The organism is Pseudomonas sp. B22(2017), from assembly GCF_002113105.1.
GTDB classification, from domain to species: Bacteria; Pseudomonadota; Gammaproteobacteria; order Pseudomonadales; family Pseudomonadaceae; genus Aquipseudomonas; species Aquipseudomonas asiatica.
On sequence record NZ_NEJN01000002.1, the window covers coordinates 451871 to 505313 of the forward strand.

General features: G+C 64.4%; 58 protein-coding genes (2 of these 58 cut by a window edge). 24 read left to right on the forward strand and 34 right to left on the reverse strand.

The genetic code is table 11. The annotated features are described in order from the left end of the window. Positions 1-562, forward strand: the 3' portion of a protein-coding gene (locus CAG18_RS06020; protein ID WP_039614842.1) for a DUF1615 domain-containing protein. Its footprint begins 491 nt before the window's first position; only the last 562 of its 1053 coding nucleotides appear in the window; its start codon lies off the left edge, out of view; it ends in the stop codon at positions 560-562. 69 nt (positions 563-631) lie between these two features. Here the strand turns inward: CAG18_RS06020 and CAG18_RS06025 are convergent, their stop codons facing one another. The 9 genes from CAG18_RS06025 to CAG18_RS06065 all read right to left on the reverse strand — a co-directional run bounded on the left by CAG18_RS06025 (position 632) and on the right by CAG18_RS06065 (position 8261). Next, entirely contained in the window at positions 632-1495 is an 864-nt protein-coding gene (locus CAG18_RS06025) for a metal ABC transporter solute-binding protein, Zn/Mn family (RefSeq protein ID WP_085720583.1), read from the reverse strand. Next, positions 1492-2391 carry a metal ABC transporter permease gene (locus tag CAG18_RS06030; RefSeq protein WP_085720584.1) on the reverse strand — a complete coding sequence of 300 codons (900 nt, stop codon included), beginning with the start codon at positions 2389-2391 and terminating at the stop codon, positions 1492-1494. The genes CAG18_RS06025 and CAG18_RS06030 overlap by 4 nt, the downstream gene beginning before the upstream one ends. Further along, positions 2391-3137 carry a metal ABC transporter ATP-binding protein gene (locus CAG18_RS06035; RefSeq protein WP_085720585.1) on the reverse strand — a complete coding sequence of 249 codons (747 nt, stop codon included), beginning with the start codon at positions 3135-3137 and terminating at the stop codon, positions 2391-2393. Before CAG18_RS06035 ends, CAG18_RS06030 begins: the two co-directional genes overlap by 1 nt. Continuing rightward, entirely contained in the window at positions 3134-4036 is a 903-nt protein-coding gene (locus tag CAG18_RS06040) for a metal ABC transporter substrate-binding protein (protein WP_085720586.1), read from the reverse strand. The genes CAG18_RS06035 and CAG18_RS06040 overlap by 4 nt, the downstream gene beginning before the upstream one ends. 16 nt (positions 4037-4052) lie before the next feature. Beyond that, positions 4053-4622 carry a DUF6162 family protein gene (locus CAG18_RS06045; protein ID WP_085720587.1) on the reverse strand — a complete coding sequence of 190 codons (570 nt, stop codon included), beginning with the start codon at positions 4620-4622 and terminating at the stop codon, positions 4053-4055. Beyond that, positions 4619-4939, reverse strand: a complete 321-nt coding sequence (locus CAG18_RS06050) for a hypothetical protein (protein WP_013973133.1) — start codon at positions 4937-4939, stop codon at positions 4619-4621. The genes CAG18_RS06045 and CAG18_RS06050 overlap by 4 nt, the downstream gene beginning before the upstream one ends. Next, positions 4936-5475 (reverse strand): hypothetical protein, encoded by a 540-nt coding sequence (locus CAG18_RS06055; protein WP_015270823.1) that lies wholly within the window; start codon positions 5473-5475, stop codon positions 4936-4938. The genes CAG18_RS06050 and CAG18_RS06055 overlap by 4 nt, the downstream gene beginning before the upstream one ends. Continuing rightward, positions 5472-6665, reverse strand: a complete 1194-nt coding sequence (locus tag CAG18_RS06060; protein WP_015270822.1) for a PepSY domain-containing protein — start codon at positions 6663-6665, stop codon at positions 5472-5474. Before CAG18_RS06060 ends, CAG18_RS06055 begins: the two co-directional genes overlap by 4 nt. A 261-nt stretch (positions 6666-6926) precedes the next feature. Beyond that, the gene (locus CAG18_RS06065; protein WP_085720589.1) at positions 6927-8261 is read right to left on the reverse strand and encodes a lysine N(6)-hydroxylase/L-ornithine N(5)-oxygenase family protein; all 1335 of its coding nucleotides are present in this window, start codon (positions 8259-8261) and stop codon (positions 6927-6929) included. A gap of 202 nt (positions 8262-8463) precedes the next feature. Here CAG18_RS06065 and CAG18_RS06070 point away from each other — a divergent pair, with 202 nt between their 5' ends. Continuing rightward, complete coding sequence (locus CAG18_RS06070) at positions 8464-8898, forward strand: hypothetical protein (RefSeq protein ID WP_015270820.1); 435 nt, start codon at positions 8464-8466, stop codon at positions 8896-8898. 151 nt (positions 8899-9049) lie between these two features. Here the strand turns inward: CAG18_RS06070 and pbpG are convergent, their stop codons facing one another. Beyond that, a complete protein-coding gene (gene pbpG / locus CAG18_RS06075) occupies positions 9050-9976 on the reverse strand; it encodes a D-alanyl-D-alanine endopeptidase (RefSeq protein WP_023662495.1) in 927 nt (308 codons plus the stop codon). A 324-nt stretch (positions 9977-10300) separates the two neighbouring features. Here pbpG and CAG18_RS27260 point away from each other — a divergent pair, with 324 nt between their 5' ends. Beyond that, positions 10301-10600, forward strand: coding sequence for a hypothetical protein (locus CAG18_RS27260; protein WP_085720590.1), 300 nt, complete (start codon positions 10301-10303; stop codon positions 10598-10600). Positions 10601-10697: 97 nt separating this feature from the next. On the opposite strand, the gene CAG18_RS06085 is transcribed toward CAG18_RS27260, so the two are convergent. Together CAG18_RS06085 and CAG18_RS06090 are read right to left on the reverse strand one after the other, a co-directional pair. Beyond that, positions 10698-10955, reverse strand: a complete 258-nt coding sequence (locus tag CAG18_RS06085; RefSeq protein WP_015270818.1) for a hypothetical protein — start codon at positions 10953-10955, stop codon at positions 10698-10700. Between the two features lie 211 nt (positions 10956-11166). Beyond that, positions 11167-11841, reverse strand: a complete 675-nt coding sequence (locus tag CAG18_RS06090; RefSeq protein WP_085720591.1) for a polysaccharide lyase family 7 protein — start codon at positions 11839-11841, stop codon at positions 11167-11169. Positions 11842-12078: 237 nt separating this feature from the next. Here CAG18_RS06090 and CAG18_RS06095 point away from each other — a divergent pair, with 237 nt between their 5' ends. Next, positions 12079-12402 (forward strand): DUF1654 domain-containing protein, encoded by a 324-nt coding sequence (locus CAG18_RS06095; RefSeq protein WP_085720592.1) that lies wholly within the window; start codon positions 12079-12081, stop codon positions 12400-12402. Between the two features lie 137 nt (positions 12403-12539). Here the strand turns inward: CAG18_RS06095 and CAG18_RS06100 are convergent, their stop codons facing one another. Beyond that, positions 12540-13364: a S24 family peptidase gene (locus tag CAG18_RS06100; protein ID WP_015270816.1), complete on the reverse strand. Its 825-nt coding sequence runs from the start codon at positions 13362-13364 to the stop codon at positions 12540-12542. Positions 13365-13526: 162 nt separating this feature from the next. Between CAG18_RS06100 and CAG18_RS06105 the strand changes: the two genes are divergently transcribed. Beyond that, positions 13527-13892, forward strand: coding sequence for a hypothetical protein (locus CAG18_RS06105; RefSeq protein ID WP_015270815.1), 366 nt, complete (start codon positions 13527-13529; stop codon positions 13890-13892). Positions 13893-13956: 64 nt separating this feature from the next. Beyond that, a complete protein-coding gene (locus CAG18_RS06110; protein ID WP_015270814.1) occupies positions 13957-14442 on the forward strand; it encodes a glycoside hydrolase family protein in 486 nt (161 codons plus the stop codon). A gap of 73 nt (positions 14443-14515) precedes the next feature. On the opposite strand, the gene CAG18_RS06115 is transcribed toward CAG18_RS06110, so the two are convergent. Next, positions 14516-14698 (reverse strand): hypothetical protein, encoded by a 183-nt coding sequence (locus CAG18_RS06115; protein ID WP_014590513.1) that lies wholly within the window; start codon positions 14696-14698, stop codon positions 14516-14518. Positions 14699-14791: 93 nt separating this feature from the next. Next, a complete protein-coding gene (locus CAG18_RS06120) occupies positions 14792-15136 on the reverse strand; it encodes a hypothetical protein (protein WP_015270813.1) in 345 nt (114 codons plus the stop codon). Between the two features lie 162 nt (positions 15137-15298). Between CAG18_RS06120 and CAG18_RS06125 the strand changes: the two genes are divergently transcribed. Then, on the forward strand, positions 15299-16120 hold the full coding sequence (locus tag CAG18_RS06125; protein WP_015270812.1) for a shikimate 5-dehydrogenase: 822 nt from the start codon (positions 15299-15301) through the stop codon (positions 16118-16120). Positions 16121-16246: 126 nt separating this feature from the next. Here the strand turns inward: CAG18_RS06125 and CAG18_RS06130 are convergent, their stop codons facing one another. The 3 genes from CAG18_RS06130 to CAG18_RS06140 all read right to left on the reverse strand — a co-directional run bounded on the left by CAG18_RS06130 (position 16247) and on the right by CAG18_RS06140 (position 17699). Further along, positions 16247-16489 (reverse strand): hypothetical protein, encoded by a 243-nt coding sequence (locus CAG18_RS06130; RefSeq protein ID WP_013973119.1) that lies wholly within the window; start codon positions 16487-16489, stop codon positions 16247-16249. 97 nt (positions 16490-16586) lie between these two features. Further along, entirely contained in the window at positions 16587-17114 is a 528-nt protein-coding gene (gene gloA / locus CAG18_RS06135) for a lactoylglutathione lyase (RefSeq protein WP_085720593.1), read from the reverse strand. A 225-nt stretch (positions 17115-17339) separates the two neighbouring features. Then, on the reverse strand, positions 17340-17699 hold the full coding sequence (locus CAG18_RS06140; RefSeq protein WP_015270810.1) for a histone-like nucleoid-structuring protein, MvaT/MvaU family: 360 nt from the start codon (positions 17697-17699) through the stop codon (positions 17340-17342). Positions 17700-18060: 361 nt separating this feature from the next. Here CAG18_RS06140 and CAG18_RS06145 point away from each other — a divergent pair, with 361 nt between their 5' ends. Together CAG18_RS06145 and cobF are read left to right on the forward strand one after the other, a co-directional pair. Continuing rightward, positions 18061-19350, forward strand: coding sequence for an OprD family porin (locus CAG18_RS06145; protein WP_015270809.1), 1290 nt, complete (start codon positions 18061-18063; stop codon positions 19348-19350). A 67-nt stretch (positions 19351-19417) separates the two neighbouring features. After that, entirely contained in the window at positions 19418-20167 is a 750-nt protein-coding gene (cobF, locus tag CAG18_RS06150) for a precorrin-6A synthase (deacetylating) (protein WP_085720594.1), read from the forward strand. A 31-nt stretch (positions 20168-20198) separates the two neighbouring features. On the opposite strand, the gene CAG18_RS06155 is transcribed toward cobF, so the two are convergent. Further along, positions 20199-20549 carry a response regulator gene (locus CAG18_RS06155; protein ID WP_015270807.1) on the reverse strand — a complete coding sequence of 117 codons (351 nt, stop codon included), beginning with the start codon at positions 20547-20549 and terminating at the stop codon, positions 20199-20201. A gap of 246 nt (positions 20550-20795) precedes the next feature. Between CAG18_RS06155 and CAG18_RS06160 the strand changes: the two genes are divergently transcribed. From CAG18_RS06160 to CAG18_RS06180, 5 genes are read left to right on the forward strand one after another with little or no spacing between them, the layout of a single operon-like run. Further along, entirely contained in the window at positions 20796-24263 is a 3468-nt protein-coding gene (locus CAG18_RS06160) for a response regulator (protein WP_085720595.1), read from the forward strand. Continuing rightward, the gene (locus CAG18_RS06165) at positions 24260-25081 is read left to right on the forward strand and encodes a protein-glutamate O-methyltransferase CheR (RefSeq protein ID WP_003259474.1); all 822 of its coding nucleotides are present in this window, start codon (positions 24260-24262) and stop codon (positions 25079-25081) included. The genes CAG18_RS06160 and CAG18_RS06165 overlap by 4 nt, the downstream gene beginning before the upstream one ends. Further along, positions 25078-25653, forward strand: coding sequence for a chemotaxis protein CheB (locus CAG18_RS06170; protein ID WP_013973112.1), 576 nt, complete (start codon positions 25078-25080; stop codon positions 25651-25653). Before CAG18_RS06165 ends, CAG18_RS06170 begins: the two co-directional genes overlap by 4 nt. Beyond that, complete coding sequence (locus CAG18_RS06175; protein ID WP_015270804.1) at positions 25647-26873, forward strand: hybrid sensor histidine kinase/response regulator; 1227 nt, start codon at positions 25647-25649, stop codon at positions 26871-26873. Before CAG18_RS06170 ends, CAG18_RS06175 begins: the two co-directional genes overlap by 7 nt. 44 nt (positions 26874-26917) lie before the next feature. Next, the gene (locus CAG18_RS06180; RefSeq protein WP_003256176.1) at positions 26918-27295 is read left to right on the forward strand and encodes a response regulator; all 378 of its coding nucleotides are present in this window, start codon (positions 26918-26920) and stop codon (positions 27293-27295) included. A 109-nt stretch (positions 27296-27404) separates the two neighbouring features. Here the strand turns inward: CAG18_RS06180 and CAG18_RS06185 are convergent, their stop codons facing one another. From CAG18_RS06185 to CAG18_RS06195, 3 genes are read right to left on the reverse strand one after another with little or no spacing between them, the layout of a single operon-like run. Next, complete coding sequence (locus tag CAG18_RS06185) at positions 27405-27986, reverse strand: TetR/AcrR family transcriptional regulator (protein ID WP_015270803.1); 582 nt, start codon at positions 27984-27986, stop codon at positions 27405-27407. A gap of 12 nt (positions 27987-27998) precedes the next feature. Further along, positions 27999-28847 carry a 3-hydroxybutyryl-CoA dehydrogenase gene (locus tag CAG18_RS06190; protein WP_085720596.1) on the reverse strand — a complete coding sequence of 283 codons (849 nt, stop codon included), beginning with the start codon at positions 28845-28847 and terminating at the stop codon, positions 27999-28001. A 13-nt stretch (positions 28848-28860) separates the two neighbouring features. Next, the gene (locus CAG18_RS06195) at positions 28861-30045 is read right to left on the reverse strand and encodes an acetyl-CoA C-acyltransferase family protein (RefSeq protein ID WP_013973108.1); all 1185 of its coding nucleotides are present in this window, start codon (positions 30043-30045) and stop codon (positions 28861-28863) included. Positions 30046-30213: 168 nt separating this feature from the next. Between CAG18_RS06195 and CAG18_RS06200 the strand changes: the two genes are divergently transcribed. After that, on the forward strand, positions 30214-31224 hold the full coding sequence (locus tag CAG18_RS06200; RefSeq protein ID WP_025338699.1) for an AraC family transcriptional regulator: 1011 nt from the start codon (positions 30214-30216) through the stop codon (positions 31222-31224). A gap of 130 nt (positions 31225-31354) precedes the next feature. Here CAG18_RS06200 and CAG18_RS06205 read toward each other — a convergent pair whose 3' ends face one another. Next, complete coding sequence (locus CAG18_RS06205) at positions 31355-31792, reverse strand: carboxymuconolactone decarboxylase family protein (RefSeq protein WP_085720597.1); 438 nt, start codon at positions 31790-31792, stop codon at positions 31355-31357. A gap of 302 nt (positions 31793-32094) precedes the next feature. Between CAG18_RS06205 and CAG18_RS06210 the strand changes: the two genes are divergently transcribed. Then, complete coding sequence (locus CAG18_RS06210; protein ID WP_085720598.1) at positions 32095-32553, forward strand: nucleoside deaminase; 459 nt, start codon at positions 32095-32097, stop codon at positions 32551-32553. Beyond that, positions 32550-33746: a CynX/NimT family MFS transporter gene (locus CAG18_RS06215; protein ID WP_085720599.1), complete on the forward strand. Its 1197-nt coding sequence runs from the start codon at positions 32550-32552 to the stop codon at positions 33744-33746. Before CAG18_RS06210 ends, CAG18_RS06215 begins: the two co-directional genes overlap by 4 nt. Here CAG18_RS06215 and CAG18_RS06220 read toward each other — a convergent pair. The 7 genes from CAG18_RS06220 to glcD all read right to left on the reverse strand — a co-directional run bounded on the left by CAG18_RS06220 (position 33739) and on the right by glcD (position 42762). Continuing rightward, positions 33739-35172 carry a PLP-dependent aminotransferase family protein gene (locus CAG18_RS06220; protein ID WP_085720600.1) on the reverse strand — a complete coding sequence of 478 codons (1434 nt, stop codon included), beginning with the start codon at positions 35170-35172 and terminating at the stop codon, positions 33739-33741. The genes CAG18_RS06215 and CAG18_RS06220 overlap by 8 nt on opposite strands. A 192-nt stretch (positions 35173-35364) precedes the next feature. After that, positions 35365-35703 (reverse strand): hypothetical protein, encoded by a 339-nt coding sequence (locus tag CAG18_RS06225; RefSeq protein WP_061551706.1) that lies wholly within the window; start codon positions 35701-35703, stop codon positions 35365-35367. 547 nt (positions 35704-36250) lie between these two features. Beyond that, positions 36251-38422 (reverse strand): malate synthase G, encoded by a 2172-nt coding sequence (locus tag CAG18_RS06230; protein WP_085720601.1) that lies wholly within the window; start codon positions 38420-38422, stop codon positions 36251-36253. A 152-nt stretch (positions 38423-38574) separates the two neighbouring features. Next, complete coding sequence (locus CAG18_RS06235; protein WP_003260918.1) at positions 38575-38973, reverse strand: heme-binding protein; 399 nt, start codon at positions 38971-38973, stop codon at positions 38575-38577. Continuing rightward, the gene (gene glcF, locus CAG18_RS06240) at positions 38966-40201 is read right to left on the reverse strand and encodes a glycolate oxidase subunit GlcF (protein ID WP_085720603.1); all 1236 of its coding nucleotides are present in this window, start codon (positions 40199-40201) and stop codon (positions 38966-38968) included. The genes CAG18_RS06235 and glcF overlap by 8 nt, the downstream gene beginning before the upstream one ends. Before the next feature lie 9 nt (positions 40202-40210). Beyond that, positions 40211-41263 carry a glycolate oxidase subunit GlcE gene (glcE, locus tag CAG18_RS06245; RefSeq protein ID WP_085720604.1) on the reverse strand — a complete coding sequence of 351 codons (1053 nt, stop codon included), beginning with the start codon at positions 41261-41263 and terminating at the stop codon, positions 40211-40213. Beyond that, positions 41263-42762 (reverse strand): glycolate oxidase subunit GlcD, encoded by a 1500-nt coding sequence (glcD, locus tag CAG18_RS06250; RefSeq protein WP_085720605.1) that lies wholly within the window; start codon positions 42760-42762, stop codon positions 41263-41265. Before glcD ends, glcE begins: the two co-directional genes overlap by 1 nt. A 194-nt stretch (positions 42763-42956) precedes the next feature. Here glcD and glcC point away from each other — a divergent pair, with 194 nt between their 5' ends. After that, positions 42957-43721, forward strand: coding sequence for a transcriptional regulator GlcC (glcC, locus tag CAG18_RS06255; RefSeq protein WP_085720607.1), 765 nt, complete (start codon positions 42957-42959; stop codon positions 43719-43721). 132 nt (positions 43722-43853) lie between these two features. Here glcC and CAG18_RS06260 read toward each other — a convergent pair whose 3' ends face one another. Further along, on the reverse strand, positions 43854-44171 hold the full coding sequence (locus tag CAG18_RS06260; RefSeq protein WP_003260922.1) for a DUF2388 domain-containing protein: 318 nt from the start codon (positions 44169-44171) through the stop codon (positions 43854-43856). Positions 44172-44343: 172 nt separating this feature from the next. Here CAG18_RS06260 and CAG18_RS06265 point away from each other — a divergent pair, with 172 nt between their 5' ends. Next, positions 44344-44970, forward strand: a complete 627-nt coding sequence (locus tag CAG18_RS06265; protein ID WP_015270789.1) for a glutathione S-transferase family protein — start codon at positions 44344-44346, stop codon at positions 44968-44970. A gap of 94 nt (positions 44971-45064) precedes the next feature. On the opposite strand, the gene CAG18_RS27020 is transcribed toward CAG18_RS06265, so the two are convergent. After that, positions 45065-45307, reverse strand: a complete 243-nt coding sequence (locus CAG18_RS27020; RefSeq protein WP_158090331.1) for a hypothetical protein — start codon at positions 45305-45307, stop codon at positions 45065-45067. Between the two features lie 20 nt (positions 45308-45327). On the opposite strand from CAG18_RS27020, the gene CAG18_RS27405 reads away from it, so the two are divergent. Continuing rightward, positions 45328-45627 carry a hypothetical protein gene (locus CAG18_RS27405; RefSeq protein WP_158090332.1) on the forward strand — a complete coding sequence of 100 codons (300 nt, stop codon included), beginning with the start codon at positions 45328-45330 and terminating at the stop codon, positions 45625-45627. Positions 45628-45837: 210 nt separating this feature from the next. Here CAG18_RS27405 and mrdA read toward each other — a convergent pair whose 3' ends face one another. After that, positions 45838-47733, reverse strand: a complete 1896-nt coding sequence (mrdA, locus tag CAG18_RS06275; protein WP_085720609.1) for a penicillin-binding protein 2 — start codon at positions 47731-47733, stop codon at positions 45838-45840. A gap of 396 nt (positions 47734-48129) precedes the next feature. On the opposite strand from mrdA, the gene CAG18_RS06280 reads away from it, so the two are divergent. The 3 genes from CAG18_RS06280 to CAG18_RS06290 are packed head-to-tail and all read left to right on the forward strand — an operon-like array spanning position 48130 to position 52296. Continuing rightward, complete coding sequence (locus tag CAG18_RS06280; protein WP_085720610.1) at positions 48130-48798, forward strand: ABC transporter ATP-binding protein; 669 nt, start codon at positions 48130-48132, stop codon at positions 48796-48798. Next, on the forward strand, positions 48795-51251 hold the full coding sequence (locus CAG18_RS06285) for an ABC transporter permease (protein ID WP_085720611.1): 2457 nt from the start codon (positions 48795-48797) through the stop codon (positions 51249-51251). Before CAG18_RS06280 ends, CAG18_RS06285 begins: the two co-directional genes overlap by 4 nt. Continuing rightward, a complete protein-coding gene (locus CAG18_RS06290; protein WP_085720612.1) occupies positions 51241-52296 on the forward strand; it encodes a lipocalin-like domain-containing protein in 1056 nt (351 codons plus the stop codon). Before CAG18_RS06285 ends, CAG18_RS06290 begins: the two co-directional genes overlap by 11 nt. Positions 52297-52496: 200 nt before the next feature. Here the strand turns inward: CAG18_RS06290 and CAG18_RS06295 are convergent, their stop codons facing one another. Then, a complete protein-coding gene (locus CAG18_RS06295) occupies positions 52497-53243 on the reverse strand; it encodes an enoyl-CoA hydratase-related protein (protein ID WP_085720613.1) in 747 nt (248 codons plus the stop codon). A 102-nt stretch (positions 53244-53345) separates the two neighbouring features. On the opposite strand from CAG18_RS06295, the gene CAG18_RS06300 reads away from it, so the two are divergent. Further along, positions 53346-53443: the 5' portion of a TetR family transcriptional regulator C-terminal domain-containing protein gene (locus CAG18_RS06300; RefSeq protein ID WP_015270774.1), read on the forward strand. The gene runs 547 nt beyond the window's last position; only the first 98 of its 645 coding nucleotides appear in the window; it begins with the start codon at positions 53346-53348; its stop codon lies off the right edge, out of view.

Consider the following 53443-nt stretch of genomic DNA (forward strand, 5'->3'; position numbering starts at 1 on the left):
GGTCAGCATCGACTTTGCCGAAAAGCATGCGCGGGATTACCCCTACAGCCACGACGGCAGCATTCGCCAGGAAGTGTTCACCCGGCGCGGCGGCATGTATTTCGGTATCGCCCACTTGCTGGGCTATTCGGCCAACTACGATCGCCAGCTGTACCGCTTTGCCGATTTCAACGCGGGCTGGTACGCCAGCCGCAATGCGGCATTCCAGGCGGCACTGAGCAAGGTGACGGGGGTGACGTTGGCGCTGGATGGCGACCTGGTGGCGCCGGGCTCGATCATGCCCGGGACCACTGAAAAGGCGGCACGCAAACTGGGAGGAAAGCTGGGCTTGCGCAACCCGCAGATTCGCAGCCAGCTGGAGCAGGGCGATAGTCTGGCCTTCGAGGACAGCAAGCTGTACAGCGGGGTGTTCGCCCTTGCTGATGCTGCGGCCGGCAAGCCGGTGCCACGGGCGGTGCTGCCGGGGATCCAGCTGAAAAGCCCGAAGATCACCCGCAAGCTGACCACGGCGTGGTTTGCCGGGCGGGTGGATGAGCGTTATCAGCGGTGCATGAAGCGTTAATGGTGGCCTGGCTGGCGAGCGCGCTCCTACACAGGGACCGTGCAGGCCTGTGGGACTGCGAGGAGAACATCAGCTTTCGCCCAATGCCCCAACCACACGGTCGACGCTGGCTTTCAGCCCCGCAAACGCATCCTCAGGGTCACTTTCCACCAACACCAGCTTCGCCCCGGACGCCTTGATCACCTCGGCCACAGCCGCTTCCGGCTGCCGATGGTCCAGCACCAGCGCCACATCCTGCGCTTTCAGGTTGTCCCCTAGCGCCTTCAGCGCAGTCGCATCCCACTCGGCTGGCAGCGGCTGCTCGACCACGTCCAGGTTCAACCCGCTGGCCAGATAACCCAGCCGTTCCGACAGGCTCACCACCGTCAGGTTGTCGACCTTGGCCAAGCGTGTCTGGCTGCTGGCCGAAAGCTCCAGCAACTGGCGTTTGAGCCCGGCCAGGTTGCCCTGGATCTGCGCCTTGTCGCCCGGCGCCAACCGCTCCAGGTCATTGGCTACCACGTCGGCCATGCGCCCGAAGTTGGTCGGGTTGAGCCAGGGGTAGGCGCCATAGGCCTCGTCGCCGCTCACCGCTATGCCCGGCAGCGCGCCATCCACTGGCCGTGCTGCGTCGATTTCGACGATCCGGATATTGCTACGCCGGGCCATCGGGTACAGCGGGTCGTCACGCCAGATCGAGCGCACGCCGATCACCGCATCGGCCTGCTGCGCGGCCTTGTGCAGGCTGGCGCCACCGCGACCGCTGAAATAGGAAGGCTGGCGGCTGGCAGGCAGGTTGGCGGGTGCTGCACGCTTGAGTTGCACCTTGGTGCCCTCGAGCAAGGCGCTGGCCAGGCTGTGGGTGACGGGCAGGGTGGTCAGCACTTGCGTGGCGAAAGACAGCGACGGCAGGCTGGCCAGGGCCAGCGCCAGGGTCAGGCGTTTCAGGTTCATGCCGGGTTTCCTTGCAGGCGGGGGACGAGGGCGCGGGCCAGCGCCGCCAGCGCGAAGCAGATGCCCGCGACCAGGATGATCGCGGCGCCGGACGGCACCGGCAGGTCGAAAACGATTGGCAGCAGGATGCCCAGCAGCGTGCTCAGCGTGGCGATCAGCACCGACAGGAAGAAAAAGCCCTTCAGCGACTGGCTGACCAGGCGTGCGGCGGCAGCGGGGATCACCAGCAGCGCCCCGACCAGGATCGCCCCGATCACCTTCACCGAGGCCACGGTGACCAGGGTCACCAGCACCACGAACAGGTAGTCCAGGGTTTTCACCGCCACCCCGCGCACGGCTGCCAGCTGTGGGTTGAAACTGGCCAGCATGATGCGGTTGTACAGCGGCACTGCCAATGCCAGCACCAGCACCGCGACGATGCCCAGCACCACCAGGTCCTGGCTGCTGACGGTCAGCACCGAGCCGAACAGCACGTTCTCGAGGATGTGCACGTTGATCTTGCCTGCCAGCATCAGCAGCAGGCTGGCACCCAGCGCCAGCGACACCGACAGGAACACGCCGATCAGCGTGTCCGGCGACAGCCCGGTGCGGTTGCGCAGGAAGTTGAGCAAGATGCCGAACAGCAGGCAGTAGCCGAACAGGCTGCCGTAGGGGCCGGTGTAGGGCTCGCCCAGCAGGATGCCGATGGCCACGCCGGTCAGCGCGGCATGGCCGACCGCCTCGGAGAAGAAGGCAAAGCGCTTGACCACCACCAGGGTACCCAGGCCGCCCAGCACCGGGCCGATCATCAAACCGGCCAGCAAAGCGTTGACCACGAAGCCGTAGGCCAGCGCCTCGGGCAGGTAGCCGGCAGTGGCCCAGTTCTGGACCGTTTGCCGAAAGATTTCAAAACTCATCAGGCAAGGCTCTCGCTACGCGGGTGAACGGAGAACAGGCCGAGCAGGCGCTCTGGGGTAAGGGCCTGGGCGGGTGGGGCGTCGAACAGTACCTGGCGGCTCAGGCCGGTAACCCGGTCGGCCAGGCGCAGCACCGCCTCCAGGTCGTGTTCGATCCACAGCACGGTGGTGCAGGCCTGGCGCCAGCCCTGCAGCAGTTGTTCGAACACCTGGATGCCGGCTTCGTCCAGGGCCGACATCGGCTCGTCCAGCACCAGCAGTTGCGGCTCGGGAATCAGGCCCTGGGCCAGCAGCACGCGTTGGCGTTCGCCACCGGAAAGCGCGCCCATGCGCCGTTTGCGCTTGTCGAGCATGCCGACCTGCGCCAGGGCTGTGTCGATGGCCGGCTGCACGCGACGCGACAAGCCGAGGAAGGCAGGGCGGCGCTGGCACATGGCAGCCATGAAATCGTCCACGGTCATCGGCAGGCCACGGTCGAATTCCAGCGCCTGCGGCACATAGCCGATCACTTCGCGTTCGCCGGGCCAGTGCAGGGTCAGCTGGCCCTGGTGCGGCATCTGCCCGAGCAGGGTCTTGATCAGCGAACTCTTGCCGCCGCCGTTGGGGCCGACGATGGCATGCACGCTGCCGGCGGCGACGTTGAAGCTGACCTGTTCGAGGATGCGGGTGCGGCCCAGGGTCAGGTCGATGCCGGCAAACTCGACGCGCGGCCCGCAGGCTGTCACCAGGTTGGCGGCGGCGGTCATGCGCGGTTCTCCTGGATGGCGCGGACCACGGTGTCGAGGTTGCGCTTCATCTCTACTTCGTACTTGTCCTTGGTGTATTCGCCGTAGGAAATGTGCGTAAGCGGGTACAGGCGCACGCCGGATTCACGCTGGATGGTTTCGACATAGGCCGACGGGAAGTCCATTTCCGAGAAGATCACCCGCACGTCCAGCGCCTTGAGCTGGTCGATGGTCTTCTTCAACTGGGCCGGGCTGGGTTCGATGCCATGGGCTGGCTCGACCACCGCAGTCACCTCCAGGCCGAAGTCACGTACCAGGTAGTCGTAGGCGGCATGGATAGTGGCGACCCGGAAGGTGGCGCTGGGCGCCTCGGTGACCTTGGCCAGTGCTTCGGCGCGCAGTGCGCGCAGGCGCTTGGCATAGGCGCGGGCGTTTTGCGTGTACAGCTTGGCGTTGTCCGGGTCGAGCTTGCCCAGTTCGCGGGCGATGTTGTTGACCTGGGCGATGGTGGTGCTGATCGACAGGAAGGTGTGCGGGTTGACCACCTTGCCGGCGCCGCGGGCGGCAATGCCGGTGGCCGCCAGCAAGGGTACGTTCTGGTTGGCCTCTATGGTGTTTATGTCGGGCTTCTCGCTGGCGGCGATCATGCGGTCGGCGAAATCGTCATGGCCGACGCCGTTCAGTACCACCACGTCCAGGGTACCGATGCGCTTGATGTCCTCGGCCCGTGGCTCGTAGGCATGGGGGTTGAACCCTGCCGGAATCAGCGGCACCACTTCGGCCTTGTCGCCGACGATGTTGCTCACATAGCTGTAGTAGGGGTGCAGGGTAATGCCGATACGCAGGGGCTTGCCGTTATCGGCCAGGGCCTGTGCCGGCAGGGCAATGGCCAGGAGCAGGGCGAAGGCGGAGCGGAGCATGGGGAAGTCCTTGGGTTCAATGACGGTGTTCGCGGGTGACCCCGGCGTCGTAATGGCTGACCACCTGCTGCCAGCCAGCGGCGATCAGGGCGGCCTGGCCAAGGTCGTCCGGGGTCACGGCGGCGCTGTCGCGGCGCAGCCAGACATCGGCCTGGCCGGTGCTGTCGGCCGGCAGGATCAGCAGCAGGCTGCCGGCCACTTCCGGGGCCTGGCTGCGGCCAAGGTAGGCCCCGGTCTCCAGCCACGACCATTGGTGGCTGCCGCGGCTCTGGCTGCCGGCATCGACCACGAACGGTGGCAGGCCCTCCTCGGCAAGTGCCTGTACGCTGGGCGCAGCGGTGTTCTCTTCACGCAGCAGCTGGATTTCGTCGAAGGCCACCCGCAAGTCGGTGTACAGGCCTTGCTCGGCGGCGGTCAGGTCGCGACGGGCGTCTATCTGGTGGCTGGCGATGGCCTGTTCATCCTCGCGTTCGCCGCGCAGCAGCACCACACCGATGGCGAGTACCGCGATCAGCAGGCTGACCAGCAGCACGTACAGGGTTTCGTGCCCGGCTCCGGCCGGGCGAATCACTTGGGCGCGGCTCATGGCTGGGCTATATCGGCGTAGTCGACTTCCACCACGTGCCCGGGGCCGGCATCGAACAGCACGTAGAACTCGCCGTCCGGGCGCTTGAAGGTCAGGGTCGAGTCATCACCGAGCTTGCCGCCGACCAGCACCTGTTCGTCGTAGCCGATCACATCCAGGGTAACTCCGGGGGCGCCGCTGCCGTCCGAGAAGCCGCCGGTGCACTTGACCTGGCCGCCGGCCAGCTCTTCACACTCGCACATCGGGTTGTGCGCCAGGGCCGGGCAGGCGGCCAGCACCAGCAAGGGCAGGGCGAGGGTGCGTATCAGGTGTTTCATTTCTTGCCTCCTTGTTTCTCGAGCCAGGCCACGGTGGCTGGCGATGCCTTGGCCAGAGGGACCGACGCCTGGTGCATGCTGCCGTCCCAGCCTTCCAGGGTGATCCAGATCTGCGCGTCGGGCTTGGTGCGTGGCGGGATCGGCAACGAGGTGCCCATGTTGTACGGCGCACCGAAGAAAATCGTGCCGGCGGCGCGCAGGCTGCGTGGTTTGCCGATGCGCAGGTAGGCCGCCTTGACGCCGTTGACGCAGGCCTTGCACAGCGATGCATTGAAGACCTTGAAGTGGCCGGCCGGGCCATCGGCGCGGGGAGCCTCGTCACGCATCTCGGCCAGGTCCAGGGTATAGGGGCCGACCTGGATGTCGTGGATCACATTGGCGCCAAGCCCCGCTTCGCCGCGAAACAGCTTGGCCTCGGCGAAGTACTTGGGCATGAAGCCCAACGGGATGAGGATCAGCAGGATGTTCAGGTGAAAACGCCACTTCAGCCACAGTTGCTTCAGCGGGCTGGCTGGCACGGCTTGGGCCTGGCTCATGGGCGGATCTCCACGGTGGGTTCATGGCGCGCCATGCGCGGTGCGCGCTCGCTGCGCTTGAGGGCGGCGGCGGTGGCCTGGGCGGTGCGTTTGGTCCAGATCAGCAAACCGCTGAACACCATCAGGGTGAGGACCAGGCCGAAGAAGAACCACACCAGCTTGATCGGCAGGCCGCCGAAATCGCCGGTGTGCAGCGGGCGCATGGATTCGGTGACGAACTCCAGGGCGGAGCGGTCGCTGATCAGGAACTGACTGTCGACATTGCGCGTGTACGGGTTCACCGAGGCGCTCTGGAACATCAGCGGGTACCAGCCTGGTCCGGCCAGGGTGATGTGGCTGTAAGCGGTAGCCGGCAGCGAGATGAAGCTGATCTCCAGCCCCGGGACCGCCAGGCCGGCGATGCGTGCCGCTTCATCCAGGTCGATGCGCGCTGCCGGGCTGCCATTCGGGGTTTGCGGCACGTCTTCACGGGCGATTACCGGCACGATGGGCCGGCTGGAAATGGTGATGTGGTTGTCGGCCAGGATTGCCTGGATCAGGAACCAGGTGCCGGTGATGGAAATGACCGCGATGAACCAGATCGACCAGACCCCGGCCAGGCGGTGCAGGTCGCCCCAGAAAATTCGCGAACCATGGCCGGTGCGCACTGGCTTGAAGAAGCCCCTCCAGAACTTCTTGTACACCACCAGGCCGGTTACCAGCGAAGCCAGCATGGGCAGCCCGAGCAACGACACCAGGTACCAGCCCCAGCTGAAACCGCTGGTGAACGGCACCAGCCACCAGCCGTGCAGGGCGCGGGTGAAGGCTTCGAAGTTGAAGTCCGGAGTCTTGCCCTGGATGGCCCCGGTGTAGGGGTTTACATACAGCGTCGGGCTGGTGCCGTCAGGCAGGGTGACATTGGCCTTGACCGCGAAGTGCGAACCGTCGGGCTGGATCAGCCGCTCCACCACCATGTCCGGCTCGGCCTTGTGCAGGGCGTCCAGTACCTGCTGGAAGCTCAGGCGCTCGGCGTCGGCGTCGGGCTTGTTGGCGCGCACGGCGGGGTCGGCCAGCCAGACGATTTCCTGGCTGACCACCGCGAGCATGCCGGTGAAGCAGACGATCAGGACAAAGAACCAGATCGGCAAGGCGAGCCAGCTGTGGACCAGGAACCACAGCCTGGATTTGGATTTTTTCGGTGATTTGGCCATCTGACGGTCTTCTGCAATGGGGAGTCGAGCGTGTGCCCAGCCAAAGAGGGGCTGTATTGATAAGGACGAATGAGAATCGAAAACCTGCCGTTTTAAATGCAAGCAAATGTTTCGGGCAAAGAAACCTGAAAGCTGGCGCGACCCTGTAGGAGCAGCCTTGTGCTGCGAAGAGGCCGGTACTGACAACAGAGATGCACTGTCAGTACCGGCCTCTTCGCAGCACAAGGCTGCTCCTACAGGTGCTGTTAAATGCCTAGGGGATCAGGCGCGGGTCAGAGCCACTGCCGGTTGCGGCTTGCCGTGCAGCTGCGCCAGGTCCTGGTACAGCGCGCGGCCAATTTCCGCAGCGCGCGCCGGCAGCACCGAGAGCAGGGTGTCACTCAGGCCGTGGCTGTTTTCGCAGAAGCCCTGCAGGTACACCGAGGCCTGCAGGTCGGGGCTGGTCAGCACGCGGTAGTTGCGGTCGACGTTGAAATCGTCCAGGTAGCCGGCCAGGGGCGTCAGCAGGTCACGGTGCGAGCGGCGCTCGTAACCGGTGGCGAGTATCACCGCATCGTAGCGGTGGGTCTGCTGCTGGCCGGTGGCGAGGTCGCGCAGTGTCAGCTCCAGGCCTTCGCGGGTGGCCACCACGGCTTCGACCTGGCGCCGGCACAGCACATTGTGGCGGTACTGGTGGGCGACCTTCTGCCGGTAGAGGATGCCGTAGATGCGTTCGATCAGGTTGAGGTCGACCACCGAATAGTTGGTGTTGTGGTATTCGCCCAGCAGCTTGCTGCGCTGGTCGGCCGGTTCGTTGTAGACCAGGTCGGTGTAGTCCGGCGAGAAGATCTCGTTGACGAACGGGCTGTCATCGGCGGGCTTGAGCGCCGAACCGCGCAGGATCATGTCGACCTTGACCGACGGATAGCTGTCGTTGAGGTCGATGAACGCCTCGGCGGCGCTCTGGCCCGAGCCGATCACGGCAATGCGCATCGGCTTGCCGGCGGTGCATGGCAGCTTGTTCAGGCTGCTCAGGTACTGGGAGTGGTGGAATACCCGCGGGTCGTCCTTGAAGGCACCGAACTTTTCCGGGATTTTTGGCGTACCGCCGCTGCCGACCACTACCGAACGGGTGCGGCGGCTATATTCGCGGCCTTGGGCGTCGCGCGAGACCAGGCGCAGGTGCTCGACCCGGCCCGCCTGCACGTCCGGCTCGATGCGCAGCACTTCCTCGCCATATACCGCCTGGGTGGCGAAGTGCTCGGCGGCCCAGCGCAGGTAGTCGTTGTACTCGAGGCGGCAGGGGTAGAAGGTGCCGAGGTTGATGAAGTCGGCCAGGCGCTGCTTCTGGTGCAGGTAGTTGACGAAGCTGTAGGGGCTGGTGGGGTTGCGCAGCGACACCAGGTCCTTGAGGAACGAGATCTGCAGCTCGCTCTGGGTGGCCAGGGTTTCGCCATGCCAGCGATAATCCTGCTGCTTGTCGATGAACAGCGCGTCGAGGGCATGGCCGTGGGACTCGGCGAGTTCTTCCAGGGCGATGGCCAGGGCCAGGTTGGAAGGGCCGAAGCCCACGCCGATCAGGTCCTTGATGGTTTCCGGTTTTGCAGACTGGCTCATGGCTGCGGTTCCATAATGGTCGAATGTTGACGCTCGCCGGGAGAGACCGGCGCCTGCGTTTGTACATTGGGTGGAACGAGCCAAACGATGGGGAATTTACTGGCGGCCGATCGGCCACTTGCAGCAGGGGGCTAAAGGCCTGCGCCTGTCGGCCGATAGGCAGAACAACCCAAGGACCCATTTGCAACGCAGGGAGAAAGACATGACAGGTATTGCAGCAGTCAGCATCAGCACCACGAGCCAGGCGCTGAGCACAACCCAGGCCGCCGACAGCCAGGATGCGCAAAAGACTGAAGAGAATGGGGCCGGCACTCAGGCCGACACGTCGAAGGTGAACGGTGGTGGCCAGACTCAAGGTGCCCAGAGCAGCAGTGAAAGTTCGGAGCCTGCGCACATCAGGCAATTGCGCGAGATGATCAAGAAGCTGCAGAAGCAATTGGCCGAGGAGCAGAAGCAACTGGCCCAGTTGATGGCGCAGAAGATGGACGAAACCACCAAGCTGGCAGCTGTGTCCGCCAAGCAAGCGAGCATCGCCACCATCAATGGTGAAATCCTGCAGGCCACCGCGCAGTTGCTCGAAGCATTACAGAAAACGGGTGGCAGCAGCGCGGGCGGGATGGTCAGCACCACGGCCTGACGAACTTGGGGCTGCTGTGCAGCCCATCGCCGGCAAGCCGGCTCCCACATGGACTGCGCATGGCAGTTGCTCTCGCAGGCCTGGTGTTGTCACTGTGGGCGCTGGCTTGCCGGCGATAGGGCCGGTGCAGGCCCCATCATTCCGGCTTCGGTCATTCGGCCGCCAGGCGCCCCTTGTTCTGCCGCTCTGCCTTGTACTGCATGGCCACCGCCGGCGCCGGCTTGGCAGCACCGGTTTCCAGCCACTGACGCATGCGGCTGGCATCGGCGAAGTGGGTGTACTTGCCAAAGGCGTCGAGGATCACCATGGCCACCGGGCGGTTGTCCATGCGGGTCAGCAGCACCAGGCAGTGCCCGGCTTCATTGGTGAAGCCGGTCTTGGTCAGCTTGATGTCCCAGTTGCTCTTGTTCACCAGGTGGTCGGTGTTGCGGAAGCCCAGGGTGTAGTTGGGCTTGCGGAAGGCCACGGTCTTCTCGCGGGTGGTCGACAGCTCGCTCAGCATCGGGTACTTGCGCGACGCCATCAGCAGCTTGGCCAGGTCACGGGCCGTGGACACGTTCTGCGTCGACAGGCCCGTTGGCTCGACGTAGCGGGTGTGCGCCATGCCCAGGCTGCGGGCCTTGGCGTTCATCGCCTTGATGAACGCTGGGTAGCCGCCAGGGTAATGGTTGGCCAGGGTGTTGGCCGCACGGTTTTCCGATGACATCAGGGTAATCAGCAAGGTTTCGCGGCGGTCGAGCTGGCTGCCTAGGCGCACACGCGAATACACGCCTTTCATTTCCGGGTTGTTGGCAATGGTCATGGTGAGCATCTCATCCATGGGCTGCTTGGCATCCAGCACTACCATCGCCGTCATCAGTTTGGTCACCGAGGCAATCGGCACCACGCGGTCGGCGTGGCTCGAATACAGCTCCTGATTGGTGTTCAGGTCGATCAGCAGGGCGCTGCCCGAAGCGAGGTGCAGCTTGGATGGGTCACGTTGAACCTGGGCCGGGGGTTGTGCAGCAGCGGTCGACGGAAGGGTCGCAGTACCTGTGAGCAACAGCAGCAGGCTGAGGATGGACAGGGATGTTTTCACGTTGAGGCTCACTAAAAGTTGGTATGTCGTTGGCTGTGCAAGGGTTTTCCCCCTAAAAACCGCTGCATTCTGGAGTATGGCTGATTTGCTGTCGAATGCCTTATGACTAAAGGGCGCAACGTGAACGAAATTTAATCCTGTACCAATTACGTTTGTCTCCAGTTTCGCCAGTTCGCCATGTCGCAGCACTGATTTTGGGGGGGAAATCTGGGAGCACCAATTGTCGGGTTGGCTTTCAAACCTGTTGGACAGCCTTGATCACCGCTTCGTCTTGGCTATTTTTTGGATTAATGACCATCCACCAAACGGTTGCAGGAGGGCTGTATGCGCGTGCGCGGCGATGTGTACTGGGCCTGGGCGGACCCTACGCTCCACCACCGATCTCACGAGGAAGCCCTTGTTGACGGCACTTTTATCGATGTGCGGGTGAGGCTTTCGCGCACCGGCAGCACGCAGGTGTTCATCGGTATCTATGCGCGGTCCGGCATGGCACTCCACGAAGAGGCCTTCGACTCCCGGCCAAATGAGTCTATGGCCCGAGCGCTTGCTTGGGGAGTTGGCCGCGCGCGTCGAGTCGCCGATGAGGTCGCTCCCGCTGCAGACCCTGTCACCGCCTCGAGATAGGGGGCAAAACCTATAAGGAAATGCCCGGCTATATGCTGGGCACTACCAGGAAATGCTGAGAGCTAACCTGGGTTCACAAGAAAATCAAATCAACCCGTCAAGTGTAATAGTGAGGGTAGAGTTGCTTGTCTTGTTCCAGTTTTTCAGCATCAGTCACCCGTTTGCGAACCTCTGCATAAAATTGCTGGCTGTGATTCTGAAACCTTTTATAGTCTTGCGCACTAGCTTTCAGGGCAGCCTTGAGTTCGGATCCGCTTAGGCCTTCAGTATTTTTTTGGGAAATTACATACTTTTGCCAGCTGCTTTCTACTTGCGAGAGACCTTGCGCAAGAGCTTGAGTCTCGATTGTCGCCATGGGTGCATCCTCTTCAAGGCCAAATCTGGCCAGGTGGTATGGATCGCGAGAGCGACGATGTAGATGCATGGTGCCGGGGCCATCGAAAAAGCGCCGGAAGGTGGAGCTTAGCTTGTATGTAGCGCTTGGGGGCGGCTCAACGCCAATCGGCATCCCGATGCAACCTGCGCTGGGATGCAGGGCATCGGGATGTCTTGCCAGTTGCCTGGGCTCAGGCATGGATCAACGATAGGTCGCTGATGATGCAGATCGAGCCGTCATCGGCGGGCGTGGTATCGGTGTAGTCCACCTGGTTGTAGACCCCGCCGTGGAACTCGAATAGCTGTGTAGCCCAGGTGCTGTCGAACTGCAGATCGCCGGACGATCCGGTCATCCCGTTGCACTTGGCTGTAACGGTGACCACGCCTGCCGACGTGACATGGATGCTCACCTCGAACTTTGCCCCCAGCGGTACCCCCTTGAGCACCGTCGAGTTGATCGGGTCAGTCTGGTTGTAGGTCCGCCGAAAACCCAGGGTGATGTCGCCCTTTTTCCAGAACACCTTCACGGGCGGGCTGTCGTCCCCGTAGACGTGCATCTGCGCGATGACCACCTTCTGCGCCCAGTTGACCTTGGTCAGTGTCATTTCCTGGCGATTCCAGTGATCCAAGGCGCCGCCCAGGGTCCAGTATTCCGGCTCCGACCACTCGCAGCGGGTCCTGCGGGTGCTTTTGCTCGAAGCGCCTTTGGTGGGGGCAGACAACTGGACCGAACCATCGCTGAGCACTTTCACGTAGTTCGGGTACAGGGCAATCGCTTCGCTGCCGGTGAGTTCGACCGCTACGGTGCTGATCGACGATTCGGCCACCGGAACGGCGATGGTGAGGTTGCTGATATCTACGCTCATGGGGGGAACTCCTGAATGGAAATGTCGGTTGGTGCCGCAGCAGCACGGTGGCGGCTGCTGGAGTGAAAATTAGCCTTGCGCTAAATCATCGTCAATAGCTTATGGCTAAAATTATTTCGCCGAGCGACAAATTACCTGTTGGCGAAAATTTTCCGCAGCGGGGCTTTACGCTTGATTTGGCGGTGAGATAAGCTTCCCTTGAATACTGTACGAATATACAGCTGTCAGGATAAGAATATGTCTAAGCACATGAAGTCGACGCCCCATCAGCGCCAGGAAATGACCGGAATGGAGCGGCTGAGCTTGCGCGTGTCAGCGATGATCAACCACCCGCTCGCGCAGACGCAGCGCTGGGTGACGGTGCATCGCCTGGATACCGACGGTGATGCCGAGTGGGAGGAGGTGATGGGCCTGCTGGCCGAGACGCCCGAGTTGGAACTGACCTTCAACGACGACGAGAGCGTGACGGTACGTTGGGAGCGCGGCAGCGTGGAGGAGCGCGACGACTTTATCGTCGAGCAGGACAGCGAGCAGCAGGCCGAGGAGGCGGCACCTTTCTGAACATCGGAAAATGCCCACTTTGCAGGAGCAGCCTTGTGCTGCGAAGAGGCCGGAACAGGCAACAGATATGCATTGTCAGTACTGGCCTCTTCGCAGCACCAGGCTGCTCCTACAGTGCCCTGCCAGATCAATGAGGCTTACACAAGGTGCGCATTCCACACCAGTAGTACCCTGGCCTGGATGTAGGTCTCTTCCCGGCGAATCATGCGGTCCTTGTGTCGCGAGTTGTCGGAAATCATCTCGAAATGCTCTTCGTCGGCAATTTGCAGCCGCTTGATGTAGATGTGGTCGCCCCAGGAGAAGAAGTAGATTCCATCGCCGACGAACTCGCGGATGCTGACGTCCACGATCAGCGGGTCGCGGTGCTTGATGGTCGGCTCCATCGACTGGCCCCAACCGGTCACCATCTTCAGGTGGTGGTGCTCGCTGAACTCCACGCCCAGCTCGCGCAGATGGCTTGGGCTGACGCGAACATCCTTGAACATCTCGGGGTAGTCGTGGGGGATCTGCCCGCCACCCATGGCTGCGCGGACGTCGTAGTGGGCAATCCACACTTCGTCGCCCACCAGGCCTGGCCGAGCAGGTTCAGCGGCCACCAGTGTCGAATCTGCCGGCTCCTCGGCGGCGGCCAGCAGCCTTTGCCGGGTTTCTTCGGGGATGCCTCTGCCGCTTCTGGCAAGCATCTGCTTGACCAGGTCAGCTGCGGAAAGCTTGCTGTCACCCGCCTCGGCCGGCGCCTGCGTCTGGTCGCCCACTGCCATCGCGTCGAACCACCCCCGCGGCAAGCCTTCGATGCCCTCGATTCGGCGGGCCACGTCATCGCCCAGGTTCTTCGCTGTCTTGTCCGAAAGGATCTGGCTCAGGTGTGCAGGCGCCATCCCCCAGCGCTCCGCGCAGGATCCCTTTCTCTGGTTGCCGATCAGCTTGACCAGGTTGTGCTTGCGAATTTCGTAGATGTCCATGGGGCGAAGCATGCCAGTGTTTAGCTTGCTGCTAAATATGCTCAAGGCTAAATTTCCCTTGTCATGATATTAGCTGTAGGCTAAATTAAATATGCAAGCAAGGAAAGCCACCGAGAAGCTGTTCTCCAGGCTTACGACATCACCATTGGTAATGAGGTTTTCATGGATCCGACTGACCTCGGCCCAGGCACCATCACCTGGCTGGGCGGAACAGGCACCGTGTTGCTGGGTGCATTCCTCTGGCTGCGCAAGTGGCTGTCCAGGGATGCGGCTGACCGTGCCATGGACAACGCTGATATTGGCGTGGTCCGGCGCCTGAACGAGTTGCTCGATATCGAGCGTGATGCCCGAAGGGAAGCGCAGGCCAGGGCCGATCAGTTTGCAAAGGAACGCAATGAACTGGTGATCACTGTAGGGCGCCTGGAAGGCAAGATCGAAGCGCTGACCATTCGGGGCGGCCATCCTCCCCGGCAGGTCACCGTCCAGGGCGAGGGCGTCGCCCGCCTGCGCGGGAAGCAGGGTGAGTGAGGCGGCCCGCAAGACAAATTCTGTTCACGCCCATGCGTATGGGCTTCTTCTGTATGGAGACAACATGGCTCGATTGGATTCTGCCGCTGTCGGCGGTGCGAACGTGCTCGCGTTCCTGGACATGCTGGCCTGGTCCGAAGGTACCTCGACCATCGCTGCCAGCGACGATGGCTACAACGTCCTGGTCGGCGGCCAACTGTTCAATGACTACAGCGGGCACCCGAAGCAGAAGGTGTGGTTGCCCAGCTACGGCATCCACAGTTCTGCGGCTGGGCGGTACCAGATTCTGGCCGGTACCTGGGATGCCATCGTGAGCACCTATGGCTTCAATGGCCGCTTTACCCCTGAGGCCCAGGACCTGGCGGCAATCAAGTTGCTGAGCGAGTGCGGCGCACTGGCACTGATCAAGGCTGGCCGCATTGCCCAGGCGATCGCCAAGGCCGCGCCTATCTGGGCCAGCTTGCCTGGCGCGGGCTACGGTCAGCGTGAGCACCAGTTGGCCGCGTTGTTGGCAATGTTCATAGCCTGCAGTGGGGAGGTGCAGGCGTAACGCCCAGGCAAAAAAAGACCCGCCAGGTAGGCGGGCCAGAAGGGCGTAGGGAGCAACGCACAACAAATACGGGTCAGGCGACCAAAGTGCCTGGTTGCAACTGTTCGACCAGGGCCTGGGCCGAGGCGCGGGTCGGCATCGGGCCGCTTACGGCTTCGCCGTTGCGCACCAGGTACCAGCATGCGAGCAGGCCCTGCTCACGCAGCGAAGCGGGGACGGCACTGCCAACAACGGACATGATCTGGATAGTGGCCATGTGGACCTCCTGTAAACATGGCCCTACCTTACGCAGCAGCCGGTGCGGTTTGAAATTAACTTCCTCGATAGTGGTCATTGGTTCCATCAACATTTACCAGCGCGGCGGGCCGTAATACACCGGTGGCGGGCCGTAGTAGGTGCGGTAGCCCGGGGGCGGTGGTGCTGGCACGTAGTACGGCTGGTAGTACACCGGCGGTGGCGGTGGTTGCATGTACACCGGCGGAGGCCCGTAGTAGACCGGCTGGCGCTCGACGTACACGGTACGGTCACGCCCGCCATAAACCGTCGCCCCGACCACGGCGCCAACCACAGCCGCACCCAGCAGCGGGCCGGGGCCATACCAACCGCCATGGCCATGGCCGCCGTGGGCGACAGCGGGCGCGCTGATGGCCAGGGCACCGACCAGCAGGGCGATTCCGGGAATGTGACGGTTCATGAAGAAACCCTCGCAAGGACACCCCAAGTGTGGGGTCCTATTACTATGACTCCACTCTTCGTCAGCTGAGCACGGGGGAACGGTAAAGGTTGTGTAAGGGACGACCAGCGGTTACCTCTGTTACGCTGAACAAACGTTTCAGTTATGACAAAGGAGCAGGTTATGTCGGCAACTCCAAGCAGAGACACCGTGCTGTGCATCTCCCTGGCCGGCCGCCCCGGCACCTTCGGTGTACGGTTCCACAACCACCTTTACCAGCAGCTGGGCCTGGACTTCTACTACAAGGCCATGCGCACCGATGACCTGCCGGCGGCGGTGGCGGGCATTCGCGCTTTGGGCATCCGCGGTTGCGGGGTATCGATGCCGTACAAGGAGGCCTGCATGGCCCTGGTCGACGAGATCGACCCATCGGCTGCGGCCATCGAGTCGGTCAATACCCTGGTCAATACCAATGGCCACCTGAAGGCCTACAACACCGATTACCTGGCCGTTCGCCAATTGCTGGCGCAGCACAAGGTCGACCCGTCCACGGCGTTTGCCCTGCGCGGCAGTGGCGGCATGGCCAAGGCGGTAGCCAGTGCCTTGCGCGATGCCGGGTTCGCCGAAGGCATCATCGTTGCGCGCAACGAGCAGGCGGGGCGGCAGCTGGCGGATGTGTGTGGTTATCGCTGGGTGGCGGAGCTGGGCGATCTGTGCCCACCCATGCTGGTGAACGTGACGCCGATCGGCATGGCGGGCGGGCCCGAGGCCGAGGAGCTGGCGTTTTCCGAGAACGCCATCGCCGCGGCGGCGCGGGTGTTCGATGTTGTGGCGATGCCGGAGAGCACTCCGTTGATCCGACGGGCGCGGGCGTTGGATAAGCCGGTGATCACCGGGCTGGAGGTGATTGCGCTGCAGGCGCTGGAGCAGTTCGTGCTTTACACCGGGGTGCGACCCACCCTGGCGCAGGTGGAGGCGGCGGTGGCGTACGCCCGGGATATCTGATTACTCCTGTGCCGGCCCTTTCGCGGGCTTGCCCGCTCCCACAGGGACCTCACAGGATCTGAAATCTGTGCAGTACCTGTGGGAGCGGGCAAGCCCGCGAAGAGGCCGGAACAGGCATAAACAAGGTCAAAATACCTTGTGCCCCTCATCCAGCTGCTGGTCGACCAGTGCCCGGCCATGGGCCAGCGATACATGCTGTGCATTCTCGAGGTCGGAGAAGAACTTCATCGGCATCGACATGCGCCTGCTGGTGTGCCCGTCGGGGTCGGTAATCAGGCACCCGGCGGCATAGGGCAGGGGGGAATCGGGGTGGGGCATCACGCTGGCGGTGATGGTGTGCTTGCGATATTCACAGTGAAGAGATTGCATCGTCCTTACCTCGCTGTGGCATGTGAAGCAGTTACCTTCATATACCACAGCAAAGGGCCGGGAGTTCCCGGCCCGACGAGCGAACAGCGATGAATGCTCAGCCTTTGAGTTCGGTCGGCTGGATGACTTCGACCCAGTAACCGTCCGGGTCCTTGACGAAGGCCAGGTGGTTCATGCGCCCGTCCTGCAGGCGTTTCTGGAACGGTACACCCAGTGCCTCGAAGCGTGCGCAGGCGGCGCGTACGTCCGGTACCGAGACGCAGATGTGGCCAAAGCCGCGCGGGTCGGTGTTGCCGTTGTGGTAGGCGAACTCGGCATCGTTTTCTGTGCCGTGGTTGTGGGTCAGTTCCAGCACGCCCGGAATAGACTTCATCCACTGGTGGCGTTCGTTGTCATCGGCCGGGATCTGCGCCGGGTCGACCAGGGCCAGGAAGTACAGGCTGAAGGTAGCTTCGGGGAAGTCGCGCTTGTCCACCAGGCGGAAGCCCAGCACGCGGGTGTAGAAGTCCAGGGACTTCTTGATGTCCTTGACCCGCAGCATGGTGTGGTTGAAGACGAACTGGGCGGTGGCGGCATCCGGTTGGGCGGTGACGCCAGGCAGGGTTTGCAGATCGTGCAGGCTCATGGGAACTCCTGAGACGGGGCCGGGCGCAGGGCACCGGCAAAACAGACAGGCTGGCCATGATACGGCAGTGTGCCGATTGCGCAAATGAAAGCGCCCTGCACAAGGCAGGGCGCTGGAATTAGAGGCCCGCATGTGCGGGCGCGTGATGGGGTCGCTAGTCCTTTAGCTGTCTCGATACTGAGCCAGCCCTTGTGAAAAAAGTGTGAAGTGCGTGTGGACGTTTCATCAGCGTACCCAGCTTTCTACCGTGGCGGCGCCGTATTGTTCTTTCCAGGCCTTGAGCCCACGGTGGTTGCCGCCTTTGGTCTCGATTCGCTCGCCGGTATGCGGATTGGTGTAAACCTTCACCACGCGCGCGCGGCGCTGTTGCTTGGGTGCTGCACTGGAAACCCGGGCCACTGCCTTCGGGTCGAGGATGGCGATGATATCGCGCAGGCTCTTGTCGTAGCTTTTCATCAGGCCGACTAGTTTCTGCTCGAATTCGATTTCGCGTTTGAGGCCGGCATCCTTTTTCAACGCTTCCAGTTGCGCCATCTGTTCCTGGAGCGCTTTTTCGGCAGCACGAAACTCTGCAAGTCTGGACACTGTAATCACTCCTGTACGTCGGTCGTGGCAGGGCGTGACGAACATTGAAGAAGAATAAAAACGCCGGCCACGCGGGTGGGTTCCGCTGTTCGCTGATATCGAGTGTAGTCATTCATGGGCACTGGGTAAACTGCAAACTTTTTGTAAGTAAGCAAGGAACTTTCCTAGTTTTGCGTGCGGTATTGTCCGGATTTTCCGCGGTTGTCTTGTGGCGCGCTTAGACCATGGTCCAATGGCCCGTGCCAGAGCCTTCGCGCGATAATTTCAGATGATGGCCGGCTATTGTTCGGCCCCCTCGCAGTACCGTGGCCAGCACGTGCCACAGGTTGTTTACTCGCCTTGATTCTGGATGTTTTCTCCCATGTTTGCCCCTTTCCCCCTCGCCCCCGGGCGTCGTGTTGCCGGCTTGTTCCTGTTGTGTGCCGGCGTCAATGCCCAGGCCGCCGGTTTTCTTGAAGACAGCAGTGCAAAGGTCGAAGCACGCAATGTCTATTTCAACCGGGATTTTCGTGACGGCCACAGCAGTTCCAGCCAGGGTGCGTCCAAACGCGAAGAATGGGCACAAGGTTTCATCCTCAATGTGCAGTCGGGTTATACCCAGGGCCCGGTAGGTTTTGGCGTGGATGCGCTGGGCATGTTCGGCTTCAAACTTGACTCCAGCCCGGCGGACAGTAACAGCGGCCTGTTGCCGTCTTCCGGTCACGACCCGCGCCACTCGGCCGACCAGTACGCGAAGATGGGCCTGGCGGCCAAGGTCAAGGTTTCCAGTACCGTGCTTAAATACGGTTCGATGATGCCGGATGTACCGCTGCTCAAGTACAACGATGGCCGCCTGCTGCCGACCATGTTCCATGGCGCCATGCTCACTTCCGAAGAGGTGCGCGACCTGAAGTTCACCCTGGCCCGCCTGGACAAGTACACCGCACGGGATTCCACCGACCGCCAGGACATTCGCGTGCATTGCAAGAACAAGCGCTATGCCTGCGATATCGAGGCTGATCACTTTGACCTGGCTGGTGTCGATTACCGTTTCAACGAACGCTTCAGCGCCCAGTACCAGGTGGCCAAGCTGGAGAACATCTACCGCCAGCACTTCCTCGGCCTGGTGGCCAGCCAGCCATTGGCGGTGGGCAGCCTGTCGGCAGACCTGCGCTTGATCAAGAGTGATGACATCGGCAATGCCCGCGCCGGCGAAATCGACCATCGCGCGTTCAGCGGCATGCTCGGCTACAGCCTGGGTGGCCACAAGCTCAGTGCCGGTTGGCAGCGCATGTATGGCGACAGTGCCATGCCATACCTGGATGGCACCAACCCGTACCTGGTCAACTATGCCCAGGTCAACGACTTCGCCGCCGCCCAGGAGCGTTCCTGGCAGGTGCGTTATGACTATGACTTCAAGGCCCTGGGCGTGCCTGGCCTGACCTTCTTCACCCGTTACATCAACGGTGACAATATCAAGGTGCCGGGCAGTACGGCCGAAGGCAAAGAATGGGAACGCGACACCGAGTTCAAGTACCAGGTGCAAAGTGGCACGTTCAAGGACGTAAGCGTGCGCCTGCGTAATTCCACTTACCGCAGCAATTATGAAAAATGGGCGCGTGACATGGACGAGACACGAGTCATCGTCAGCTACAACTTCTCCATCTTCTGACGGGGCGCTTTGCCAAATACCGGCAGCCACCTGACAATGGCTGCTGGTTCCCGCAAAGGGCAGGGCAATGAAAGACCTGTTGTTGATCGGCATCGGCCCGGGTGACCCGCGCCAGGTCACCTACGAGGCGGTCGATGCACTGCGCCAGGCCAGTGTGTTCTTCGTGCTCGACAAAGGCGGCGACAAGGACGAACTGCTGCGCCTGCGCAAGGCCATCCTGCAACGCTACCGGCCCGAGGGCGGCTACCGCCTGGTGCAGGTGGCCGACCCTGCACGCGATGGCCAGGCCGATGACTACCTGGGCGCGGTGCAGGACTGGCACCGGCAGCGTGCGGCGCTGTATGCCCAACTGATCGAACAGGAGATAGGCGACGGTGAAACCGGCGCCTTTCTGCTGTGGGGCGAGCCGACGCTGTACGACAGCACCCTGCGCATCCTTGGCCTGGTCCGCGAGCGTGGTGTGGCGCTGCGCCTGCAGGTCATTCCGGGCATCAGCAGCGTGCAGGCGTTGGCAGCGCGCCATCAGGTGCCGCTCAACCGCATCGGTGAGCCGTTGACCGTATTGCCAGGGCGGCGCCTGGCCGGGCAGGGGCAGATCGACAATGTGCTGGTGATGCTCGACGGGCAGTGCGCGTTTGCCCGGCTCGATGACCCGGCGTTGATGATCTACTGGGGCGCGTACCTTGGGACTGCTGATGAGGTGCTGATTGCCGGGCCGTTGCAAACGGTGAAGGCACAGATACTGGAGGTGCGTGAGCGGGAGCGGGCGCGCAAGGGGTGGATCATGGATAGCTACCTATTGCGCAGGGAGCTGTAGTCAGCATTCCGCGAACCAGGCGACACCGATTTCAAGGGTTACCCAGAATGGCCTGTACCTTGTCGCGCAACTGGTCGATGCTGAACGGCTTGCCGATCAGATGCATGCCCTCCGGTACATTGACGTTCTCGGCATAGCCACTGGCGAACAGCACCGGCAACAGCGGCCGCAGCTCGCGCGCCTTGCCGGCCAGCTCTTCGCCACCCATGTCCGGCAACCCCACGTCGGTCAGCATCAGCGCCAACTCCTGGCCCGGGTCCTCGATAATGCGCAGCGCCGCGCCGGCACTGTCCGCCTCGATGACCGTGTAGCCCAGTTCGTCGAGCACTTCGACCATCAGCATGCGTACGATGTCGTCGTCTTCGACTACCAGAAGGTGCATGGTTCGGATCCTGTGCTAATGAATGTCTTTAATCTGTGCTCCAGATGGCACCAGAAGTTCCCGAGGATACCGGGCACTGCAATCAGATGGAACGTTTGGCGCACGCTGCCTTCAAATACTGGCTAAATGCCCTGCCAGACCCGGCAAAGCTGGTTAGACTCGCTTAACAGGACGGCGCAGTGGCAGATAATGACAACGACAGATCCGCCACACCTTTCAATGGACTTTTAGCTCGGGCGTTTTCACATGATTCAAGCAGCCTCGATGGACCAGCGAAGCTTCCGCAAGCTGTTGAGCCGCAACGTCGGCCTACCCCTGGGGGTTGGCCTGCTGGGGGCCGTGGCCTTCGTTGCGGTGATCAACTACCTGCTTTCGGCCTTGCAGTGGGTCGAGCACACCGACCGCGTAATCGGCAATGCCAACGAAGCGGTCAAACTGTCGATCGACATGGAAACCGGCATGCGTGGCTTCCTGATCACCGGCGATGAGCGTTTCCTCGACCCCTACGAGGTGGCCAAGCCGCGCATTTTCGGCAGCCTGCAGAGCCTGCGCGGCATGGTCGAGGACAACCCGCAACAGGTCGAACGCATCGACCGGCTGATCGCCCTGCAGCAAGCGTGGAACACCTTCGGCAGCGAGATGATCAACTTGCGCCGCAGCCAGGGTGATTACCGCGCCTTGATCGGCAACGGCCGCGGCAAGCGCCTGACCGACGAGATCCGCAAGGAGTTCGACAACCTCATCGGCAGCGAACAACAATTGCGCATGGCGCGCAACGAGCGGGTCAACAGTGTGACCGTCACGGTCATGTCGTCCTTCGTGCTGTTCATCGTCGGCCTCAGCGCCTTGCTGGCCTACCTCGGGCGGCGCGACCTGCTGGCGCTGTCCGCTACCTATGACGAAAACTTCCAGGCCCAGCAGCGCGCCGCCGAACGCCTGGAGCATCAGGCCTGGCTGCGCAACGGGCAGACGCAACTGTCCGAACAGGTGCTTGGCCAGCTGACCCTGCCCATGCTCGGTGACAACATCCTGCGTTTCTTCGCCAGCTACCTGGGCAGCGTGGTAGGCGCGTTGTACGTGCGTGACGAACATGGCCGCCTGGTGCGTGTTGCCAGCTATGGCCTGGATGCCGAGGAGCAGGCGCGCGAGCAGGTACTGGGTGACCACGAGGGGCTGCTGGCCCAGGCCGTGCGCGAAGCGAGGCTGCTGCGTCTGGACGACTTGCCTGAAGACTATTTCCACCTCAGTTCCGGCCTTGGCAGGGGCCTGCCGCGCAGTGCCATGCTGATGCCCTCCAGCGACGACGGGCAGATCAACGGCGTGCTGGAGCTGGGCTTCCTGCGGCCGTTGCAGGAGCGTGACGAAGAGATGCTGCAGCGGGTCCGTGGCAACGTCGGTATTTCCATCGAAAGCGCCCGTTACCGGCAGCGCCTGCAGGAGGTGCTGGCCGAAACCCAGCAACTGAACGAAGAGCTGCAAGTGCAGCAGGAAGAACTTAAAACCGCCAACGAAGAGCTCGAAGAGCAATCCCGCGTGCTCAAGGAGTCCCAGGCCCACCTGGAAACCCAGCAGGCGGAGCTTGAGCAGACCAACGAGCAGCTGTCGGAGCGCACCGAGGCGCTGGACCGCAAGAACGACGAACTGCTCCAGGCCCAGGACGAGCTGCAGGCGCGCGCCGAGGAACTGCAGCGTTCGAGCAAGTACAAGTCCGAATTCCTCGCCAACATGTCCCACGAGTTGCGCACGCCGCTGAACAGCTCGCTGATCCTGGCCAAGCTGCTGGCGGAAAACGGCGAGGGCAACCTCAGCGACGAGCAGGTCAAGTTCGCCGAATCCATCTATTCGGCCGGCAACGACCTGCTCAACCTGATCAACGACATTCTCGACATCGCCAAGGTGGAAGCAGGCAAGCTCGAAGTGCGCCCCGAAAGCACCCAGTTGGAACGCCTGGTCGAAGGCCTGCGTGGCATGTTCGAGCCGTTGGCCGGGCACAAGGGCCTTGCCTTCGAGGTGACCACCGAGGCGCAGGTGCCGGCCACGCTGTTCACCGACCGCCAGCGCCTGGAGCAGATTCTCAAGAACCTGCTGTCCAACGCCATCAAGTTCACCGAGCGCGGCCAGGTCAGCCTGAACATCGGTTACCAGCCTGGCACCGGCATCGTCTTTGCCGTGCGCGATACCGGCATCGGCATCGCCGCCGACCAGCAGCAGGCGATCTTCGGCGCATTCCACCAGGTGGATGGCACCAGCAACCGCCGTTATGGCGGCACCGGCCTGGGCCTGTCCATTTCCCGCGACCTGGCGCATCTGCTGGGTGGGCAGATCAGCGTCGACAGCAGCCCCGGCCAGGGCAGTGTATTCAGCCTGATCCTGCCGGAGCGCTATGAGCGCGTGGCGCAGGAGATCGAGCCGCTCAGCCTGCGCCCTGCGGTCGATAGCCTGCCACCCGCGCCGCAGGCACCAGTGGTGGCGGCACCGAAACGCCCGACACCAGTGTTTGCCGATGACCGTGAGCGCGCGCCGTTCGGCAACCGCTGCATCCTGGTGATCGAAGACGAACCGAACTTCGCCCGCATCCTCTTCGACCTGGCCCACGAGCTGGGTTACAGCTGCCTGGTGGCGCAGGGCGCCGACGAGGGCTTCGAACTGGCCGTGCAGTACATCCCCGATGCCATCCTGCTGGACATGCGCCTGCCCGACCATTCCGGCCTGACCGTGCTGCAACGCCTGAAGGAGCAAGCGAGCACCCGGCACATCCCGGTGCATATCATTTCCGTTGAGGACCGCGTCGAGGCCGCCATGCACATGGGTGCCGTCGGCTACGCGGTCAAGCCCACCAGCCGTGAACAACTCAAGGAAGTTTTCGCCCGGCTGGAGGCCAAGCTGACCCAGAAGCTCAAGCACATCCTGCTGGTGGAAGACGACGACCTGCAGCGCGAGAGCATTGCCCGCCTGATCGGCGACGACGATGTCGAGATCACCGCTGTGGCCATGGCCCAGGATGCCCTGGCGTTGCTGCGCGAGAATATCTACGACTGCATGATCATCGACCTCAAGCTGCCGGACATGCTTGGCAACGAGTTGCTCAAGCGCATGACCGCCGAAGACATCCGTGCCTTCCCGCCGGTGATCGTGTATACCGGGCGCAACCTTACCCGCGAAGAAGAAGCCGACCTGCTCAAGTATTCGCGCTCGATCATCATCAAGGGCGCCCGCTCGCCGGAGCGCCTGCTCGACGAAGTGACGCTGTTCCTGCACAAGGTCGAGTCGCAGCTGTCCAACGAACGCCAGCGCATGCTCAAGACCGCGCGCAGCCGCGACAAGGTTTTCGAAGGCCGCAAGGTGCTGCTGGTGGACGACGACGTGCGCAACATCTTTGCCCTGACCAGCGCGCTGGAGCACAAGGGCGCGATCGTCGAAATCGGCCGCAACGGCCGCGAGGCCATCGAGCGCCTGGAGCAGCATGACGACATCGACCTGGTGTTGATGGATGTGATGATGCCGGAGATGGACGGCTTCGAGGCCACCCGGCTGATCCGCCAGCAACAACGCTGGCGCAAGCTGCCGATCATTGCCGTGACCGCCAAGGCGATGAAGGATGACCAGCAGCGTTGCCTGCAGGCCGGCGCCAACGACTACCTGGCCAAACCGATCGACCTGGACCGCTTGTTCTCGCTGATCCGTGTGTGGCTGCCGCAACTGGAGCGAATTTGACTAGCGAACGTAACACCGATATCGAAATCCGCTTGCTGATCGAGGCCATCTACCTCAAGTACAGCTACGATTTCCGCAACTATTCCGGCGCGTCGATCAAGCGCCGGATCCTGCATGCGCTGCGCCAGTTCGACTGCCTGACGGTGTCGGCGCTGCAGGAGCGCGTGCTGCACGACCCAGGCATGTTCATGCAGTTGCTGCAGTACCTGACGATCCCGGTCAGCGAGATGTTCCGCGACCCGGGGCACTACCTGGCGCTGCGCAACGAAGTGGTGCCGCTGCTGCGCACCTGGCCGTCGATCAAGGTGTGGATTGCCGGCTGCAGCACGGGTGAGGAGGTGTATTCGATGGCCATCCTGCTACGCGAGGAGGGCCTGCTGGAGCGCACCATCATCTACGCCACCGACATCAACCCGCATTCGCTGGACAAGGCCAAGCAGGGTATCTACTCGATGCAGAGCATGCGCGAGTACGCCGAAAACTATCGCATCGCCGGTGGCCGACGGGACTTTGCCGAGTACTACACGGCAGCCTACGGTAACGCCATCATGGACAGCACCCTGCGGGACAACGTGACTTTCGCCGACCACAGCCTGGCCACCGACAGCGTGTTTTCCGAAACCCAGCTGGTGTCGTGCCGCAACGTGCTCATCTACTTCAACAAGGAACTGCAGGACCGCGCCCTGGGCCTGTTCCACGAGTCCCTGTGCCACCGCGGCTTCCTGGTGCTGGGCAGCAAGGAATCGGTGGATTTTTCCGCCTACAGCGAGCGCTTCGAGCCGCTGGTCAAGCCCGAACGGATCTACCGCAAGTCATGAAAGGCGTACGCGCGATGGTGATCGGCGCCTCGGCCGGCGGCGTTACAGCGCTGTTCAGTGTGCTGGGCGCGTTGCCGGCCGGCTTCGCCATTCCGGTAATTTGCGTGCTGCACCTGCCGGATGACCGCCACAGCCAGCTGGCCGAGGTGCTGCAACGTCGCCTGCGGCGGCCAGTGTGCGAGGCCTGTGACAAACAGCCGCTGCGCCCCGGGCAGATCTACGTGGCCGGGCCGGGTTATCACCTGTCGGTGGAGCGTGACCTGACCCTGTCGCTGAGCCAGGAGCCGCCGGTGCATTTTTCCCGGCCGGCGATCGACTACCTGTTCATGTCGGCGGCCGATGCCTATGGTGCCGGCCTGCTAGGCATGTTGCTCACCGGGGCCAACGAGGATGGCGCAGAAGGCCTTGCCTATATCAAGCGCAACGGGGGCCGGACCGTGGTCCAGGACCCTTGCGACGCACAAGTGGCGTTGATGCCAGAGGCCGCACTGGCCCTGCACCAGCCCGACCATATTCTTTCTCTGAGTGGCATCGAGCGATTGCTCGCCGCCCTGGAACCCAGCGCATGCTAAGCCACACCATCGCCAAACTGCTGATCGTCGACGACCTGCCAGAAAACCTGCTGGCCCTCGACGCCCTGCTCCAGGGCCAAGACCGCGAGGTGCACCAGGCCCAGTCGGCCGAGGCAGCGTTGTCACTGTTGCTCGAGCACGAGTTCGCCCTGGCCATTCTCGACGTGCAGATGCCGGGTATGAACGGTTTCGAGCTGGCCGAGCTGATGCGCGGCACGGAAAAGACCCGCAACATCCCCATCGTGTTCGTCACTGCCGCCGGGCGCGAGATGAACTACGCGTTCAAAGGCTATGAAAGCGGCGCGGTGGACTTTCTGCACAAGCCGCTCGACACCTTGGCGGTGAAGAGCAAGGTGTCGGTGTTCGTCGACCTGTACCGCCAGCGCAAGGTGCTCGACCGCCAATTGCAGGCCCTGGAACGCAGCCGCCAGGAGCAGGAGCTGCTGCTGGCCCAGCTGCAGACGGCGCGGGGTGAACTGGAGCATGCCGTGCGCATGCGCGATGACTTCATGTCGATCGTGTCCCACGAGGTGCGCACCCCGCTCAATGGCCTGATCCTGGAAACCCAGCTGCGCAAGCTGCACCTGGCACGCGGCAACCTTGCCGCCTTCAGCGTCGACAAGCTGCAGGCCATGGTCGAGCGCGACGAGCGGCAGATCAACAGCCTTATCCGCCTGGTCGAAGACATGCTCGATGTATCGCGCATCCGCACCGGCAAACTGTCGCTGCGGCCCAAGGCGTTCGACCTGGGCCTGCTGGTGCGCGGCCTGGTGGAGAACTTTGCCGCCCAGGCCAGCGCACTGGACACCCATATCGAGTTGCAACGCTGCGAGCCGCTGCTGGGCGAGTGGGACGAGTTTCGCATCGAGCAGGTGCTGGCCAACCTGTTGTCCAATGCCTTGCGTTATGGTGAGCGCAAACCGGTACAGGTGCGGGTGTTCGAGCAGGACGGCCAGGCCTGCGTGCAGGTGCAGGACCATGGCATCGGCATCTGCGTGGCCAACCAGCAGCGCATCTTCCAGCAGTTCGAGCGGGTCGCCACCCAGCAGGCCAGTGGTGGGTTGGGCCTGGGGCTGTACATATCGGAGCAGATCGTCCAGGCCCATGGCGGGCGCATATTGGTGGAGAGTGAAGAGGGCAAAGGCGCCACCTTCACCTTGCAATTGCCACTGGCAACCTGCGAACAACAAAACGACCAGGCAAGGGCAACCTCTGCGTGAGCCTGGGGTCTGATGGCCAGTTGTAAGTATTTCAAGGCGTTGACATGAGTGAAGATGCACAAGATGTAGTACTGGTGGTCGAGGACGAACCGGCGATTCGCATGATCCTGCGTGATTACCTGGCAGGCGAGGGCTACCACGTGCTGGTGGCCGAGGATGGCGAGCAGGCGTTCGCGATCCTGGCGAGCAAGCCGCACCTCGACCTGATGGTGACGGACTTCCGCTTGCCGGGCGGGATTTCCGGCGTGGACATTGCCGAGCCGGCGGTGAAGTTGCGGCCGGACCTGAAGGTGATCTTCATCAGCGGCTACCCGGCGGAGATTCTCGAGTCCGGCAGCCCGATCACCCGCAAGGCACCGATCCTGGCCAAGCCGTTCGACCTGGATACCTTGCACGAGCAGATCCAGTCGCTCCTGCGCTGACTGTGTTTGCCTCTTCGCGGGCGCGCCCGCTCCCACAGGTTCTGTGCAAACCTTGAAGCCTGCGGGTTTCCTGTGGGAGCGGGCAAGCCCGCGAAGAGGCCGCAACAGGCTAGCGCAGTGTCCGCTCCAGCCCACCCACCAGCATGCTTTCCATCAACCCCAGCCCCTGTTCTTCGGGCAAGGCCTTCAACAGCCCCGGCAACTGGTTCAGCAGTGTCGCCACCACATGCGCCGTGGCCATCAAGGCCTCCCCCTGCAACTTCGCCTGCGGTGCGATCAACCTCAGCAACCCCGCCTCATAGCGCTTGCGCAACAAGGCCAGGCGCGCCTGCTGGTCGTCGCTCAGGCAACAGAAGTCGCGCTCCGCCAGGCGAAACTGCATGGGCCGCTCGGCATGCAGCTGCCAGTGCGCGGCAATCAGGCAGCTCAGCGCCGACGCCCCGCGCGCCATTGCCCGGCGCCCCTGGTCCAGGGTGGCCTGCAATTCCTCGTACAACTCCTCGATCAGGTCGTACAGCAGGTCCTGCTTGCTGGGGAAGTGGTGATACAGCGAGCCTGCGGTAAGCCCCACATGGGCCGCCAGCTCGCGCATGCTGACCTGGCCGAAGCCCTTTTCGGCAAACAGCGCCATGGCCCGGTCACGTCGCTCTTCAAAGTTGGCACAGCGCATCGCGGCATTGACCGGGGGCATGGCGTTCGCTCCTCAGTAGGTGAAGAAACCGCGGCCGCTCTTGCGCCCCAGCCAACCGGCCGCGACCATTTCCTTGAGCAGCGGGGCAGGGCGGTACTTGCTGTCGTTGAAGCCTTCATGGAAGGCCTCCATGATCGCCAGCAGGGTGTCCAGGCCGATCAGGTCGGCCAGGGCCAGCGGGCCGATCGGCTGGTTGCAGCCCAGGCGCATGCCGGTGTCGATGTCCTCGGCACTGGCCAGGCCTTCCTGGCGCACGAAGATCGCTTCGTTGATCATCGGCACCAGGATGCGGTTGACCACGAACCCGGGGCGGTTGCCGGCGGTGATCGGGGTCTTGCCGACCTTTTCGGTCACCACCAGCGCCTGGGCGTAGGTGCTGTCGCTGGTCTGCAGGCCGCGAATGATCTCGACCAGCGCCATCATCGGCACCGGGTTGAAGAAATGCACGCCGATGAAGCGTTCTGGGTGCTCGATGCCGGCCGCCAGCTGGGTGACCGACAGCGACGAGGTGTTGGTGGCGATCAGGCAGTCGGCGGCGACGTTGGCGGCCACCTGCTGCAGGATGCGCTGCTTGAGCTGCAGGTTCTCGGTGGCGGCTTCGATCACCATTTGCGCGCTGCTGAGCTGGGTGTAGTCGGTGCTGGTGCGAATGCGGGTGCGGGCAGCTGCCGCCTTGTCGGCGTCGAGGGTACCCTTGGCGACCTGGCGCTCGAGGTTCTTGCTCAAGGTGGCCACGCCGCGCTCCAGCGCAGCGTCGGACACGTCCACCAGCAGCACCTGGTAGCCGGCCACCGCACACACCTGGGCAATGCCGTTGCCCATGGTGCCTGCGCCGATCACGGCAATCTGTTCAATGCTCATGTGTCAGGCTCCGTCAGACGCGCTCGAAGACCAAGGCGATGCCTTGGCCACCACCGATGCACATGGTGGCCAGGGCATAGCGGCCCTGGATGCGCTGCAGCTCATGGATGGCCTTGGTGGCGATGATCGCGCCGGTGGCGCCCACCGGGTGACCCAGGGAAATGCCCGAACCGTTGGGGTTTACCTTTTCCGGGTCGAAGCCCAGTTCGCGAGCCACGGCGCAAGCCTGGGCAGCGAAGGCTTCGTTGGACTCGATCACGTCCAGGTCCTGCACACTCAGGCCGGTCTTCTCCAGCACCTTGCGGGTGGCCGGAATCGGGCCAAGGCCCATCAGTTCAGGCTCGACGCCGGCATGGGCATAGCCCACCAGGCGGGCCAGGGGCTTCAGGCCCAGGCGGCGCACCGCATCACCAGTGGCCAGTACCAGGCCGCCAGCGCCGTCGTTGATGCCACTGGCGTTGCCGGCGGTAACGGTACCGTCTTTCTTGAACACCGCCTTCATCCCTGCCAGTTGCTCGGCGGTCACCTCGCCACGCACATGCTCGTCGGTGCTGAACTGCACGCTGCCCTTGCGGGTTTTCAGTTCCAGCGGAACGATCTGGCTGGCGAAGCGGCCTTCGGCAATGGCGCGGGCAGCGCGGCGCTGGCTGGTCAGGGCCAGTTCATCCTGCATTTCGCGGGTAATGCCGTGCTTGGCCGCAACGTTCTCGGCGGTGATGCCCATATGGAAGTGTTCGAACGGGTCCTGCAGCACGCCGACGGTGTAGTCGATGCCTTGCAGGTCACCCATGCGAGCGCCCCAGCGTGCCTGCGGCAGCAGGTACGGGCCACGGCTCATGGATTCGGCACCGGCCGCCACGGCCACGTCGGTGTCGCCGAGCAGCAGGCATTGGGCTGCCGAGACGATGGCCTGCAGGCCCGAGCCGCACAGGCGATTGACGTTGAATGCCGGGGTTTCCTTGGGGATGCCGGCGTTCATTGCCGCTACGCGGGCCAGGTAGGCGTCACGCGGTTCGGTGGGGATCACCGTGCCCATCACCAGGTGGCCGACTTGCTCGGCGGCCACGCCCGAGCGCTCGATGGCGGCGCGGGTGATGGCGCTGGCCAGGTCGGCTAGCGGCAGGTCCTTGAGGGAACCGCCAAAACCACCAATGGCTGAACGGACGGCACTGACGACGTAGATTTCTGCGCTGCTCATAGGGGCTCCGATTGCGAAGGCATGGCGGGACCGGGCCAGGCTCTGCGAGAATGGCCGACGATCCCGGAGTGGGACCGAGTCTAGGCAAAGGCTCTGTTGCAGCCTATGCCGGAACTGTTCAGACAACCTGGCACTTTTTGCCACTCAGCATAGACAGCGAAAACCGCCATGCGCGATAGCGATTCGGTCGCCGTGTACTTCCTCAATGCCATGCTCCACGCCCTGCGCGACTGCCCCGCCGAACGCGATGCGCAGCTGCGTGCGGTGGGCATCGACCCACAACTGCTCGAGCAGCCCCAGGCCCGGGTACCGGCCAAGGCCTTCGCCCAGCTGTGGCTGGCGCTGATCCAGCGCCTGGACGATGAGTTCTTCCGCCTCGACAGCCACGGCATGCCGCCGGGCAGTTTCGCCCTGATCTGCCGGGGCCTGATCCTGGAGCCGAACCTGGAGAAGGCCTTGCGCCAGTGCATGGGCGGTTTTGGCCTGTTCCTGCGCGATCTGCGCGGCAGCCTGACGCTGCGTGGCGGGCGGGCGCTGATCAGCGTGCAGTCGAGCATCGCCGACCCGCTGACCCGGGTATATGCCGAGGAAACCTACCTGGTGCTGATGATCGGCATGCTGTGTTGGCTGGCCGGGCGGCGGATCGCCATCGACCGCACCGAGCTGGCGGTGTCGCGCCCGGCCCAGGAAGACGACCTGCTGCTGTGGGGGCCGGACCTGCGCCTGGGCAGCGGGCGCACCGAGGTGGAGTTCGACAGCGCCTACCTGCGCCTGCCGGTGGTGCAGGATGTGGCGGCCCTGAAAACCTTCCTGCGCAGTGCGCCACAGGGGCTGGTGATTCGCTTTCGCAACCAGAACGGGCTGGTGGCCGAAGTATACCGGCACCTGCGGGCGCGGCGTTATGGGCAGTGGCCGACGCTGGCGGCGCTGGCGCAGCAGCAGGGGGTCAGTGCCAGTACTTTCCGTCGGCAGCTGGAGCGGGAAGGGCGTTCGTACCAGCAGATCAAGGATGAGGTGCGCCGGGCAATGGCCTTCGAGCGGTTGCGCGAAGGGGAGCTGAGCATTGCCGAGATTGCCGAGCAGACCGGGTTCCAGGAGCCCAGTGCGTTTCACCGGGCGTTCAAGAAATGGACCGGGCAGAGCCCCGGGAGCTACCGGGCGCGGTTGGCCGGGCGGTAGCGTTCACCTGCACCGGCCCTTTCGCGGGCTTGCCCGCTCCCACAGGTGCAGCACAGCTTTCAGGCCCTGTGCGATCCCTGTGGGAGCGGGCAAGCCCGCGAAGAGGCCGGTACAGGCTACCGCTCAATGATCAGGCCGGCACCATGGCAAACCCGACCCCGAAGCGGTTCCAGGCATTGATGGCGGCAATTGCCAGGGTCAGGTTGGCCACCTCGGCCGGCTCGAAGTGTTCCTGCAAGGTTTCATATTCCGCCTGCGGCGCGCCGTGCTCGGGCAGCCTGGTCAGGCTCTCCACCCAAGCCAGCGCAGCACGTTCGCGCGGGGTGAAGTAGGCGGTTTCCTGCCAGACGCACAAGGTCTGCAGGCGTGCCTCGGTCTCACCGGCCTTGCGCGCATCGTTGGCGTGCAGGTTGACGCAGTAGGCGCAGCCGTTGATCTGCGAAGCCCGCAGGCGCACCAGTTCCAGCAGGGAATTCTCCAGGCCGCTCTTGGCCAGGGCCTGCTCCAGGCCGACCATGGCTTTGTAGGCTTCGGGGGCGTGCTTGGCCCATTCGATACGGTTGTGCATGTTTATCTCCAGTATTCGAGGCTGGCATCGTCCCTGTAGGAGCAGCCTTGCGCTGCGAAAGCGCCCGTACGGGCGCATGGCGCTTTCGCAGCGCAAGGCTGCTCCTACAGGGAAATGCGTTGCTGGTTGAAAGTGAGCTGATGGTAGCGCCGGCCCAGGTCCTCCTCGATAGCCAATCACGCGCATAAGCGGGAGGCCAATCGGCCATTTGGGAGGCCACTGACAGGCATCCAATCTCTTCATTTCTGCCAGGCCGCCGAAGCCCGGATAATGATCAGGTCTTGCAACAGGGGAACCGATTCATGTCCGAAGAACGCTACATGCGCGAAGCGCTCGACCTGGCCCGCGCCAACATTCAGGCCGGTGGCCGGCCCTTCGGCGCCGTGCTGGTGTACCAGGGGCAGGTGCTGGCGCGTGCGGTCAACGAGATCCACAGCACCCAGGACCCGACCGCCCACGCCGAGATGCAGGCCATCCGCAAGGCCAGCCATGCCCTGGGTCAGGCACGCCTGGACGGCGCCGAAGTCTACGCCAGCGGCCACCCATGCCCGATGTGCCTGGCGGCCATGCACCTGTGCGGCATCGAGCGGGCCTGGTTTGCCTACGACAACGCCGAGGGCGAACCCTACGGCTTGTCCACCGCGGCGGTATACGCGCAGATGGCTCGCCCGCCCCAGCAACAGAGCCTGCCGCTGCGCGCCCTGAAGCCCAGCGGCGAAGCCGGTCTTTACCTTGAGTGGAAACAGGCCAACGCACAATGAGAGCGGCATTGAACCTGCTGCTGGTCATCCTGCTGGCACTGAACCTGCGGCCGATCCTGACCAGCATCGGCCCGTTGCTCGAACCCATGCGCGCAAGTACTGGCCTGGGTTACCAGCAGGCGGCCTTGCTGACGGCGTTGCCGGTGCTGTGCATGGGCCTGGTGCCCTTGCTGCAACCCTGGTTGCGGCGCTGGATCAGCGAACATGGCGGCATGCTTGCTGGCCTGTCTGCCATCGCCCTGGCCTGCCTGTGGCGCCTGCAACTGGGCAGCGCCTGGGCGCTGATTGCCAGTGCGGTGGTCGCCGGCCTGGGGGTGGCGGTAGTGCAGGGCATGATGCCGGGGCTGGTCAACCGCTGGTTTCCCGGCCGCCTGGCGGGGGCGATGGGCCTGTATTCGGCAGCGCTGATGAGCGGCGGCGGCCTGGCCGCCGTGCTTGGGCCGCACATCAGTGGCTACTTCGGCCACTGGCAGGTCGGCCTGGGCGTGTGGGCGATCCCGGCTGTGCTGGCGGTGCTGGCCTGGGCCGTGCTGCGGCCGCGCCAGGAGGCGCCGAAACTGGCCGGTGCCGTCGGCGGTCATTGGTTCGGTACGCGTCGGGCCTGGTTGCTGGCGCTGTACTTTGGCTTGATCAACGGTGGCTACACCAGCATGGTAGCCTGGTTGCCGGCCTATCACATCGAGCATGGTGGCAGCGCCCAGGGCGGTGCCGACCTGGTTGGCCTGATGACCATCTTTCAGGTGGCCGGTGCATTGGGCTTGCCGCTGTTGCTGCGGCGCTGGGCAGACCGACGCCCGGGCCTGTGGCTGGCCTTGGCGATCCAGCTGGTGGGTTTTCTCGGCCTGCTGCTGGCACCCACGCTGGCCTCGGGGCTGTGGGTGGCGATGATCGGTTTCGGCCTGGGCGCCTGCTTCAGCCAGAGCCTGACGCTGACCCTGGAGCACCTGAAGACACCTGCCGAGGCTGGCAGCCTGGCGGCGTTCGTGCAGGGCATCGGCTTCATCATCACTGGCATCGTGCCATACGTCACCGGCTGGTTGCGCGACATGAGCGGTGATTTCCAGGCCTCGTGGACGCTGCTGACCGTGACCGTGGTGGCGATGCTGCTGGTTACCACGTGGTTCAACCCTCGCGGTTATGCCGCGGCGATTGCTCGCCCGGTAGTGGCGGGCAAGACCGCGCCGGTCAACTGAGGCGCTGCAGGGTGTCGCGCACCCGGTCCAGCGCCGGGTCGATATCCAGCAGCTCTATGGCGCCGAAGCCCAGTAACAGCCCCGGGCGCACTGGCGCTTCGCTGAAGAACGGCGCGAGCGAATACAGGCCGACCTCCACCTTGCGTGCGAGGTTGGCCAGCAGCTCGACATCGACCCCAGATTTGGCCAGGGCGCTGAGGTGGAACCCGGCGCTGGCGGGGATGGCGCTGAACCACGGTGCCAAGTCGCCGCCCAGCCGCGCGAGGATGCGTTCGCGACGGGCGCTGTAGACCTCGTGGCAACGGCGGATGTGCTTGTTCAGGTGGCCTTCGCCGAGAAAGCGCGCCAGTGCCCACTGCAACAGGGTCGGGCTGTGCCAGTCGCTGAGGTGCTTGGCCACGCAGGCCGCCTTCAGCACGTCGGGCGGCAGTACGGCGTAGCCCAGGCGCAACTCGGGCAGCAAGGTCTTGGAAAAGGTCCCCACATAGGCCACCAGGCCATGGCGGTCGAGGCGCTGTAGAGCGTCTGCGGCTGGGCCGTGGTAGCGGAACTCGCAGTCGTAGTCGTCTTCGATGATCAACGCACCCAGCTCGGCGGCCCGTGCCAGCAGGGCGTGCCGGCGTGGCTCGCTCATCGGCATGCCCAGCGGGAACTGGTGCGAGGGCGTCACATAGATCAGCCGGGTGCCGTCGGCGATCTGCTCCACGCACAGCCCTTCATCGTCCACCGGTACCGATTGCAGGCGCGCACCCAGGGCCAGGAACAGTTGCCGCGCTGGCGGGTAGCCCGGGTCTTCCATGGCTACCTGGCAACCCGGCTCGACCAGTACCCGTGCGATCAGGTCCAGTGCCTGCTGGGCGCCGTTGCACACCAGCAGGTCAGCGGCGCTGCAGTGCACGCCGCGGGCATAGGCGACATGATGGGCAATGGCCTCGCGCAGCTCCGGCAGGCCCTGGGCAGGGAACTGCCGCTCGGGATGGCGCTGGCTGCGGCGCAGGGCATAGTTCAGGCAACTGCGCCACTGGTCGAACGGGAACTGCGCCTTGCTCGAGGCCCCGCCGATGAAGTCGTAACGCGACGGAGCCTCCAGCTGGCGTCGGCTCAGCACGGTGGCGCGCTGCTGCCAGCGCTCGAGCGACGCGGCACCAGCCAGGGGAATGGCGGGCGATTCGCTGCTGCGCAGCGGCTGGCGCGGGGTGACGAAGGTGCCCCGGCCGACCACGCCGCTCAGCAGGTTGTCGTAGGTCAGCCGGGAATAGGCCTCGGCCACGGTCTTGCGCGACACGCCCAGCTGCTCTGCCAGCAGGCGGCTTGGCGGCAGTTGGGTGCCGGCGGCCAGGTGGCCGCTGTCGATGCCGGCGCGCAATTGCTGGTAAAGCTGGTCGGCCAGGCCTTTGCGGCCTTCCAGGCGAATGTGCAGTTCCATGGAGCGGTCCGGAGCGGGGAAGTGCTCAGGATAGCGGATTGGTCGGGGAAGGGCATGGGGCCGCTTTGCGGCCCATCGCCGGCAAGCCAGCTCCCACAGGTACTGCACAATGCTTGAGGTCGGTGCAGTCGAGGTGGGAGCTGGCTTGCCGGCGATGGGCTGCAGAGCAGCCCCCAGGCAAGCGGCCGGTAATCAGAAGCGTGCCGTACTCACCGTGATGTAGCCCTTGTCCGCCAGCGCGATACGTATCACCGTTTCGTCCGCCGGCGCCTTGCGGTTGCGCTTGATGCGCACGCCTTCCACCGCCGCCGCTTTCATATGCTCGGTGATGGCCCGCCCGTTCGGGTCGAAGAACAACTCGCTGGCCAGCAACTCGATACGCTCGATCAGTTGGCGGGAGCGTTCATCGGTGGCGCAGAAGAACATCACCCCCGACAGGTGGGGGTCTTCGTCCGGGTTGTTCATGTCATGGGCCAGCAGTTCGCGCAGGGTGCTGCGCAATTCGGCAGTGGGGTGGGCGTACAGGTGCATGCGGAACCTCCTCTGGATCGCGACCTTGCGTCATCCAGTGCCGATCATGTTTTCAGTGGGCAGGGGGCAACAAGTAGGACGCATCCGAGCAACGCGTAGGAGTTTTCTGAAGATGCAGGAGTGACACCGCAAGCAGGCGGGAGGACGGCGCATGGTTCATCACGAAATGGGGGGAGTGAGCAACCGGCGATGTGCTCGCCTGGAGATGGGGTTAAGGCTATCAAGTGCCTGTCTTGAGTTTTGAGGTGGTGCGTAAATCGAGCGCCGCCCGCGCGGCGCATCGCGAGCTACGCTCGCTCCTACGTTTGTTTCAGGCCAGTCATGCCTGTGCCATCTGCGCGCGACCGCCTTGTTTGTACGACGCGATAATGAGCCATGCGCCAAGGCGTTCGCGCGCAAATCCCATAGGATTAATTGGCCCGAAACAAACGTAGGAGCGAGCGTAGCTCGCGATGCGCCGCGCGGGCGGCGCTCGACCTGACCGGCGCCACAAAACCCACGCCAAGCATTTTTATACGGCTGGACCTCATAGCGGCCCCTGTCAGCATCAGCGCCCAACCTCCTGCTTGAAACGCAAGCGCCAGCCATGCAGTAACGGTTCGGTATAGCCACTGGGCTGCTGCCGCCCCTTGAACACCAGCTCCCGCGCAGCGCGGAAGGCATGCGATGCCTCGAAGCCCGCCGTCATCGGCCGGTACGCCGGGTCCCCGGCATTCTGCTGGTCGACCACGCCGGCCATGCGCTGCAAGGTCGCCTCGACCTGGTCGGCATCGACCACCCCGTGGTGCAGCCAGTTGGCAATGTGCTGCGCCGAAATCCGCAAGGTCGCACGGTCTTCCATCAGGCCCACATCATGGATATCCGGCACCTTGGAACAGCCGACCCCTTGCTCGACCCAGCGCACCACGTAACCGAGGATACCCTGGCAGTTGTTGTCCAGCTCGGCCTGGATTTCGGCTGCGCTCCAGGGCCGCTCGGGGCTGACCGGGACACTGAGCAGGTCATGCAGCAACTCGGCGCGCTCGGCATTCAGGTCAACCTGTTCCAGCGTTTGCTGCACGGCCGCCACATCCACCTGGTGGTAGTGCAGCGCATGCAGTGTCGCGGCTGTGGGCGAGGGCACCCAGGCCGTGTTGGCGCCGGCCCTGGGCTGGGCGACTTTCTGTTCCAGCATGGCCGCCATCAGGTCGGGCATGGCCCACATGCCCTTGCCGATCTGCGCCTTGCCGCGCAGGCCACAGGCCAGCCCCACCAGTACGTTGCTGCGCTCGTAGGCCTGGATCCAGGCACTGCCTTTCATGTCGCCCTTGCGCAGCATGGCGCCGGCTTCCATGGCCGTGTGCATCTCGTCACCGGTGCGGTCGAGGAAGCCGGTGTTGATGAACACCACCCGTGACGCGGCGCTGGCGATGCAGGCTTTGAGGTTGACGCTGGTACGCCGCTCCTCGTCCATGATGCCCATCTTCAGCGTGTGTGCGGGCAGGCCCAACAGGGCTTCGACACGGCCGAACAGCTGGTCGGCAAAGGCCACCTCGGCCGGCCCGTGCATCTTCGGCTTGACGATGTACAGGCTGCCCTCGCGGGAATTGCCACGGCGCTTGAGGTCATGCAGGCCGATCAGGCTGGTGACCACAGCATCGAGGATGCCTTCCGGGATTTCCCTGCCATCGCGGTCGTGGATGGCAGGGTTGGTCATCAGGTGGCCGACGTTGCGGATGAACAGCAGCGAACGGCCTGGCAGGGTCAGTGGCTGGCCGTCTGCGCCGTGGTAGTGGCGGTCTTCGGCCAGGGTGCGTTCGAAGGTCTTGCCGCCCTTGCTGACCTGTTCGCTGAGGTCGCCCTTCATCAGGCCGAGCCAGTTGCGGTAGACGTTGACCTTGTCGTCGGCGTCCACGGCGGCTACCGAGTCTTCGCAGTCGATGATGGTGGTGAGCGCGGCCTCCAGCAGGATGTCCTTGACCCCGGCCGGGTCCTGCTGGCCGATGGCGTTGGCCGGGTCGACCTGGATTTCGAAATGCAGCTGGTGATGCTGCAACAGGATCGCTGTTGGCGCGTTCGGCTCACCTTGGTAGCCACGCAGTTGCGCGGGGTGCCTGAGGCCGACCTGGCGGCCATCGGCCAGGGTTACCTGCAGCGTGCCCTGGCTGATCGCGTAGGCCTTGGCGTCGTTGTGCGACGCACCGTCGAGAGGGGCCGCGGTGTCGAGGAACTGCCGGCCATAGGCGATCACCTTGGCGCCGCGTTGCGGGTTGTAACCCTGGCCACGTTCGGTGCCCTCGGTTTCGGCGATGGCATCGGTGCCATACAGGGCATCGTACAGCGAGCCCCAGCGGGCGTTGGCGGCGTTGAGGGCGTAGCGGGCGTTGCTCAGTGGCACCACCAGTTGCGGGCCGGCCTGCACGGCGATCTCGCGGTCGACGTTGCGGGTGCTGACCTGCACGCTCGCCGGGGGCTCTACAAGGTAGCCGATGCCTTGCAGGAAATGCTGGTAGGCGGCCATGTCACGGATCGGGCCGGGGTGCTGGCGGTGCCAGTTGTCGAGTTCTGTCTGCAGGCGCTCGCGTTCGGCGAGCAGGGCGCGGTTTTGTGGTGCGAGGTCGTGGATCAGGGTGCTGAAGCCTTGCCAGAAGGTGCGGGCTTCGATGCCGGTGCCGGGGAGGACCTCATCTTCGATGAAGCGCTGTAGGGTGGGGGCGATCTGGAGTGGGTGGTTTGGCATTGTCTGTTCGCTCGATGTTCAGTCTTCTGGAAGGTTTTTGCTTGTGCCGGCCTCTTCGCGGGTGAACCCGCTCCCACAGGGCTTTCACAAGGCCTGAGACCTGTGCAGCACCTGTGGGAGCGGGTTTACCCGCGAAGAGGCCGGCACAGGATTCAGAGGGCAGCCGCCCCGGCCTTGGCCACCTGGGCATCCTGCTCGGCCTTGACCCCGGACACGCCGATCGCCCCCACCACCTGGCCATCCACCCGCAGCGGTACGCCACCTTCCAGGCTGGTCAGCAGCGGCGCGGTAACGAAAGCAGTACGGCCACCATTGACCATTTCCTCGTAATCTCGCGTCTCCTTGCGCCCCAGTGCGGCAGTGCGGGCCTTTTCCATCGCGATGTAGGCGCTGGCCGGCGCGCAGCCGTCCAGGCGCTCCAGGGCCAGCGGGTGGCCGCCGTCGTCGACCACGGCAATGGTCACGTTCCATTGTTGTGCCTGGGCTTCCTGGCGGGCGGCGGTCAGCACTTTGGCGACTTCGGCCTGGCCGATAACGGACTTGCTATGCATGGTGGTTCTCCGGGTTCAAGGCTGCTTCGACGATTTCGATCCAGTGCCGCACCGGTGTGCGCCCGGCCCCGTCGAGGTGGGCCTGGCAGCCGATGTTGGCGGTGGCGATGACTTGCGGTTTGCCGCTTTCCAGGGCGTTGAGGCGGTTGTCGCGCAGTTGTAGCGACAGCTCGGGTTGGGTCAGCGAATAGGTGCCGGCCGAGCCGCAGCACAGGTGGCCGTCCGGTACCGGGGTCAAGGTGAAGCCAAGGCGTGTCAGCAATGCCTCCACCGCACCCCCCAGCTTCAGCGCGTGCTGCAGGGTGCATGGGCAATGGAAGGCCAGGCGCTGTTCGACGCACACGCCCAGTTGCTCGACCGGCTCGTCGCGCAACACCTCCACCAGGTCGCGGGACAGGGCGCTGACCCGTGCGGCCTTGGCGGCGTAGCGCGGGTCCTTTTCCAGCAGGTGGCCGTAATCGCGCACGAACGCGCCGCAGCCGCTGGCGGTTTGCACGATGGCCTCGGCGCCGGCTTCGATGGCAGGCCACCAGGCATCGATATTGCGCCGCGCCCGTTGCAGGCCTTGTTCCTGGGCATTGAGGTGATAGTCCACCGCGCCACAGCAGCCGGCCTGCCGGATTGGCACCACGCTGATGCCCAGGCGGTCCAGCAGGCGTGCGGCGGCGGCATTGGTGTTGGGCGACAGGGCCGGTTGCACGCAGCCTTCCAGCATCAGCACCCGCCGCGCATGGCGCGGTGCGGGGCGTTGGCCGGGGGCGGTGACCCGCGCCGGCAGCTTGCGCTTGAGCGTGGCCGGTAGCAGTGGGCGCAGGGCCTGGCCACTGCGGGTCAGGGCCTTGAACAGCGCCGGGCGTGGCACCACTGCACGCAGGCCCTGGCGCAGCAGGCGCTGGCCGAGCGGGCGTGGCACCTGCTGTTCGACCACGGCGCGGCCAATGTCCAGCAGGTCGTGGTACTTCACCCCGGACGGGCAGGTGGTTTCACAGTTGCGGCAGGTCAGGCAGCGATCCAGGTGCAATTGGGTGCTGGCGGTGATCGGCGCGCCTTCGAGCATCTGCTTGATCAGGTAGATGCGCCCGCGTGGGCCGTCCAGTTCATCGCCCAGCAGCTGGTAAGTGGGGCACGTGGCGGTACAGAAGCCACAGTGCACGCAGGAGCGCAGGATGCTTTCGGCCTCGTCGGCGCGGGCCAGGCGTCGGGCGGTTTCGCTCAGGTTGGTTTGCATGGTCTGGCCTCACAGGTCCGGGTACAGGCGGCCAGGGTTGAACACACCCTGGGGGTCGAGTTGCTGCTTGAGCGCTCGGTGGTAGCGCATCAGCGCGGCGGGCAGCGGTGGGCTGCTGGCAGCGCCAGGGACATGGCAGGTGGCGTGGCCACCGACCTTGGCGACCTGCTCGCGGATGTACTGCGCCGGTGCCGTGGACTTAAGCCAGCGCTGCGCGCCACCCCAGTCGATCAGCTGCTGGCCGGGCAAATCCAGCTCGCCGGCGGTGTTGGGCACGGACAAGCGCCACAGCGGCGCGGGGCCAGTAAAGAACGCCAGGCGCTGCTCGCGCAGGTCGCTCCAGAAGCTGCTGTCCAGTGCCTCGCCGCCCAGGCGCTGGCGTGCCGACTGCACCGAGCCTTCGCCGCCTTCCAGGCGCAGGTACAGCGCGTCACCGTCATGGCAGGCCGCACTGATCGGCAGCGGCTGCTGGCCCCATTCAGCCAGCTCCGCCAGCGCCTGGTGGCGGCCCATCGGCAGGCGCAGGCTGAGGCACTGGCGCGGGCGGGGCAGCACTTTCAGCGACACCTCGGTCAGCAGCCCGAGGCAGCCGAAGCTGCCCGCCATCAGCCGCGACACGTCGTAGCCGGCAACGTTCTTCATCACTTCGCCACCAAAGCGCAACAGCTTGCCGTGGCCGGTGATCACCCGCGTGCCCAGCACATAGTCGCGCACCGACCCGGCCCACGGCCGCCTTGGGCCGGACAGCCCGGCCGCGACCATGCCACCCAGGGTGGCGTCGGGGCCCAGGTGCGGTGGTTCGCAGGGCAGCATCTGGCCAGCCTCGTGCAGCGCTGCCTCGATCTCGCGCAGCGGCGTGCCGGCGCGGGCAGTCAGCACCAGCTCGGTCGGGTCGTAGCTGACGATGCCGCGGTGGCTGCGGGTGTCGAGTACCTCGCCGGCCACCGGGCAGCCGAGCATGGCCTTGCTGTTGCCACCCTGGATACGCAGCGGCGTGGCCTGGTTCAGCGCCTGGTTGACCTGCTCCAGCAGGGCCTTGCTGATGTCGCGGTCCATGCTCATCAGAAACGCTCCAGTTCGGGAAAGGGCAGTTGCCCATGGTGCACGTGCATGGCGCCGAATTCGGCGCAGCGGTGCAGGGTGGGGATGTTCTTGCCGGGGTTGAGCAGGCCTTGCGGGTCGAAGGCGGCCTTGATCGCATGGAACAGGGTGATTTCGTCGCTGTTGAACTGTGCGCACATCTGGTTGATCTTCTCGCGCCCCACGCCGTGTTCGCCGGTGATGCTGCCGCCTACGGCCACGCACAGCTCGAGGATCTTGCCGCCGATGGCTTCGGCACGTTCCAGCTCGCCTGGCAGGTTGGCATCGAACAGGATCAGCGGGTGCATGTTGCCGTCGCCGGCATGGAACACGTTGGCCACGCGCAGGCCGTATTCGGCGGACAGGTCGCTGATGCCCTTGAGCACCCGTGGCAGTTCGCGGCGCGGGATGGTGCCGTCCATGCAGTAGTAGTCCGGGGAGATGCGCCCCACCGCCGGGAAGGCGTTCTTGCGCCCGGCCCAGAAGCGCACGCGCTCGGCCTCGTCGCAGGCCAGCCGCACATCACGCGCACCGGCCTGGGCCAGCACGGCGGCGACCCGTTCGCAGTCATCGTGCACATCGGCTTCGACGCCATCCAGTTCGCACAGCAGGATGGCCGCAGCGTCAACCGGGTAGCCGGCGTGGATGAAGTCCTCCGCAGCGCGGATCGCCAGGTTGTCCATCATCTCCAGGCCGCCGGGGATGATCCCGGCAGCGATGATCTCGGCCACTGCCCGGCCGGCGTCCTCGACGCTGTCGAAGCTGGCCAGCAGCACTCGCGCCACCTGGGGCTTGGGCAGCAGCTTGACGGTGACTTCGGTGACGATGCCGAGCATGCCTTCAGAGCCGGTGAACAGTGCCAGCAGGTCGAAACCGGGGCTGTCCAGGGCATCGCTGCCGAGGGTCAGGCGTTCGCCCTCGACCGTGAGGATCTCCACCTTGAGCAGGTTGTGCACGGTCAGGCCGTACTTCAGGCAGTGCACGCCACCGGCGTTCTCCGCGACATTGCCGCCGATGGAGCAGGCTATCTGCGAGGATGGGTCCGGCGCGTAGTACAGGCCGTGGGGCGCGGCAGCCTGGGAGATGGCCAGGTTGCGCACGCCGGGCTGCACACGGGCGAAGCGGCCTTGCGGGTTGACCTCGAGAATGCGGTTGAAACGCGCCATCACCAGCAGGATGCCTTTTGCCAGCGGCAGGGCGCCGCCCGACAGGCCGGTACCGGCGCCGCGTGCCACCACCGGCACACCACGCTCGTGGCAGAGCCTGAGCAGGGCCTGCACCTGCTCCAGGCGCTCGGGCAGCACCACCAGCAGCGGCACCGTGCGATAGGCCGAGAGGCCGTCGCATTCATAGGGCTTGAGGTCTTCCTCGCGGTGCAGGATCTCGAGGTCCGGCAGGGCAGCGCGCAGCGCTTGCAGCAGCGCCGCCCGGTCCACGTCGGGCAGCGCGCCATCGACGCGTTCGTCGTACAGGATATTCATCGGCTCACTCGGCAACGGTTTTTGTTGTTGTTGGCAAAGCGCTCACCCTTGCAGCCTGCGCGTGGTAGCCGTCGGGGTCGAGTACAGGGTGAGCTGGTCCTACCAGTTTTTGCGGCTGGTACTGGTTATTGAAGGCTTTTCCCGGCTAAATTGAGGCAAGTGGTCGAAGTGGTCATACCAGTAGGAGGGGCGCAGTGGGTAGTGAAGGCAAGGCCAAGGTCGCCGACCAGGTGGCCGAACGGGTCGAGCGGTTGATCGTCGACGGCGTGCTCAAGGTGGGCCAGGCCCTGCCGTCGGAGCGGCGTCTGGTGGACAAGCTGGGCTGCTCGCGCTCGGCGCTGCGTGAGGGCCTGCGCATCCTGCGCGGGCGCGGCATCATCGACACCGAGCAGGGGCGCGGCTCGTTCGTCGCCGACCTGACGGGCCATGCGGGTGCCACGCCGTTGATGCACCTGTTCGGCTCGCAGCCGCGCACGCTGTTCGACCTGCTGGAAGTGCGGGCGTTGCTGGAAGCCGAGTCGGCGCGCCTGGCGGCACTGCGGGCCACCGAGGTCGACCGTTTGTTGATCCGCCGGCGCTATGAAGAGATGCTGGCTGCGCACGAAGCCCCCGAAGCGATGGATGCCCGTGAACATGCCCGCCGCGACCATGCCTTTCACCGGGCGATCAGCGAGGCTTCGCACAACCCGGTGCTGGTGCATACCTTGCAATCGCTCAGTGACCTGACCTTGAGCACGGTGTTCGCCTCGGTCAACAACTTGTATTGCCGGCCGGCGCAGAAGCGCCAGATCGACCGCCAGCATGCGCGGTTGTATCACGCGGTGATGGAGCAGTTGCCCGAGCAGGCGCAGCGCGCGGCGCGCGAGCATATCAACGGGATCCGCGACAGTTTGCGGGAGATCGAGCAGGAAGAGCAGCGGCTGGTAAGGGCTACCATGCGCATGGATGGCTGGGGTTGAGGTGTTGCCTGTGCCGGCCCTTTCGCGGGTAAACCCGCTCCTACAGGAGGCTGCGCTGGGTTTGAAGTCGGTGCGGTGCCTGTGGGAGCGGGTTTACCCGCGAAGAGGCCTGTGCAGGATTAGCTCAATCAATCAATGATCGGCTATGCGGTCATCCTGCGAGAGGAGGGCCCGCGCCAGCTCTTCATCATTGGCCTGCAGGCCTGGGTTGTCCTTGCGGGCCTGTTCCAGCGCCGACTCCACATAGGCGCCACGGATTGCACCACCGCTGGCGACGTAGGCCGAAAGCTCGTCACGCGCCGGGATGATCCGTTTGTCGTCCTTGAAGGTCGAGTAAAGCGAAGCGGAAACACCGGCCGAGGTTGCGACGTCGCCTGCGTCGACGTCAGCCAGGGCGGCACCGGCAGGCAGCAGGAGCAGCAGCGCAGGGGCGAGGAGTAGGTGGCGCATGGTGTGTTCTCCAGTAGCGTGAAGCCCAAGTAATTGAACCACTCAGTGATTAAGAAAGCGCAGGTGGGGTGGTAGTTCCCTTCGTATCGGAAACAGGCATTGACCCTGTCGAGCCAGGCGTGATCTGCTCGGGCTGCTGGCCCAATCATTTCAATGGATGAAGGTTCTACCCATGCCCGACTACAAGCTGCATTGCTTCGCCGAATCCGGTAACGCCTACAAGGCCGCCCTGATGCTTGAACTCACAGGCCAGGACTGGCAGCCGGTGTTCGTCGATTTCTTCAATGGCCAGACTCGCGAACAAGCCTGGCGCGACGACGTGAACGAACAGGGCGAGGTGCCGGTGCTGGAACACGCCGGCAAATCCTTTACCCAGTCTGCGCTGATCCTCGACTACCTCGCGGAGAAAACCGGGCAGTTCGGCCCCCGCGACGAAGACGAAAAGCGCGAGATCTGGCGCTGGATGCTGTTCGATAACCATAAGTTCACCAGCTACTACGCGGCGCTGCGTTTTCTTTTCTGCCTGAAGAAAACCGGTGAAACGGATGTGACCCGGTTCCTGCGTGAACGTGCCATGGCGGCTTACCGTATCGTCGACGCGCACCTGGCGAAGACACCGTTCATGGTCGGTGGCCGGCTGACGATCGCTGACCTGTCGCTGGCCGGGTATGTGTTCATGCCGGAGGACACTGGCATTGCGTTGGCGCAGTTCACCCACATCGAGGCATGGAAAGCGCGAATCCAGGCGTTGCCAGGGTGGAAGCACCCGTATGAACTGATGCCCCGCGCGGCATCCTGAGCAATCCGGCTCGCCAGGCCATGGTGCAGTGGGCCTTTGGCGAGCCAGCCATTCTGATGGCCGGTCGGTGACAAGCGCAGCGGCGTGGCTACGCTCAAAAATCAAGAAACATCCCGAAATATTTGGCCGGCAGGCCCTGAAGGATCTCCTTCAACCGCTGCAGATGGAAGGCCGCGCTGGTTAGCAAGTCGCCCCATGGGGGGCCGGAAATCACAGGGTGCGTCGTGCAACCCGTTGCTACTCCAAGCGGAGGCATCATGATGCTCAGGAAATGCTTGTTGGCTTTGGCGATCGGTACAGTGTTGTCGGCTTCGGCCGTGTTGGTGCCAGATTCCATTGACGGTACCTCCAGCGCGTATGCGAAGGATGGTGGCGGTGGCGGTGGCGGTGGCCATGGTGGCGGAGGTGGTGGTAGTGGTGGTGGCGGTGGCCATGGTGGCGGCGGTGGTAGTGGCGGCGGCGGTGGCCATGGAGGTGGCGGTAGCGGCGGTGGTGGCTCGGGTGGTGGCCACGGCGGCAGTGGCAGCGGGCACAGTGGCGATGGTGGTGGGCATGATGGCCGCGGGCGCAATGGTGCTGATGATGGTGCCGACCACGAGGCCAACCACGAGGCCAATCATGAGGCGAATCACGATGTGGGCGAGCCCCACGGTGTAGGGCATGGCGCCGACGATGGGGCTGACCATGACGTTGGGGATGATCGCGGAGGCGATCGGAGCTAGCAATTTGGGTGTCTGTGTCGGCCTCTTCGCGGGCACGCCCGCTCCCACAGGTATCGCGCCGCTTTCAAGGTTGGCGCAGCACCTGTGGGAGCGGGCGTGCCCGCGAAGAGGCCCGAACAGGCCATAGAGCGGCTTCCAGCGATTCTCACGCATGCGGCACGCTGCGAGGCGCTACCCCACCTGCATACTGCGGCTTCAGATGTCCCTGCTCATCCAGTAGATAGGCATCCATCACCTCCCGCACCACCGGCCCTGCCACCCGCCCGCCAGCTTCGCCGTTCTCGATCATCACCGCCACCACCACACTCGGGTGATCAGCCGGGGCAAAGCCTACGAACAGGGCGTTGTCGCGGTGCCGCTCCAGGGTTTTGTTGCGGTTGTAGCGTTCGCCCTGCTTGATCGCCACCACCTGCGCGGTGCCGCTCTTGCCGGCAATCCGGTATTGCGCACCGGCCGCGGCAGCGCGGGCGATGCCGCGCGGGTCGTGCATGACCATCTGCATGCCCTGGCTGACCTGGTCCCAGGCGTGCCTGTCGTGCAGCACGATATCGGGCATCGGGTTGGGGTCTACCGGCGCATCGCCACCCACGGTCATGGCCAGGTGCGGGCGGTGCCACACGCCCTTGCTCGCCAGCAGGCTGGTGGCCTGGGCCAGCTGCAGCGGGGTGACCTGCATGTAGCCCTGGCCGATGCCCAGGATCAGCGTCTCGCCCGGGAACCAGGCCTGGCGCCGGGTGGCGCGCTTCCACTCGGCCGACGGCATCAGCCCGGACGCCTCCTCGAACATGTCCAGCGACACCTTCTGGCCCAGGCCGAACTCGGCCATGTAGTCGTGCAGGCGGTCGATGCCCAGCTTGTGCGCCAGGTCGTAGAAGTAGGTGTCGTTGGACCGCATGATGGCGGTGTACATATCCACCCAGCCATCGCCGCTGCGGTTCCAGTTGCGGTACTTGTGGTCGTAGTTTGGCAGCTCGTAGTAGCCGGGGTCGAACACCCGGCTGCCCGGGGTGATCACGCCGCTGTCGAGGCCGGCGATGGCCACTTCCGGCTTCACCGTCGAACCGGGGGCATACAAGCCGCGCAGCACGCGGTTGAACAGCGGGCGGTCGATGGAATCGCGCAGCGCGGCGTACTGTTTGAAGCTGATGCCCTTGACGAACAGGTTGGGGTCGAAGCTGGGGTTGCTGACCATCGCCAGCACGTCGCCATTGGCCGGGTCGAGCACAACCACCGAGCCGCGGCGGTCGCCCAGAGCCTTTTCCGCGGCCAGTTGCAGGTGGGCGTCCAGGGTCAGGACGATGTCCTGGCCCGGGGTCGGGGCCTTGTGGTTGAGCACACGCATCACCCGGCCCTGGGCGTTGGTCTCGACCTCCTCGTAGCCCACGTGGCCATGCAGCTGGCTTTCGTAGAAGTGCTCAATGCCGGTCTTGCCGATCGACTGGGTGCCCCGGTATTCGGTGCTGTCGAGGGTCTTGGCCTCTTTCTCGTTGATGCGCCCCACATAGCCCACCGAGTGGGCGAAATGCTCGGCCAGCGGGTACTCGCGGATGAACTGTGGTTCCACCTCCAGGCCTGGCAGGCGGAACTGGTTCACCGCCACCAGGGCAATCTGCTCTTCGCTCAGGCCGACCATCAGGGTCACCGGTTCGAACGGCTTGCGGCCACGGCGCAGGTCCTTGTCGAACTGCTTGCGGTCGTCGTCGGTCAGGCTCAGCACCTGGGCCAGGGTATCGAGCACCTTGGCCGTGTCGCCGCCGGCCCGCTCGCGGGTCATGGTCAGGTCGAAGCTGGGCTTGTTGTCGGCCAGCACCACGCCGTTGCGGTCGTAGATCAGCCCGCGCTCGGGGGCGATGGGCAGCACGTGCACGCGGTTGTTTTCCGATACGGCGGTCTGCTGGTCGTGTTGTAGCACCTGCAGCACATAGAGCCGGCCCACCAGGACGGCGACCAGGCTGAAGACCAGGGCGGCGCAGGCCAGAAGCCGGCGGTTGACCAGGTGCTTTTCCTTTTCGTGGTCCTTGAGGGGGATGGGTTGTGGCATCGGTGACTCTGTCCTGACGGGTAGCAGTGCCTGAAGGAGCAGCCTTGTGCTGCGAAGAGGACGGTAGCACCGTAGTAGTTCAGCAGGCCACGACGGCCCATTCGCAGCACAAGGCTGCTCCTACAGGAGGCGCGGTGGTTGTACGCGCGCGATCGGGCCGCGGATGCTACGCAACCTGTACCGCACCCTCAAGGCAAGTGCCGGCTGGCGGTAGGCTGGTATTGGCTGTGTGCCCCGTGATCAGGGCGCTTGCCAGCAAAATGAAGATTTGTTCATGGCGGCGGAGTGGTGATGGAACTTGTTGATGGAACGATGCAAGTTGAGTCCATGAGCACGCCCATGTCGCCATGAACCTGCTATTCCTAAGAAGACACTTGAACCCACCAAGGCCCGTCGATGCTGGTCATCGAAAACCTCCACAAATCATTCCCCACCCCCCAAGGCCCGCTTCCGGTGCTGCAGGGTGTCGACCTGCGCCTGGCGCGCGGCAGCAGCCTGGCGCTGATGGGCGAGTCGGGTAGCGGCAAGAGTACCTTGCTGCACCTGGTGGCCGGCCTGGACCGTGCCGACAGTGGCCGCATCCTGATCGACGACACACCGCTCGACAGCCGTTCCGAGGCTTCGCTGGCGCTGTGGCGGCGGGAGGGCATAGGCCTGGTGTTCCAGCAATACAACCTGATCAGCAGCCTGGACGTGGGGGCCAATCTTGCGTTCCAGGCCCGGCTGGCCGGTCGGCATGATCCCGATTGGCTGGCCTACCTGGCGCAGCGCCTGGGTTTGGCGGATTTGCTGGCGCGTTACCCGGAGCAATTGTCTGGCGGCCAGCAACAGCGGGTCGCCATCGGCCGCGCCCTGGCCGGGCGCCCGGCCTGGTTGCTGGCCGACGAACCCACCGGCAGCCTCGATGAAGCCAGCAGCGATGAGGTGTTGAGCCTGCTGTTGCAATTGGTCGCCGAGGCTGGCAGTGGGGTGCTGATGGTGACCCACAGCCCGCGGCTGGCAGCGCGCCTTCAGCAGCGTTGTTACCTGCAGGCCGGCCGCGTGCGGCCCGAGCAGGGCGGATGAGGCTGCTATCGCTGGCCCTGCTCGCGCTGCTCAGCCACTGGCGGCGCCATCGCGTGCAGTTTTTCAGCATCTTCACCGGCCTGTGGCTGGCCACGGCGCTGTGGACCGGCGTGCAGGCGCTGAACAGCCAGGCACGCAGCGACTATGCCCGGGCCAGTGCGGTGCTGGCCGGGCCGTTGCAGGCGCAACTGGTGCCGCGCCGTGGCGAGCGCTTCGACCAGGCACTGTACGTGCAGTTGCGCAGGCTGGGCTGGGCGGTGACGCCGGTACTGGAAGGGCGCTTGCGCTTTGCTGGTGAGCCGGCGCGCAGCGTGCGGTTGATCGGCATCGAGCCGTTGAGCCTGCCGCCGGCCAGCAGCATCGCCGGTGTGCAGCCCGGAACGTTCGATCTGCAGGCCTTTGTCGGCATGCCCGGGCAAGCCTGGGTCGGGCCGGACACCTTGCGCCAGCTGCATGCTGGCCCCGGGGCCTCAGCACGCGACAGCGAAGGGCAGCTGCTGCCGCCGTTGGTTCTACAGCCAGCGCTGGCCCCAGGGGTGATCGTGGTCGATATCGGCCACGCCCAGGCGTTGCTGCATGCCCCCGGGCAGTTGTCGCGCTTGCTGGTGGCTGCCACGCCGGGGCCGCTGCCGGCGGACATCGCGCCTTACCTTGAGCTGCAACCCCGGCAGGACGATGGCGGCTTGCAGCGGCTGACCGACAGCTTCCACCTGAACCTGACCGCCCTTGGCTTGCTGGCGTTCGTCGTCGGCCTGTTCATTGCCCATGCCGCAATCGGTTTGGCACTGGAACAGCGGCGCGGCCTGATTCGCAACCTGCGCGCCTGTGGCATCAGCTTGCAAACCCTGCTGTGCGCCTTGGTGCTGGAGCTGGGGCTGTTCGCGGTGCTGGGCGGCCTGGCCGGCGTGGCCAGTGGTTACGGGCTGGCCGCGTGGTTGCTGCCCGATGTGGCCGCCAGCTTGCGCGGGCTGTATGGCGCCCAGGTCGCCGGGGCGCTGAGCCTGCCCGCAGGGTGGTGGCTGATGGGCGTGCTGGTGAGCGTGCTGGGGGCGCTGCTGGCGGGTTTGGGCAGTGTACTGCGTGCGGCGCACTTGCCGTTGCTGGCGCAACCTCAGGCATGGCGGTTGGCCCAGGGGCCTTGGTTGCGGCGCCAGGCCCTGGTGGCCGGCCTGTTGCTTTTGCTGGCCCTGGGCTGTGGCGTGCTGGGCGACAGCCTGCCCAGCGCGTTCGGCCTGCTGGCAGGCTTGCTGCTGGCGGCGGCGCTGCTGCTGCCGGCCTTGCTCGACCGGGTGCTGGCCTGGCTGGCGCGCCATTGCCGGCGGCCTTTGTCGCAATGGTTCGTCGCCGACAGCCGCCAGCAATTGCCGGCCCTGAGCCTGGCGTTGATGGCACTGCTGCTGGCGCTGGCCGCCAGTGTCGGCGTGGGCAGCATGACCGAGGGCTTTCGCAAGACCTTTGTCGGCTGGCTTGACCTGCGCCTGTCCGCCTACCTGTATGTCACCCCAAGGGACACCGCCCAGGGCTTGCAGATAGCCGAGTGGCTTGGGCAGCAACCTTCGGTGAGTGTGGTGTTGCCCGGCTGGCGTGTGGAAACACAGCTGCAGGGCTGGCCGGTGCAGCTCCAGGGCATCGTCGATCATCCCGTCTATCGCACTCGCTGGCCATTGCTGGCGCAGCAAAAGCAGGCCTGGCAACAACTGGCCGCCGGGCAGGCCGTGATGCTCAGTGAACAGCTGGCCAGGCGACTGAAGCTGCAGCTGGGTGATCGCCTGAGGCTGCCCGCAGACACTTCGCCAGCCCTGAGCGTTGTGGGCATCTATGCCGATTACGGCAACCCCAAAGGGCACATGCTGGTCAATGCCGGCTGGCTGCGCGGGCACTGGGCACAGGCAACCCTGACCGGGTTGAGTGTCGATCTGGTGGGCGATCAGGCGTCGGCGCTCGAGGCTGCATTGCAACAGCGCTTCGCCCTGGACGACAGCCGCGTGGTCGAGCAGGCGCGTCTCAAACGCTGGTCGACCGACGTGTTCAACCGCACCTTCGCCGCCACCGCCGCGCTCAACAGCCTTACCCTTGGCGTGGCAGGCGTGGCGCTGTTCATCAACCTGCTGACCCTGGGCCAGACCCGCCTGGGCCAGTTGGCGCCGCTGTGGGCGCTGGGTGTGCGGCGCACGCATCTGGTGTGGCTGAGCCTTGGGCAGACATTGCTGCTGAGCAGCCTTACCGTACTGCTGGCGATCCCGCTGGGCATCCTGCTGGCCTGGTGCCTGGTCGCGGTGGTGAACGTGCAGGCATTCGGCTGGCGTTTGCCACTCTACGTGTTCCCTGCGCAACTGCTGCACCTGGCGGTGCTGGGCATGCTTACCAGCCTGTTGGCCAGCGCGTGGCCCTTGTGGCAGCTGGCGCGTCGCCAGCCGCGCGAACTGTTGAGGCCGTTTGCCGATGAAGCGTAGCGCCTGGCTGTTGCTGTGTGGGTTGCTGGGCGGCTGTGATCAGCCCGCCGAGCAAAGCTATGCCGGGCTCGGGCAGCAGGCGGGTGAATTCAGCCAGGTACGGCGCGGCCATCGCCTGGAATTTCCGCGTGACCATGGGGCCCACGATGGCTTTCGCATCGAATGGTGGTACGTCACCGCCAACCTCCAGGACTTCCAGGGGCGGGACTGGGGCGCGCAGTGGACGCTGTTTCGCTCGGCCCTGCGCCCAGGCCCCGAGACTGCCGGCTGGAACAGCCCGAACCTGTGGATGGGGCATGCGGCGCTGACCGGTCCCGGGGGGCATCGGTCTGGCGAAACCTTGGCGCGCGGGGGTATCGGCCAGGCTGGCGTGCAAGCCCAGCCGTTCCGGGCGTGGATCAATGACTGGTCGTTGCAGGGCAGCAGTGGCATCGAGCATCTGCAAATGGTCGCCGGTGGTGACGGCTTTCGCTACGACCTGCAACTGCACAGCGATCGGCCCTTGGTGCTGCACGGGGACCAGGGCTACAGCGAGAAGTCCGGCAAGGGGCAGGCTTCGTACTATTACAGTCAGCCGTTCTATCGGGTGAGTGGGGAAGTGCAGCGTGACGGCCAGTGCATTGCCGTCACCGGCCAGGCTTGGCTGGACCGGGAATGGAGCAGCCAGCCGCTGGCTGCCGGGCAGACGGGTTGGGACTGGTTTTCCCTGCACCTGGACAGTGGCGCCAGGCTGATGCTGTTTCAGGTGCGCGAGGTGCAGGGGGAGGCGTATCGCGCCGGGACCTGGGTCGGCCCGCAGGGTGAAGTGGTGGTGCTGCAGGGTGCGCAGATCCAGCTGCAGGCGCTGGCCTGGGCCCGGCAGAAGAACGGCAAGCAGGTGCCGACGCGATGGCGGGTGCAGGTGCCGGGGCATGGCGTGGATGTGCAGGTCGAGGCTGTGGAGTCGCAGGCCTGGATGGAGACACGGTTCCCGTATTGGGAGGGGCCAGTGCGCTTGACCGGGAGTGCGGGTGGGCGTGGGTATCTGGAGATGACCGGCTATTAGCAATCCTGGGGTTTCTGAGTTTTTCTGGGGCTGCTTTGCAGCCCTTTCGCGACACAAGGCCGCTCCTACAGGGAATCGCGCCAACTTTTAGAATTTGAGCGAGACAGTTGCTCGCACAGGTACTGCATAAGGCTTGAGGTCGATGCAGTCGAGGTGGGAGCTGGCTTGCCGGCGATGGGCCGCAACGCGGCCCCAGGTTTTCAATCTTTGATCAACCCTCGCAACACCGCTCGCGCTTCTTCAGTGCGCAAGCACTCGATGAACAACCGGGCCTCCCGCGCCACTGTCGCCTCGAGCTCGGCCCGCTGGCCGTCCTTGAGCAGCCGCTTGCTGATGCGCAGCGCCGCCTGCGGGTAACCTTGCAGCTGCCGCGCCAGGCGCCGGGCAGCTGCCAGGCACTGTTCACCGTCTTCATGCAGTTCATTGGCCAGCCCCCAAGCCACCATCCGTTCGCCATCAAGCAACTCGTTTGCCAGCAGCAGGCGAGCCGCCCGGGCAGGGCCAAGCAAACGCGGAAGCAGCAGGCTGGAACCAAACTCCGGGCACACGCCCAACGGCGCGAAAGGGATGCGCAACTTGGTCGTACGGCTGACCAGCACCTGGTCGCAATGCAACAGCAAGGTGGCACCGATGCCGATCGCCGCGCCACTGACCGCGGCAATCAGCGGTTTGTCCAGGCCCATCACCACCCGCATCAGGCGGAACACCGGGCTGTCCAGGTCGGCAGGCGGGTTGTCGAGGAAGTCGCGCAAGTCATTGCCGGCGGTAAAGCACTGCGGCCCACCGGTGATGATGATGGCTTCGACATCAGGGGCTTCACCTGCCGCCAGCAGCAGGTCGCCCAGCTGTTGGTACATGGCGGTGTTCAAGGCATTGAGCTTGTCGGGGCGGTTGAAGGACAGGGTCAGCAGGCCCTGGTCCAGGTCACGTGTGATCAGGTCGTTCATGGCAGCCGCTTTTGTTGTTGTGGGCATGGGTGCCAAGGGTTTATCACGCAGTCCGGCTTGTTGTACAGTCGTTCAGTCCAGCCCCTAGCCCGAGAGCCGCCGATGAACCAGGAAGCCCGCTACCACCGCATGCTGCCGGAATTGCGCAAAGCCAACCTGGTCGAGGCGACCTTGGTATGCCTCAAGCGCCATGGCTTTCA

What these genes read in the sequence shown, in the direction of transcription:
- CAG18_RS06060 (WP_015270822.1), bottom strand. Translation starts at nt 6,665, where the DNA reads ATGGCCAAATCACCGAAAAAATCCAAATCCAGGCTGTGGTTCCTGGTC.
- CAG18_RS06260 (WP_003260922.1), bottom strand. Translation starts at nt 44,171, where the DNA reads ATGCGCCACCTACTCCTCGCCCCTGCGCTGCTGCTCCTGCTGCCTGCC.
- CAG18_RS06105 (WP_015270815.1), top strand. Translation starts at nt 13,527, where the DNA reads ATGGATCCGACTGACCTCGGCCCAGGCACCATCACCTGGCTGGGCGGA.
- CAG18_RS27260 (WP_085720590.1), top strand. Translation starts at nt 10,301, where the DNA reads ATGCGCGTGCGCGGCGATGTGTACTGGGCCTGGGCGGACCCTACGCTC.
- CAG18_RS06185 (WP_015270803.1), bottom strand. Translation starts at nt 27,986, where the DNA reads ATGCCCCCGGTCAATGCCGCGATGCGCTGTGCCAACTTTGAAGAGCGA.
- CAG18_RS06100 (WP_015270816.1), bottom strand. Translation starts at nt 13,364, where the DNA reads ATGGACATCTACGAAATTCGCAAGCACAACCTGGTCAAGCTGATCGGC.
- CAG18_RS06175 (WP_015270804.1), top strand. Translation starts at nt 25,647, where the DNA reads ATGCTAAGCCACACCATCGCCAAACTGCTGATCGTCGACGACCTGCCA.
- CAG18_RS06055 (WP_015270823.1), bottom strand. Translation starts at nt 5,475, where the DNA reads ATGAGCCAGGCCCAAGCCGTGCCAGCCAGCCCGCTGAAGCAACTGTGG.
- mrdA (WP_085720609.1), bottom strand. Translation starts at nt 47,733, where the DNA reads ATGCCACAACCCATCCCCCTCAAGGACCACGAAAAGGAAAAGCACCTG.
- CAG18_RS06125 (WP_015270812.1), top strand. Translation starts at nt 15,299, where the DNA reads ATGTCGGCAACTCCAAGCAGAGACACCGTGCTGTGCATCTCCCTGGCC.
- CAG18_RS06115 (WP_014590513.1), bottom strand. Translation starts at nt 14,698, where the DNA reads ATGGCCACTATCCAGATCATGTCCGTTGTTGGCAGTGCCGTCCCCGCT.
- CAG18_RS06220 (WP_085720600.1), bottom strand. Translation starts at nt 35,172, where the DNA reads ATGGAACTGCACATTCGCCTGGAAGGCCGCAAAGGCCTGGCCGACCAG.
- CAG18_RS06230 (WP_085720601.1), bottom strand. Translation starts at nt 38,422, where the DNA reads ATGCCAAACCACCCACTCCAGATCGCCCCCACCCTACAGCGCTTCATC.
- CAG18_RS06145 (WP_015270809.1), top strand. Translation starts at nt 18,061, where the DNA reads ATGTTTGCCCCTTTCCCCCTCGCCCCCGGGCGTCGTGTTGCCGGCTTG.
- CAG18_RS06210 (WP_085720598.1), top strand. Translation starts at nt 32,095, where the DNA reads ATGTCCGAAGAACGCTACATGCGCGAAGCGCTCGACCTGGCCCGCGCC.
- CAG18_RS06070 (WP_015270820.1), top strand. Translation starts at nt 8,464, where the DNA reads ATGACAGGTATTGCAGCAGTCAGCATCAGCACCACGAGCCAGGCGCTG.
- CAG18_RS06120 (WP_015270813.1), bottom strand. Translation starts at nt 15,136, where the DNA reads ATGAACCGTCACATTCCCGGAATCGCCCTGCTGGTCGGTGCCCTGGCC.
- CAG18_RS06235 (WP_003260918.1), bottom strand. Translation starts at nt 38,973, where the DNA reads ATGCATAGCAAGTCCGTTATCGGCCAGGCCGAAGTCGCCAAAGTGCTG.
- CAG18_RS06225 (WP_061551706.1), bottom strand. Translation starts at nt 35,703, where the DNA reads ATGCACCTGTACGCCCACCCCACTGCCGAATTGCGCAGCACCCTGCGC.
- CAG18_RS06030 (WP_085720584.1), bottom strand. Translation starts at nt 2,391, where the DNA reads ATGAGTTTTGAAATCTTTCGGCAAACGGTCCAGAACTGGGCCACTGCC.
- CAG18_RS06090 (WP_085720591.1), bottom strand. Translation starts at nt 11,841, where the DNA reads ATGAGCGTAGATATCAGCAACCTCACCATCGCCGTTCCGGTGGCCGAA.
- CAG18_RS06085 (WP_015270818.1), bottom strand. Translation starts at nt 10,955, where the DNA reads ATGGCGACAATCGAGACTCAAGCTCTTGCGCAAGGTCTCTCGCAAGTA.
- CAG18_RS06205 (WP_085720597.1), bottom strand. Translation starts at nt 31,792, where the DNA reads ATGCACAACCGTATCGAATGGGCCAAGCACGCCCCCGAAGCCTACAAA.
- CAG18_RS06170 (WP_013973112.1), top strand. Translation starts at nt 25,078, where the DNA reads ATGAAAGGCGTACGCGCGATGGTGATCGGCGCCTCGGCCGGCGGCGTT.
- CAG18_RS06035 (WP_085720585.1), bottom strand. Translation starts at nt 3,137, where the DNA reads ATGACCGCCGCCGCCAACCTGGTGACAGCCTGCGGGCCGCGCGTCGAG.
- CAG18_RS06160 (WP_085720595.1), top strand. Translation starts at nt 20,796, where the DNA reads ATGATTCAAGCAGCCTCGATGGACCAGCGAAGCTTCCGCAAGCTGTTG.
- CAG18_RS06190 (WP_085720596.1), bottom strand. Translation starts at nt 28,847, where the DNA reads ATGAGCATTGAACAGATTGCCGTGATCGGCGCAGGCACCATGGGCAAC.
- CAG18_RS06290 (WP_085720612.1), top strand. Translation starts at nt 51,241, where the DNA reads ATGAAGCGTAGCGCCTGGCTGTTGCTGTGTGGGTTGCTGGGCGGCTGT.
- CAG18_RS06195 (WP_013973108.1), bottom strand. Translation starts at nt 30,045, where the DNA reads ATGAGCAGCGCAGAAATCTACGTCGTCAGTGCCGTCCGTTCAGCCATT.
- glcD (WP_085720605.1), bottom strand. Translation starts at nt 42,762, where the DNA reads ATGAATATCCTGTACGACGAACGCGTCGATGGCGCGCTGCCCGACGTG.
- CAG18_RS06040 (WP_085720586.1), bottom strand. Translation starts at nt 4,036, where the DNA reads ATGCTCCGCTCCGCCTTCGCCCTGCTCCTGGCCATTGCCCTGCCGGCA.
- CAG18_RS27020 (WP_158090331.1), bottom strand. Translation starts at nt 45,307, where the DNA reads ATGGAATCTGGCACCAACACGGCCGAAGCCGACAACACTGTACCGATC.
- gloA (WP_085720593.1), bottom strand. Translation starts at nt 17,114, where the DNA reads ATGAGCCTGCACGATCTGCAAACCCTGCCTGGCGTCACCGCCCAACCG.
- CAG18_RS06065 (WP_085720589.1), bottom strand. Translation starts at nt 8,261, where the DNA reads ATGAGCCAGTCTGCAAAACCGGAAACCATCAAGGACCTGATCGGCGTG.
- CAG18_RS06280 (WP_085720610.1), top strand. Translation starts at nt 48,130, where the DNA reads ATGCTGGTCATCGAAAACCTCCACAAATCATTCCCCACCCCCCAAGGC.
- CAG18_RS06295 (WP_085720613.1), bottom strand. Translation starts at nt 53,243, where the DNA reads ATGAACGACCTGATCACACGTGACCTGGACCAGGGCCTGCTGACCCTG.
- CAG18_RS06025 (WP_085720583.1), bottom strand. Translation starts at nt 1,495, where the DNA reads ATGAACCTGAAACGCCTGACCCTGGCGCTGGCCCTGGCCAGCCTGCCG.
- cobF (WP_085720594.1), top strand. Translation starts at nt 19,418, where the DNA reads ATGAAAGACCTGTTGTTGATCGGCATCGGCCCGGGTGACCCGCGCCAG.
- CAG18_RS06050 (WP_013973133.1), bottom strand. Translation starts at nt 4,939, where the DNA reads ATGAAACACCTGATACGCACCCTCGCCCTGCCCTTGCTGGTGCTGGCC.
- CAG18_RS06095 (WP_085720592.1), top strand. Translation starts at nt 12,079, where the DNA reads ATGTCTAAGCACATGAAGTCGACGCCCCATCAGCGCCAGGAAATGACC.
- CAG18_RS06110 (WP_015270814.1), top strand. Translation starts at nt 13,957, where the DNA reads ATGGCTCGATTGGATTCTGCCGCTGTCGGCGGTGCGAACGTGCTCGCG.
- CAG18_RS06200 (WP_025338699.1), top strand. Translation starts at nt 30,214, where the DNA reads ATGCGCGATAGCGATTCGGTCGCCGTGTACTTCCTCAATGCCATGCTC.
- CAG18_RS06285 (WP_085720611.1), top strand. Translation starts at nt 48,795, where the DNA reads ATGAGGCTGCTATCGCTGGCCCTGCTCGCGCTGCTCAGCCACTGGCGG.
- glcF (WP_085720603.1), bottom strand. Translation starts at nt 40,201, where the DNA reads ATGCAAACCAACCTGAGCGAAACCGCCCGACGCCTGGCCCGCGCCGAC.
- glcE (WP_085720604.1), bottom strand. Translation starts at nt 41,263, where the DNA reads ATGAGCATGGACCGCGACATCAGCAAGGCCCTGCTGGAGCAGGTCAAC.
- CAG18_RS06265 (WP_015270789.1), top strand. Translation starts at nt 44,344, where the DNA reads ATGCCCGACTACAAGCTGCATTGCTTCGCCGAATCCGGTAACGCCTAC.
- CAG18_RS27405 (WP_158090332.1), top strand. Translation starts at nt 45,328, where the DNA reads ATGCGAAGGATGGTGGCGGTGGCGGTGGCGGTGGCCATGGTGGCGGAG.
- CAG18_RS06155 (WP_015270807.1), bottom strand. Translation starts at nt 20,549, where the DNA reads ATGCACCTTCTGGTAGTCGAAGACGACGACATCGTACGCATGCTGATG.
- CAG18_RS06045 (WP_085720587.1), bottom strand. Translation starts at nt 4,622, where the DNA reads ATGAGCCGCGCCCAAGTGATTCGCCCGGCCGGAGCCGGGCACGAAACC.
- CAG18_RS06130 (WP_013973119.1), bottom strand. Translation starts at nt 16,489, where the DNA reads ATGCAATCTCTTCACTGTGAATATCGCAAGCACACCATCACCGCCAGC.
- CAG18_RS06215 (WP_085720599.1), top strand. Translation starts at nt 32,550, where the DNA reads ATGAGAGCGGCATTGAACCTGCTGCTGGTCATCCTGCTGGCACTGAAC.
- CAG18_RS06180 (WP_003256176.1), top strand. Translation starts at nt 26,918, where the DNA reads ATGAGTGAAGATGCACAAGATGTAGTACTGGTGGTCGAGGACGAACCG.